55 protein-coding genes (1 of these 55 only partly in view) are annotated in these 56,781 nt (G+C 64.3%); 34 read left to right on the top strand and 21 right to left on the bottom strand.

Features of this window, described 5'->3' with window-relative positions; all coding sequences use genetic code 11:
* On the bottom strand, positions 1–946 hold the 5' portion of the coding sequence (locus tag BM083_RS17345) for a M48 family metalloprotease (RefSeq protein ID WP_089871063.1). The gene continues 101 nt to the left of window position 1, outside the view; the window shows 946 of its 1,047 coding nt (coding positions 1–946); its start codon is at positions 944–946; its stop codon lies off the left edge, out of view.
* 80 nt (positions 947–1,026) lie between these two features.
* On the opposite strand from BM083_RS17345, the gene BM083_RS17340 reads away from it, so the two are divergent.
* The 8 genes from BM083_RS17340 to BM083_RS17305 all read left to right on the top strand — a co-directional run bounded on the left by BM083_RS17340 (position 1,027) and on the right by BM083_RS17305 (position 8,431).
* Positions 1,027–2,073, top strand: a complete 1,047-nt coding sequence (locus tag BM083_RS17340; protein ID WP_177197685.1) for a DUF4129 domain-containing protein — start codon at positions 1,027–1,029, stop codon at positions 2,071–2,073.
* A complete protein-coding gene (locus BM083_RS17335) occupies positions 2,070–2,744 on the top strand; it encodes a DUF7269 family protein (RefSeq protein WP_089871059.1) in 675 nt (224 codons plus the stop codon). The genes BM083_RS17340 and BM083_RS17335 overlap by 4 nt, the downstream gene beginning before the upstream one ends.
* The gene (locus tag BM083_RS17330) at positions 2,741–4,231 is read left to right on the top strand and encodes a DUF58 domain-containing protein (RefSeq protein WP_089871056.1); all 1,491 of its coding nucleotides are present in this window, start codon (positions 2,741–2,743) and stop codon (positions 4,229–4,231) included. The genes BM083_RS17335 and BM083_RS17330 overlap by 4 nt, the downstream gene beginning before the upstream one ends.
* Positions 4,228–5,742, top strand: coding sequence for a DUF7519 family protein (locus BM083_RS17325; protein ID WP_143085762.1), 1,515 nt, complete (start codon positions 4,228–4,230; stop codon positions 5,740–5,742). The genes BM083_RS17330 and BM083_RS17325 overlap by 4 nt, the downstream gene beginning before the upstream one ends.
* A gap of 27 nt (positions 5,743–5,769) precedes the next feature.
* The gene (locus tag BM083_RS17320) at positions 5,770–6,012 is read left to right on the top strand and encodes a DUF8001 family protein (RefSeq protein WP_089871052.1); all 243 of its coding nucleotides are present in this window, start codon (positions 5,770–5,772) and stop codon (positions 6,010–6,012) included.
* Between the two features lie 78 nt (positions 6,013–6,090).
* Positions 6,091–6,465 (top strand): helix-turn-helix domain-containing protein, encoded by a 375-nt coding sequence (locus BM083_RS17315; RefSeq protein WP_009367260.1) that lies wholly within the window; start codon positions 6,091–6,093, stop codon positions 6,463–6,465.
* Between the two features lie 82 nt (positions 6,466–6,547).
* Entirely contained in the window at positions 6,548–7,852 is a 1,305-nt protein-coding gene (gene thrC / locus BM083_RS17310; protein WP_089871050.1) for a threonine synthase, read from the top strand.
* Positions 7,853–7,927: 75 nt separating this feature from the next.
* Positions 7,928–8,431: a hypothetical protein gene (locus BM083_RS17305; RefSeq protein WP_089871048.1), complete on the top strand. Its 504-nt coding sequence runs from the start codon at positions 7,928–7,930 to the stop codon at positions 8,429–8,431.
* A gap of 215 nt (positions 8,432–8,646) precedes the next feature.
* Here BM083_RS17305 and BM083_RS17300 read toward each other — a convergent pair whose 3' ends face one another.
* Together BM083_RS17300 and serA are read right to left on the bottom strand one after the other, a co-directional pair.
* Complete coding sequence (locus tag BM083_RS17300) at positions 8,647–9,312, bottom strand: midas domain-containing protein (protein ID WP_143085761.1); 666 nt, start codon at positions 9,310–9,312, stop codon at positions 8,647–8,649.
* Between the two features lie 256 nt (positions 9,313–9,568).
* Positions 9,569–11,164, bottom strand: a complete 1,596-nt coding sequence (gene serA / locus BM083_RS17295) for a phosphoglycerate dehydrogenase (RefSeq protein WP_009367265.1) — start codon at positions 11,162–11,164, stop codon at positions 9,569–9,571.
* Positions 11,165–11,394: 230 nt separating this feature from the next.
* On the opposite strand from serA, the gene BM083_RS17290 reads away from it, so the two are divergent.
* From BM083_RS17290 to BM083_RS17275, 4 genes are all read left to right on the top strand, one after another.
* Positions 11,395–12,048 (top strand): DUF7504 family protein, encoded by a 654-nt coding sequence (locus BM083_RS17290; protein WP_089871043.1) that lies wholly within the window; start codon positions 11,395–11,397, stop codon positions 12,046–12,048.
* 65 nt (positions 12,049–12,113) lie between these two features.
* Positions 12,114–12,764, top strand: a complete 651-nt coding sequence (gene serB / locus BM083_RS17285) for a phosphoserine phosphatase SerB (protein ID WP_089871040.1) — start codon at positions 12,114–12,116, stop codon at positions 12,762–12,764.
* 95 nt (positions 12,765–12,859) lie between these two features.
* Entirely contained in the window at positions 12,860–14,218 is a 1,359-nt protein-coding gene (gene glmM / locus BM083_RS17280; protein ID WP_089871037.1) for a phosphoglucosamine mutase, read from the top strand.
* Positions 14,219–14,278: 60 nt separating this feature from the next.
* Positions 14,279–14,914, top strand: a complete 636-nt coding sequence (locus tag BM083_RS17275) for a GNAT family N-acetyltransferase (RefSeq protein WP_089871034.1) — start codon at positions 14,279–14,281, stop codon at positions 14,912–14,914.
* 11 nt (positions 14,915–14,925) lie between these two features.
* Here BM083_RS17275 and BM083_RS17270 read toward each other — a convergent pair whose 3' ends face one another.
* The 5 genes from BM083_RS17270 to BM083_RS17250 form a co-directional block, all read right to left on the bottom strand.
* Positions 14,926–16,038 carry a DUF7118 family protein gene (locus BM083_RS17270; protein ID WP_089871032.1) on the bottom strand — a complete coding sequence of 371 codons (1,113 nt, stop codon included), beginning with the start codon at positions 16,036–16,038 and terminating at the stop codon, positions 14,926–14,928.
* Positions 16,039–16,045: 7 nt separating this feature from the next.
* On the bottom strand, positions 16,046–16,408 hold the full coding sequence (gene hisI, locus BM083_RS17265; RefSeq protein WP_009367271.1) for a phosphoribosyl-AMP cyclohydrolase: 363 nt from the start codon (positions 16,406–16,408) through the stop codon (positions 16,046–16,048).
* 39 nt (positions 16,409–16,447) lie between these two features.
* Complete coding sequence (locus BM083_RS17260; RefSeq protein WP_089871030.1) at positions 16,448–17,449, bottom strand: A24 family peptidase; 1,002 nt, start codon at positions 17,447–17,449, stop codon at positions 16,448–16,450.
* Positions 17,450–17,549: 100 nt separating this feature from the next.
* Positions 17,550–17,939, bottom strand: coding sequence for a ferredoxin Fer (fer, locus tag BM083_RS17255; RefSeq protein ID WP_009367273.1), 390 nt, complete (start codon positions 17,937–17,939; stop codon positions 17,550–17,552).
* 111 nt (positions 17,940–18,050) lie between these two features.
* Positions 18,051–19,202 carry an inorganic phosphate transporter gene (locus tag BM083_RS17250; protein WP_089871028.1) on the bottom strand — a complete coding sequence of 384 codons (1,152 nt, stop codon included), beginning with the start codon at positions 19,200–19,202 and terminating at the stop codon, positions 18,051–18,053.
* Between the two features lie 205 nt (positions 19,203–19,407).
* Here BM083_RS17250 and BM083_RS17245 point away from each other — a divergent pair, with 205 nt between their 5' ends.
* The 3 genes from BM083_RS17245 to BM083_RS23485 all read left to right on the top strand — a co-directional run bounded on the left by BM083_RS17245 (position 19,408) and on the right by BM083_RS23485 (position 22,083).
* Positions 19,408–19,758: a hypothetical protein gene (locus tag BM083_RS17245; RefSeq protein WP_089871025.1), complete on the top strand. Its 351-nt coding sequence runs from the start codon at positions 19,408–19,410 to the stop codon at positions 19,756–19,758.
* Between the two features lie 266 nt (positions 19,759–20,024).
* Entirely contained in the window at positions 20,025–21,017 is a 993-nt protein-coding gene (locus tag BM083_RS17240) for a helix-turn-helix transcriptional regulator (protein WP_177197684.1), read from the top strand.
* A gap of 178 nt (positions 21,018–21,195) precedes the next feature.
* Entirely contained in the window at positions 21,196–22,083 is an 888-nt protein-coding gene (locus tag BM083_RS23485; RefSeq protein ID WP_177197683.1) for a hypothetical protein, read from the top strand.
* A 12-nt stretch (positions 22,084–22,095) separates the two neighbouring features.
* Here BM083_RS23485 and lpdA read toward each other — a convergent pair whose 3' ends face one another.
* From lpdA to BM083_RS17195, 8 genes are all read right to left on the bottom strand, one after another.
* Positions 22,096–23,523, bottom strand: coding sequence for a dihydrolipoyl dehydrogenase (gene lpdA, locus BM083_RS17230; protein WP_089871020.1), 1,428 nt, complete (start codon positions 23,521–23,523; stop codon positions 22,096–22,098).
* A 1-nt stretch (position 23,524) separates the two neighbouring features.
* The gene (locus tag BM083_RS17225; RefSeq protein WP_089871018.1) at positions 23,525–25,105 is read right to left on the bottom strand and encodes a 2-oxo acid dehydrogenase subunit E2; all 1,581 of its coding nucleotides are present in this window, start codon (positions 25,103–25,105) and stop codon (positions 23,525–23,527) included.
* A 1-nt stretch (position 25,106) separates the two neighbouring features.
* Complete coding sequence (locus BM083_RS17220) at positions 25,107–26,090, bottom strand: alpha-ketoacid dehydrogenase subunit beta (protein WP_089871017.1); 984 nt, start codon at positions 26,088–26,090, stop codon at positions 25,107–25,109.
* A complete protein-coding gene (gene pdhA / locus BM083_RS17215; protein WP_009367282.1) occupies positions 26,091–27,194 on the bottom strand; it encodes a pyruvate dehydrogenase (acetyl-transferring) E1 component subunit alpha in 1,104 nt (367 codons plus the stop codon).
* Positions 27,195–27,522: 328 nt separating this feature from the next.
* Positions 27,523–28,455 carry a lipoyl synthase gene (gene lipA / locus BM083_RS17210; RefSeq protein ID WP_089871015.1) on the bottom strand — a complete coding sequence of 311 codons (933 nt, stop codon included), beginning with the start codon at positions 28,453–28,455 and terminating at the stop codon, positions 27,523–27,525.
* A 37-nt stretch (positions 28,456–28,492) separates the two neighbouring features.
* A complete protein-coding gene (otsB, locus tag BM083_RS17205; protein WP_089871012.1) occupies positions 28,493–29,338 on the bottom strand; it encodes a trehalose-phosphatase in 846 nt (281 codons plus the stop codon).
* The gene (locus BM083_RS17200; RefSeq protein WP_089871313.1) at positions 29,316–30,842 is read right to left on the bottom strand and encodes an alpha,alpha-trehalose-phosphate synthase (UDP-forming); all 1,527 of its coding nucleotides are present in this window, start codon (positions 30,840–30,842) and stop codon (positions 29,316–29,318) included. The genes otsB and BM083_RS17200 overlap by 23 nt, the downstream gene beginning before the upstream one ends.
* Positions 30,843–30,850: 8 nt before the next feature.
* Complete coding sequence (locus tag BM083_RS17195) at positions 30,851–31,300, bottom strand: hypothetical protein (protein ID WP_089871009.1); 450 nt, start codon at positions 31,298–31,300, stop codon at positions 30,851–30,853.
* 193 nt (positions 31,301–31,493) lie between these two features.
* Here BM083_RS17195 and BM083_RS17190 point away from each other — a divergent pair, with 193 nt between their 5' ends.
* Together BM083_RS17190 and BM083_RS17185 are read left to right on the top strand one after the other, a co-directional pair.
* Positions 31,494–32,156: a helix-turn-helix domain-containing protein gene (locus tag BM083_RS17190; RefSeq protein WP_089871006.1), complete on the top strand. Its 663-nt coding sequence runs from the start codon at positions 31,494–31,496 to the stop codon at positions 32,154–32,156.
* A 108-nt stretch (positions 32,157–32,264) separates the two neighbouring features.
* Positions 32,265–33,668 carry an MATE family efflux transporter gene (locus BM083_RS17185; protein WP_089871003.1) on the top strand — a complete coding sequence of 468 codons (1,404 nt, stop codon included), beginning with the start codon at positions 32,265–32,267 and terminating at the stop codon, positions 33,666–33,668.
* A 34-nt stretch (positions 33,669–33,702) separates the two neighbouring features.
* Here the strand turns inward: BM083_RS17185 and BM083_RS24165 are convergent, their stop codons facing one another.
* The gene (locus BM083_RS24165; protein ID WP_449405003.1) at positions 33,703–33,972 is read right to left on the bottom strand and encodes a DUF7835 family putative zinc beta-ribbon protein; all 270 of its coding nucleotides are present in this window, start codon (positions 33,970–33,972) and stop codon (positions 33,703–33,705) included.
* A gap of 189 nt (positions 33,973–34,161) precedes the next feature.
* On the opposite strand from BM083_RS24165, the gene BM083_RS17175 reads away from it, so the two are divergent.
* Together BM083_RS17175 and BM083_RS17170 are read left to right on the top strand one after the other, a co-directional pair.
* Positions 34,162–36,495 carry a DEAD/DEAH box helicase gene (locus tag BM083_RS17175; RefSeq protein WP_089871000.1) on the top strand — a complete coding sequence of 778 codons (2,334 nt, stop codon included), beginning with the start codon at positions 34,162–34,164 and terminating at the stop codon, positions 36,493–36,495.
* 45 nt (positions 36,496–36,540) lie between these two features.
* Complete coding sequence (locus BM083_RS17170) at positions 36,541–37,212, top strand: response regulator (RefSeq protein ID WP_089870998.1); 672 nt, start codon at positions 36,541–36,543, stop codon at positions 37,210–37,212.
* Here BM083_RS17170 and BM083_RS17165 read toward each other — a convergent pair.
* On the bottom strand, positions 37,209–37,859 hold the full coding sequence (locus tag BM083_RS17165; RefSeq protein WP_009367292.1) for an HAD family hydrolase: 651 nt from the start codon (positions 37,857–37,859) through the stop codon (positions 37,209–37,211). The genes BM083_RS17170 and BM083_RS17165 overlap by 4 nt on opposite strands.
* Positions 37,860–37,978: 119 nt before the next feature.
* Between BM083_RS17165 and BM083_RS17160 the strand changes: the two genes are divergently transcribed.
* The 14 genes from BM083_RS17160 to BM083_RS17110 all read left to right on the top strand — a co-directional run bounded on the left by BM083_RS17160 (position 37,979) and on the right by BM083_RS17110 (position 52,868).
* Positions 37,979–38,710: a topoisomerase DNA-binding C4 zinc finger domain-containing protein gene (locus tag BM083_RS17160; protein ID WP_089871312.1), complete on the top strand. Its 732-nt coding sequence runs from the start codon at positions 37,979–37,981 to the stop codon at positions 38,708–38,710.
* 185 nt (positions 38,711–38,895) lie between these two features.
* On the top strand, positions 38,896–39,960 hold the full coding sequence (gene endA / locus BM083_RS17155; RefSeq protein WP_089870996.1) for a tRNA-intron lyase: 1,065 nt from the start codon (positions 38,896–38,898) through the stop codon (positions 39,958–39,960).
* Positions 39,957–41,606, top strand: a complete 1,650-nt coding sequence (locus BM083_RS17150) for a tryptophan--tRNA ligase (protein ID WP_089870994.1) — start codon at positions 39,957–39,959, stop codon at positions 41,604–41,606. The genes endA and BM083_RS17150 overlap by 4 nt, the downstream gene beginning before the upstream one ends.
* A gap of 68 nt (positions 41,607–41,674) precedes the next feature.
* Positions 41,675–41,839, top strand: a complete 165-nt coding sequence (locus tag BM083_RS22920; protein WP_177197681.1) for a hypothetical protein — start codon at positions 41,675–41,677, stop codon at positions 41,837–41,839.
* Between the two features lie 115 nt (positions 41,840–41,954).
* Positions 41,955–43,007 carry a DUF7972 family membrane protein gene (locus tag BM083_RS17145; protein WP_245756928.1) on the top strand — a complete coding sequence of 351 codons (1,053 nt, stop codon included), beginning with the start codon at positions 41,955–41,957 and terminating at the stop codon, positions 43,005–43,007.
* A gap of 76 nt (positions 43,008–43,083) precedes the next feature.
* On the top strand, positions 43,084–43,260 hold the full coding sequence (locus BM083_RS23480; RefSeq protein WP_177197680.1) for a hypothetical protein: 177 nt from the start codon (positions 43,084–43,086) through the stop codon (positions 43,258–43,260).
* A 207-nt stretch (positions 43,261–43,467) separates the two neighbouring features.
* Positions 43,468–43,611, top strand: a complete 144-nt coding sequence (locus BM083_RS23475; RefSeq protein WP_177197679.1) for a hypothetical protein — start codon at positions 43,468–43,470, stop codon at positions 43,609–43,611.
* A gap of 30 nt (positions 43,612–43,641) precedes the next feature.
* Positions 43,642–45,150, top strand: coding sequence for a phenylalanine--tRNA ligase subunit alpha (gene pheS, locus BM083_RS17140; RefSeq protein ID WP_089870989.1), 1,509 nt, complete (start codon positions 43,642–43,644; stop codon positions 45,148–45,150).
* Complete coding sequence (pheT, locus tag BM083_RS17135) at positions 45,150–46,868, top strand: phenylalanine--tRNA ligase subunit beta (protein WP_089870987.1); 1,719 nt, start codon at positions 45,150–45,152, stop codon at positions 46,866–46,868. Before pheS ends, pheT begins: the two co-directional genes overlap by 1 nt.
* A 182-nt stretch (positions 46,869–47,050) precedes the next feature.
* A complete protein-coding gene (locus BM083_RS17130; RefSeq protein ID WP_089870984.1) occupies positions 47,051–48,298 on the top strand; it encodes a trans-sulfuration enzyme family protein in 1,248 nt (415 codons plus the stop codon).
* A 53-nt stretch (positions 48,299–48,351) separates the two neighbouring features.
* On the top strand, positions 48,352–48,603 hold the full coding sequence (locus BM083_RS17125; protein WP_089870982.1) for a DUF4177 domain-containing protein: 252 nt from the start codon (positions 48,352–48,354) through the stop codon (positions 48,601–48,603).
* The gene (locus tag BM083_RS17120; protein WP_089870980.1) at positions 48,596–49,660 is read left to right on the top strand and encodes a DUF7972 family membrane protein; all 1,065 of its coding nucleotides are present in this window, start codon (positions 48,596–48,598) and stop codon (positions 49,658–49,660) included. The genes BM083_RS17125 and BM083_RS17120 overlap by 8 nt, the downstream gene beginning before the upstream one ends.
* An 87-nt stretch (positions 49,661–49,747) precedes the next feature.
* The gene (locus BM083_RS17115; protein ID WP_089870978.1) at positions 49,748–52,345 is read left to right on the top strand and encodes a valine--tRNA ligase; all 2,598 of its coding nucleotides are present in this window, start codon (positions 49,748–49,750) and stop codon (positions 52,343–52,345) included.
* A 46-nt stretch (positions 52,346–52,391) separates the two neighbouring features.
* Positions 52,392–52,868: a GNAT family N-acetyltransferase gene (locus BM083_RS17110; RefSeq protein WP_089870976.1), complete on the top strand. Its 477-nt coding sequence runs from the start codon at positions 52,392–52,394 to the stop codon at positions 52,866–52,868.
* Here the strand turns inward: BM083_RS17110 and BM083_RS17105 are convergent.
* From BM083_RS17105 to BM083_RS17095, 3 genes are all read right to left on the bottom strand, one after another.
* Positions 52,858–54,225 (bottom strand): FAD-dependent monooxygenase, encoded by a 1,368-nt coding sequence (locus BM083_RS17105; protein WP_089870974.1) that lies wholly within the window; start codon positions 54,223–54,225, stop codon positions 52,858–52,860. The two genes, BM083_RS17110 and BM083_RS17105, sit on opposite strands and share 11 nt — an antisense overlap.
* A gap of 62 nt (positions 54,226–54,287) precedes the next feature.
* Entirely contained in the window at positions 54,288–55,343 is a 1,056-nt protein-coding gene (locus tag BM083_RS17100; RefSeq protein WP_089870972.1) for a quinone-dependent dihydroorotate dehydrogenase, read from the bottom strand.
* Positions 55,344–55,425: 82 nt separating this feature from the next.
* Entirely contained in the window at positions 55,426–55,623 is a 198-nt protein-coding gene (locus BM083_RS17095) for a hypothetical protein (protein WP_009367310.1), read from the bottom strand.
* A 254-nt stretch (positions 55,624–55,877) separates the two neighbouring features.
* Here BM083_RS17095 and BM083_RS17090 point away from each other — a divergent pair, with 254 nt between their 5' ends.
* The gene (locus tag BM083_RS17090) at positions 55,878–56,186 is read left to right on the top strand and encodes a non-histone chromosomal MC1 family protein (protein ID WP_009367311.1); all 309 of its coding nucleotides are present in this window, start codon (positions 55,878–55,880) and stop codon (positions 56,184–56,186) included.
* Positions 56,187–56,781: the final 595 nt, after the last annotated feature.

Here is a 56,781-nt window from a genome sequence, read left to right as displayed (position 1 = left end):
ACCCGTGTGGCAGGAAACAGAGACCGCGGACCGTCTCGGTCGCTCGCAGGTCGCTCGTCGGCGTCGACTCGGTATCTTCCAGTCGTTGGAGGGCGCTGACCATCGCCGTCGGGTTGCCCGTCGCCTGCGCACCGGCGTAGTCGGCGACGAGTTCCCGGCGACGCGAGAGACGACGACTCAGAAAGACCACCGGCGAGGCCAAGAGACCGAGTGCGACGCCACCGAGCAGCACCGTCAGCGCGAGCATCAGCACGAACGAGACGAGTGAGGTGACGCTCAGCGGCGTGCCGGGCAGGTGTGGGAGACTGAGAACGTAGCCGACGACGGCGATGGCACCGAAGGCGAGCATCGACGCGCCGCCCAACCGTTCGTCCAGTCGCTCGAACACGTCGTAGTCGCCGTTCGTGAGCGTCGGGAGAAACGACGCGAGCGTCATCACGGCGGCGTCGCGGTTCTGGACGTGCGCGAGTTCGTGGGCGAGGACGGCGTCGAGTTCGTCGCCGTCGAGCGTATCGAGCAGCCCCGTGCTGACGACGACGGTGGCCCGTCGCGGACTGCCGACGGTGAAACTGTTCGGAATCGACGAGTCGACGACGGCGGGCGTCGGTCGGCTGACGTCCATCTGCGACGACAAGCGAGTCAGTCGCGTGACGAACTCGGGGTGAGTCTCGCGGGTCACGTCGAGGGCGTCGACGTCGTCGAGGAGTTCGCTTCGCGCGTAGCGAAGCTGTAACCAGAGGAACGCGACGAGCAACGGGACGACGAGCAGTGTCCACTCTGTGAGCATCGCGAGCGCGCCGGGAAGCGACGTGGTGAGTGCCGTCGTCACGGGACTCACCCACGGTCGGAGGAGGAACGCGAACGCGAGGACACAGAGGAGGTTCGCACCGAGGACGAGTGTGAGCGTCCCCAGCATTCGGAGGGTCAGGGCGGTGTCCTTGGACATCCTTAGTCGGTACGATGACATGCTCGCATAAATGTTTTCTCAGGGACAAGGATTTTAACGCATTACGACCGATGGAAATCGTGGCATACGACCCCGCTCGCGCTGCCCTCGCCCTCCTCTGTGTCCTGGTGGTCGCCTTCGCCGCGTCGCTGTTTCCCGCGACGGGGTTCGGCGCGTACCCCACCGGGACCGGCAGTGGCGGCCCAATCGATAGCTCGCTCGACTCGCCGGGAATCACCGACCCCGACGCGGTCGACTCCGGACCGTCCAGTGCAGACGACACCCCGACGGCGGCACCACAGACAGCGACGCCGACGACACAGACCGAAACGCCCGACGAGTCGAACTCCACGTCGGTCGGTGACGGTGGTGACGGCGGAGGCGGTGGTGACATCGTCGTCGCCATCGTCGGTGCCGGTTTCGTCGTGCTCGTCGGCTTCGCGGGCTTCCTCCTCGTCCCGCTCGGCAGTAACACCAACCTCTCTATCGCCGGTGTCGAACTTCCCGCACTCCAATCGCGTCTGCGCTCCATCGTCGGCGCGATTCCGCGCCGGACGATGACGTTCGTCGTCGGCCTCTCGGCGTCGGTACCGGGACTCCTCGACAGTCTCGGCAGCACACTCGCACAGGTCGGCAGCGGCCTCGGCACCGTCGCCTCCGGACTGGCCAGCGCAGTTGCGAACTCCGCGCGCCTCCTGACGGCCGGTCTCGGCGGCCTGTTCGTCACGCTTCCGCGTGCTTTCGGCGGCCTGTTCTCGGTCTTCGACGGTCTCTCGCGGACCGGCGGGTCGTTCCGCCGCCGCTCCAGCGACGACGCCGACGACGCTACATCCGTGGCCTCGCCGCCCGTCGGCGGAGACGAAGACGACGGCCCCCGCCTCCCGCGCTCCGTCGAGGAGGCGTGGACGGCGATGGTCGAACTCGTCCCGATTCGCGACCGGCGCAGTACGACACCGGGCGAGTACGCTCGCGCCGCCATCGACGCCGGACTGCCGGCCACGCCGGTCCAGCGGTTGACCGCGCTGTTCGAAGAGACGCGATACGGTGACCGGCCGTCGACGGCCGACCGGGTCCAGTCTGCGCGGGCGGCGCTTCGCTCGATTCTCGACAGAGGTGAAGACCGATGAAGGTGACTCGGAGTGCTGGCCGGTTGGTCGGCCGCCTCGTCGGCCGTGCCGAGCGTCTCGTCTCGACGCGCGAACTGCTGCTCGCCGTCGGCACACTGTCGTTCCTGCTCGCCGTCGCCGTCGCCCTTCTCCCGGCCGCGTACGTTCCCGCGGCGGTCACGTGGACCGCCGGGACGCTCGTCGCCAACCGGTCGACGGTACTCTTCGCGGGTGCCGTCGCCGGTGGGTTCGGTGTCTGGGCACTGTACCGTGGCTCTGCTGGCGAAGACGACGCCGACCCGGTCGAGTTCCCGACGCGCCCGCCGGAGTTCGCCTACTACGACGAGCGTCGGACGGTCGGCGGGGCCATCGACCTCGCGACGAGCGACGAGGACCTCCCCGACTGGAAGGCCGGTCGTTCCCGCCGCGATACGCGGACGCAACTCCACGACGCCGCCGTCGCGGTCATCACCGAACGCGAGGGGTGTTCGCCGCAGGTCGCCCGCGACGCGATTGCGGTGGGGACGTGGACCGACTCGCCGCGTGCCGCGCGCTTCCTCGGTGGCACCGACGCCGCGGACCTGCCGCTCAGCGTTCGTATCCGCGACTGGGCCAGCGGTGACTCCTACCGGCGACACGTCGAAGCGACGGTCGACGAAATCGCCGCACTCGACGGCGGTGAGCGCCGATGAGTTGGACGGACTACGGCCAGATGACCCGCGACCCGACGACGCACGTCCCGAAGACAGCGCAGGATGCGGACGACGACTCTCCGGCGGCGTCTGACGGAGTCGAGTCGGACGTGCAGCCAGCATCCGACTCGCCAGCCGACGTCTCCTCGTCTGCAGACGGTTCGGACGGTTCGGACGGGTCGCCCCGTCGGCCGGATTCGACCAGCGCGAGGGTAACGACCGAGTCGTCGACGGCGACGAGTCCCGTTCGCTGGGACGTCGGCTTGACGGTCGGCCTGCTCGCGGGAGCGACCGGTGTCCTCGTCGGCAACCCGGCCGTCTTCCTCTCGGCCGTGGTCGGACTGACCTACGCGGGCTATCGCTACGCGACTCGGCCGCCGACGCTCGACCTCACGTTCGAGCGAACCCTGAGCGACACCTCGCCGTCGCCGGGGTCGACAGTCGAAGTCACGCTCACGGTGACGAACGAAGACGAGAACTCGGTCGCCGACCTCCGCGTCGTCGACGGCGTTCCGGAGAAGGTCACCGTCGTCGACGGCAGTCCGCGCGTGTGTACGAGTCTCCGCCCCGGCGAGTCCGACGTGGTCGTCTACACCGTCCGCGCCTACCGCGGCAGTCACGCCTTCGGCGACACCGTCGTCGCCGCCCGCAACGTCAGCGGCGCGGCCGAACGCCGTGCGACGGTGACCGTCCCGACGACGCTGACCTGCGAGGCCGGTCTCGAACACGTCTCGTTGACGAGTCAAACAATCACCAGCAGCGGCCGTGTCGCGACGAACTCCGGTGGTCACGGGTTGGAGTTCTACGCGACCCGCAAACACCAACCCTCGGACCCGATGAGTCGCGTCGACTGGAAGCGATTCGCCCGGACGGGCGAGTTGACGACGGTGCTCTTCCGACAGGAGCGCGCCGCCACGGTGGTCGTCGTCGTCGACACCCGACCCGACGCACACGTCGTGCGCGAGGAAGGCGAACCCGACGCCGTGTGGCTCTCGGCTTACGCTGGCGAGCGTCTCACCGAGGCGCTGTTGAACGCCAGCAACCGCGTCGGGGCCGCCCTCTACGGGCCGGAGGAGTCGTATCTCACGCCCGGAACCGGCCGCGACCAGGCGCTTCGCGTCGGACAGTTCTTCGAGACCATCGAATCGCCCGCCGAGGAGACGGACTTCTTCGGCTCTCGGACGGCCGACTGGGGTTTCGACGCGCTGTTGAAACGCCTCCCGAGTGACGCGCAGGTGGTGTTCCTCTCGCCGTTCGTCGACGACGACCCGACGACGGCCGTCCGGCGACTGCAGGCACACGGCCACGCCGTCACCGTCGTCACGCCTGACCTCTCGGGTGACACGCTCGGCGGAACCGTCTCCCGGATGGGCCGAAAACGACGGCTCTCAGAGCTCAGACGCCGCGAGATTCGGGTGGTGGAGTGGTCGCCCGACGAACCGCTCTACACTGCCGTCGACCGGGCCGCCGTAAGGTGGTCGCCGTGACCCGCGGTTCACGGGAGTTCGAGACGACCGCCAGTCGGTTCGGCGCGTCGCTGGCGCTCGTCGTCGCGGCCGTCGCGGCGTTCGTCCTCGTCGCCAGCACCGGTGAACTCCTTCGTGGCCTCGTCGGCGTCGGCGGTGCGGTGCTCGTCGGTCGAAGCGCGAAGACGCTCGACACGCGGTCGAACGAACAGCGTGCGGTCGGGAGTCTCGGCGTCGTCGTCGGTTCGGCGCTCCTCGTCGGGGCCGTCGCCGTCACCGACGTCGCCTCGGTACTCGTCGCCGTCGCCGCGTTCGCAGTGATGGCCGTCGCCCTCGACGCGACGACCGGTCTCGACGAAGACACCGGACAGAACCTGTTCCGAACGCTCATCCACTCCAGTGTCGCGGTCGGTATACTCACCGTCGTCACGGCGAGCATCGCACTCGGTCTGCCCGCCGCGCTCGTCGCGTGGGTGGCCGAGGTTGGTGAGACGGTCGTCCGGTCGAGCGACTTCGCGGCGTTCGTCTCCGTCCAAATCGGTGTCCTCCTCGTCTCGCTCTTGCTCGCCCGTGCGCTGCCGCGACTCGACCGCTGGACGCCCGACGCGTGGCTTCCCGAGCAGCGCGAACTGCTCGGCCACCTCGCGACCGAACCGTGGGAGGTTCCGCGGTGGGTGTTGGGACTGCTCGGCGTACAAGTCGTCGTCGCACTCGGCGACGGTGGCGGTCATCTGTTCGCGACGCTCCTCGACCTGACTGCCGTGTTCGGCGACGTGTTCCGGTTCCTCCTGCACTCCGGTGTCGTCCACGTCCCGCTCGCCGTCGTGCTCGCCGTCCTCGGTGGCATCGTCCTCGCGGACTACCTCCGTGGAGTGCTCGTCGTCTGGGCGGGCGACGACCCGCCGGAGACGCTCGCACACGCCAGTGGGGGTGTCGCTGTCGGCGTCGCTCTCGGTGTACTCACTGCGGTGCCGATGGTCGCCACGCTCGTCACCGCTCCGTTCCACCCCGAGTCGTCGGCAGCGGCGCTGACGCAGGTGTTCGGACTCGGGACGACGCTACTCGGTAGTCTCGTCGCCGCACTCGTCGCCGTCCTCGCCGTCGTCGGAACGGCGCTGTCGGTGACGAACAGTCGGTACATCCCGCCCGAAGCGGGTGGGTTCGCCATCGGCAGCGGTCTACTGTTCGTCGCGGCTCTCGTGGGAACCGTCAGCAGCGTCCCGCCGTTCGTGACGTTCGTCGCCGTCGGCGCGGCGCTGCTCGTCTGGGACCTCGGTGAGAACGCGGTCGGTCTGGGTCGACAACTCGGCGTCGACGCAGAGACGCGGCGAGGCGAAGTCGTCCACACGACGGGGAGCGCCCTCGCCGTCGGTGTGGGTATCGTCGTCGCCGTCGTCGCCATGTACGGACTCGGCCCGCTGTCGGTGCCGAGCGGCGGTCGCGCACTCCTCGCACTCGTGTTGGCACTCGTCGCGCTGCTGGCGTTCGTCGCTGCTATCGACCGAACGGAGGGTCACGAACGTCAAGAGTGATAACGACGGCTCACTAGCTTCGAGTCGATGCCGGAACCGTTGCACGCGAAAGCGGGTGAACTGTCCGCCGACGAGATTCTGGACGCACTTCGTGAGGGACGGCGTGTCGTCATCGAAACGGAGATGCTCGGCGGCGTCCACAAGGTGACGCTCCGCATCGACGGCGACGTCTACTACTGTGACACGCCGACGACGCTCCACAGACATCCCGACGAAGAGGGGATGCGTACGTGTATCGACAGGATGGGATACGGCCGGCGCGACGAGTAGCTCCCCGAACCTCTCACCCAGACTGCACGCACCTCGCCAACGCAGAGTTTTAATTCCGGTCGTCGCAAATGGTGTGCCATGACAGACCGGTCGGATATGGAGGACCTCCTGCAGACCGAGGACCCCAGCTTCCAGCACGTACTCGCGTGTGTTTTCGGGATTCAGGACCACGAGAGCCGAACGTATCTCGTCCTCCGCGACAACCCCGGAAGCACCGTCGCCGAGTTGGCCCAGAAACTCGACCGGGACCGAAGCAACGTGAACCGGTCGCTCACGACCCTGCTGGAGAAAGGGCTGGTCGAACGTCGTCGACGCCTGCTCGACCCCGGCGGCTACGTCTATCAGTACACTGCGACGCCGCTCGACGAAGCGAAGGAGATGCTCCACGAGGCACTCGACGAGTGGGTCGAGACGGTCCACGCGGCAATCGACGGGTTCGGCGAGGACTCCTGACCCTACCGCTACATCTCGTCACCCGTCGCCAAATTTCCCCAAACCGCCCTCCTTTTGACGGACCGCGACGACCACCGAACCAATGAGTCTCGAACTCTCGACGGAGGCTCCGGAAGCACCGGAGAACGCCGTCGACGGGATGTGGCTGGAGTGTATCGAGTGCGGCGAGACGTTCGCCCCGTTCGAAGCCGTCCGCTACACCTGCGACGACTGTGACAGCCTGCTCGAAGTCCGTTACTCGACTCTCCCGACGTGGGACGACTTCGACGGAGACGGCGTCTGGCGCTACTCGGCGGCACTCCCGTTCGACGATGCCGTCTCCATCCCGGAGGGGTCGACGCCGCTGCACTACGTCCCTCGACTGGAGAAGGGCGTCGGCGTCAACCGCCTCCGAATCAAACACGAGGGGATGAACCCGACGGGGTCGTTCAAAGACCGAGGCATGACCGTCGGCGTCACCGTCGCCCGAGAACTCGGTGTCGACCGACTCGCGTGTGCGTCGACCGGGAACACCTCGGCCGCACTCGCCGCCTACGGGTCGCGTGCCGGTCTCGAAACGCTCGTCCTCTTGCCCGAAGGCAAAGTCGCCGCCGGAAAGATTGCGCAGGCGGCGCTCCACGACGCGCGTATCCTCGAAGTCGACGGCAACTTCGACGAGTGTCTCGACATCGTCCAGGAACTCGCCGCCCGCGGCGAGGCCTACCTGCTCAACTCGCTGAACCCCTTCCGACTGGAGGGCCAGAAGACCATCGGCCTGGAGATTCTCGAAGAGTTCCGTCAGGACCACGGCCGCTACCCGGACCGTATCGTCCTGCCCGTCGGCAACGCGGGCAACACTGCTGCGCTGTACAAGGCGTTCCGAGAACTCGTCCAGGCCGGCGCACTCCACCCCCGTGACGTGCCGAAACTCACCGGCGTCCAGGCCGAGGGGGCCGCGCCGATGGTCGAGGCCATCGAGAACGACGCCGACGAAGTCCGTCGCTGGGAGGAGGTAGAGACGAAGGCGACGGCCATCCGCATCGGCAACCCGGTCAACGCGCCGAAAGCACTGCCCGGTATCCGCGAGACGAACGGGACGGCCGTCGCCGTCTCCGACGACGCCATCACGTCGGCGCAACGCGCACTCGCCAAGGAAGGCATCGGCGTCGAACCCGCCTCTGCGGCCTCCGTAGCAGGCCTCCAGAAACTCGCCAACCGTGGCGTCGTCGACGAGGACGAAGACGTCGTCTGTCTCACGACGGGCCACCTGCTGAAAGACCCCGATGCGGCGTTCGAGGCCGGCAACGAACCCGAACCGGTCCCGAACGACACCGACGAGGTACTGTCACATCTCGAAGGTCAGTCGTCGGGTCGTGGCGGTATCCTGAAGCGACTGCTCGGCCGGTAAGCGCGTCTCCTCGTCTCCCCCCGCGTGACGGGTGTCTGACGCACGCTTTTCACGGTGTGTTACTTATTCACGTGTGTGCCTTCGAGTAGCCTGCCGACCGGGACCGTGAGTCACGCTCGCGGCGACCGGACGCGACCAACCGACAGCGACAGCGACGTGGACGCCCCTCACCCGCCGACGGTGCGCGACCAACGTCTCGCCGTTCACGACGGCGGGTCGCAGTCTCGCCCTGACCCCTCGCGAGACGCACGAGACTCACGAAACTCGCCCGACGACGCCGACGAGGCGGCCCAGCGAATCACCGAACTGGAGGCCGAAGTCGCCGCCCTCGAACGCGAACTCGCGCGACGCGACGCCGACCACCAAGAGATCATCCACCGGTACGAGCACGTCCTCGCCGAGACGAACGTCACACCGAAACAACAGCAGACGGACGTCCATCCCGTCCGTTCGCGCGTCACCGCCGTCTTCGACCGTGCGGAACGTGCCGTCTCCGTCTCACGGACGACAGACGCGAAGAGACAAGCCGATACGCGCCCGCTTCGAGAGCGTCTCCTTCAACTGTTGCCGTGGCGGTGACTCGCCGACCCGCGAGTCGGCACTGACGCGCACGCTTTTCGTCGGTCGATGCCGCTCCCAGCGGCGCTGCTGGCTCTGACGAGGTGACGGAAAAAAGAACGCAGTCGAGGTCGAATCACTTCTCGACTCGGCCTCGTACCTGACTCGACGACCGAAACGATGGCACACGGTCAGCGGTCGAGTCGGTGTTCAATCGTGAATCGGTAGGAACTCGTTCAGCCCTGGTAGACGACCTGGGTCTGACTGCTGGACTGGTCTTGGTCGGCGTCGTTGTTGTAGCCCTTCTGCGTCGAGTCCTGGTCCTGCTCGCTCTTCTGGTCTTGGTCGGCGTCGTTGTGTGCGCCCTTCTGCTCGGAGCGCTGGTACTGGTCGTTCTTCTGTTCTTGGTCAGCGTCGTTGTATGCGCCCTTCTGCGAGGAGTCCTGGTCCTGCTCGTTCTTCTGCTCTTGCTCAGCGTCGTTGTCGTAGCCCTTCTGCTCGGACTCTTGGTACTGGTCGTTCTTCTGCTCTTGGTCGGCGTCGTTCTTGTAGCCCTTCTGCTCGGCACCCTGCTCTTGGTCGTTCTTCTGCTCTTGGTCAGCGTCGTTGTGTGCGCCCCATTGGTCGGCCCACTGGTCTTGGTCGTTCTTCTGCTCTTGGTCGGCGTCGTTACGGTCGCCCTCCTGGCTGACGCCCTGGCGCTGGTCGTTCTTCTGCTCCTGGTCAGCGTCGTTGTCGTAGCCCCACTGGTCCGCCCAACTCGACTGCTCGCTCTTCTGGTCTTGGTCCGCGTCGTTCTTCTCGTCCCAACTCCACGCGGACGCCATCCCGGCGAACCCGCTGAGCGCGATTGTAGCAACTACGAACACGACTAGCACTTGCCGTCCGAATTTTCTTGACATGGTGTATCATCCGTCAGGGCCCCTTCTCGCATCGACTACTGAAGTCGCCCTGACGAGATGACCATGGCCAGGTGTCACATTAGTTACTCGTCATTTTACGTCAGCTTAACCTAGGGTACGCTCGGACTTTCGCTAGCTTGTGAGTGTCGCTCGCGATAGTTAGTGCGCCGCAAGAATTGACTCGTCTCACTTCACGTCGTACCGCTGTCCAGCGATTAAAACCTGGTTTATGCGATAGGACTGGGACGGTGTTCGGCTACTCGTCGCCGTTCAACGTGATGCGTTTCACATCTGCGATGCGGTCGTCCGAGAGGAGTTGCTCGACCACCTCGTCGGTGACGGGCGCGTCGAGGTTGTAGACGGTCAGCGCCTCGCCACCACTCTGCGTGCCGGCGCGGCGAGCGTTGAACATCCCGGCGATGTTGACACCGTGGTCGCCGAGGACCGTCCCGATGAGGCCGATGACGCCCGGTTTGTCGTAGTTGCGGGCGACGAGCATGTGGCCGTGTGGGATGGCGTCGACGCGGTAGCCGTCGATGCGGACGATACGCGGGTCGTCGCCGGCGAACAGCGTCCCGCAGACGCCGAGCGACCCTTCGTCGTTGCCGACGCGGACGGTGATGAGACTCTGGAAGTCCTCGGCCTGTCGGGTCTTCGTCTCGCTGACCTCGATACCGCGCTCCTCGGCGATTCGCGGTGCGTTGACCGCGTTGACCTGCCACTCCAGCGGTTCGAAGACGCCCTTCAGCGCGCTGGCGGTGACGAGTTCGATACCCTCGGCGGCGATGTCGCCCTCGTAGCGGACTTCGACCTCCGAGATACGGCCGTCGAACACCTGGGCGGCGATTTTGCCGGCCGTCTCGGCGAGACCGATGTACGGACGAATGCGGGGGAAGGCGCTCTCGTCGACAGACGGTGCGTTCAGCGCGTTCATCACCGGTTCGTCGTTGAGCGCGGCGATTATCTGGTCGGCGATGCTCGTCGCGACGTTCTCCTGTGCTGCCGAGGTCGATGCGCCGAGATGCGGTGTGACGACGACGTCTTCTACACCGAGAAGCGGGTTGTCTTCAGTGACCGGTTCGTCGGCGAAGACGTCGATTGCGGCCCCGTCGAGGATGCCGGCGTCGACTGCTTCGGCGAGCGCCGCCTCGTCGACGACGCCGCCGCGGGCGCAGTTGACGAGATAGCCGCCGCCCATCAGTTCGAGTTCGTCGAGCGAAATCATCCCCTCCGTCTCCGGCGTCAGCGGCGTGTGGACGGTCAGGAAGTCGGCGCGTTCGAGACACGCCTCGAAGTCGACGAGTTCGGCGCCCAACTGGTCGGCGCGTTCCTCGCTGATGTAGGGGTCGAACGCGACGAGGTCCATTCCCAGGTTCCCGAGTTTCTTGGCGACCTCTTGGCCGACGCGGCCGAGACCGACGACGCCGAGGGTCTTGCCGTTGACTTCGGTCCCCAAGTAGTCGGATTTGGCCCACTCGCCGTTCTTGAGGCGAACGTGTGCCTGCGGGATAGAGCGGGCGGCGGCGAACGCCATCGCGACGGTGTGTTCGGCGGCGGCACGGACGTTCCCTTCGGGGGCGTTGGCGACGATGACACCGTAGTCGGTGGCGGCGTCGATGTCGATGTTGTCGACACCGATACCGGCGCGGCCCACCATGACGAGATTCGGTGCGGCCTCGAACAGCTCCTCGGTGACTTCTGTTCCGGAGCGGACGACGAGCGCGTTCGCGTCGGAGACGGCGTCCAAGAGTGCGTCGCCTTCGACGTCGTAGGCGGTCTCTACCTCGTAGCCCGCATCACGCAACCGGTCGAGGCCGGCGTCGGCGATGGGGTCCGTGACGAGTACCTTCATACGTCGTGTGAGCCATGCCCGGTGGTTAATGCTTTCTTCCTGTGCCGAACATGCCGCGTTCTTGGGGTTGTCACATGGGTTCTATACACATGCGTGCATATTCTCTGCTTCTGTTGCCGGTGAAACTGCCGCTGTCGTGTGGCTTCCCAGCGACCCGTGTGCGTCCCGTGTTCTCGGGTTTCAAATAGGGGTAGTGCAAACGAGCGAATCATGCGGGGACGGAGGTACCTGTGGGGGTAGCCGAGTCACTTCCCATCGACGAGTTGCGTGCCGGGTCGAACGTGCTCGTCACGGGTCCAGTGATGACGGGCAAACGACGACTCATGCACGCCCTGCTCGCACAGGGGAAGCCACACGAACGCGGCACTATCGCGGTCACCACTCGCAAGAGTGCGGCACAGACGGTTCGTGATTTCGAGCGCGTAACGCAGTCGTCTCCAGGCGACCGCCTCTCCGTCGTCGACTGTACCGGTGCCGTCCGTGGGTTCGGCGACACTCGCGACTCGGCCACCGTGTCGTACGTTTCGACGCCCGGCGAACTCACGGGTATCGGAATCGGTGTCACGAAGTTCATGCGACGCTACTACGACGAGGGACTCACCGCTCGTCTCGGTCTTCACTCGTTGTCGACGATGTTGATGTACTCGGACCTGCGTCGAATCTTCCAGTTCCTCCACGTCATGACTGGCCGCATCCGGAACTCGGAGTTCGTCGGTGTCTTCGCACTCGACGATACGATGGTGGACGACGCCAGCGTGGACGTGCTCATGCAACCGTTCGACGCCGTCGTCGAAGTCCGTGACACGCCGGCGGGGACACAAGAACTTCGCACTCGCGGTGCCAGCATCGGCCCGCGAACGTGGACGCCGACCGGTCTCGATTGAGTCTTTTCTGGCCAATTCCTGACTCCTTCAGGTGGTTTGAAACCGGCAGACGACGAGAGTGAACTGTGAAACTCGTTGCCTTCGACTTCGACGGAACGCTCTCGGACTCGGAGATGACCGTCTTGCTCGGCGAGCGGATGGGCGTCGCCGACGAGATGGCCGACATCACCGAACGTGCGATGAACGACGAGATGAGCTACGCGGAGAGTCTCCGCAAGCGTGCGTCTCTGTTGGAAGGGCTCGAAGAAGAGTCGGCCGAGGAGGCCTACGGCGAGGTCGAACTCCGCCCCGGTGCGGCCGAACTCATCCAGCGACTGAACGACTACGGCCACGCCACTGCCATCCTCACCGGTGGGTTCGACCGCGGTGTCGAACGTGCACTCGAAGCCGAGGGCGTGGAGGTCGACCACATCGTCTCCAACCGTCTCCCGGTGAAGGGTGGTCGCCTGACCGGCGACGTCGACGGACCGCTCATCGAGGGGACCAAAGACCGCGAACTGGAGCGTCTGGCCGACGAACTCGACGTGAAGATGGCCCACACCGTCGCCGTCGGCGACGGCGCGAACGACCTCCCGATGCTCGAAGTCGCCGGTCTCGCGGTCGGATTCGTCCCCAAAGACGCCGTTCGCTCGTCCTGTGACGTCGTCGTCGCCTCCATGGACCGCCTCGCACGGGTCTTCGAAGAGCGGAATCTACTACGAGCGGCCGACGAGTAGTTCCCGTTTTGGCCTTCGAACGAGGCCCTGTCACGCTCCCGCGAACGTTCTCGCCTTCGGAACGGCTTTCACCCCGGAACGAGGAACAGAACGTAATGAAGCTATTCGGGTCGAGCGGCACGCGCGGTGTCGCGGGTGAGCAACTCACCCCCGAGTTCGTTCTCCGCGTCGCGAAGGCCGCCGGAACGGTGTGGGAGACCGATCGGGCAGTGGTGGCACGTGACACCCGGACGACGGGCGAGATGTTCACCAACGCCGCCGCCAGTGGACTGGCCAGTGTCGGAACCGACGTCGACCGACTCGGTGTCGCCCCTACCCCAGCAGTCGTGCGGTACTGCGACGCCGAGAGTATCCCGGCCGTCCTCATCACCGCCTCGCACAACCCGCCGGAGTACAACGGCGTGAAACTCGTCGGTGCCGACGGCGTCGAACTCCCCGTCCACCGACTCGAGAAGATAGAAGAACACATCCTCGCCGAGGAGTTCGCCGTCGCCGCATGGGACAGCGTCGGCACGACTCGCCGCGTCGACTCGGCGAACCGCGACTACGTCGACGAGATGCTCGCGACGGTCGACCGCGACACCATCGCCGACGCGAATCTGACGGTCGCACTCGACCCCGGCCACGGCGCGGGCGTACTCACCAGCCCCGACTTCTACCGCGAACTGGGGTGCAAAGTCATCACCGTCAACGCTCAGCCCGACGGCCACTTTCCCGGTCGACAACCCGAACCGGTCGAGAAGAATCTGTCTGACCTCGGCCGCCTCGTCCGCGTCTCCGAGGCCGACGTCGGCATCGCCCACGACGGCGACGCCGACCGGGCCATCTTCTTCGACGAGCACGGCCAGTACATCGAGGGCGACACCTCGTTGGCCGCACTCGCTGCTTCGCAGTTGGACGCCGGTGACACCACCGTCGCCGCCGTCAACGTCTCGCAGCGACTCGTCGACGTCTGCGACGACGTCGGCGCGGACCTCCAACTCACACCCATCGGGTCGACGAACATCATCACCCGCATCCGCGAACTGTGGGCCGACGGTGCGACCATCCCCATCGCGGGCGAGGGCAACGGCGGAATCTTCTTCCCGAACTACCGACTCGTCCGCGACGGCGGCTTCATCGGCGCGAAGTTCCTCGAACTCGTCGCCGAGCGTCCCGCGAGCGAGGTGGTCTCCCCCTACACCGACTACCACAACGTCCGGGTCAACCTGACCTACGAGACGGAGACCGAACTCGACGCGATGCTCGACGCCGCGGCGGCCTACGCCGCCGAGGCCGATGCCGAACCGAACACGAAAGACGGCTACCGCCTCGACTACGGCGACGCGTGGGTGCTCGTCCGCCCCAGCGGCACCGAACCGAAGGTCCGAATCTACGCCGAGGCACGCGACGCCGACCGGGCCGAGACACTCGCCGAAGAGGCACGCGACGCACTCGAAACTGCTCGTCCGTAACGACGTCACCCGGCGTCGTCGGCCAGTTTCTTTTTTCTCACCACCGGTGAACCCTCTCGCATGGACGTTCGCCCAGCGCAGTCACGCGCCGACGTTCGCGGTGCCATCGAAGTCAACCGTACCGCGTGGCGTGTCGCCTACGCTGACATCCTCCCGGAGTCGACCTTGCCCGAACCGAACGCACCGCTGTCGGCCGAGTCGGTCGAAGGACGGTTCGCCGACGTGACGAACCGACGAGAGACGGCGTTCCTCGTCGCCTGTGACGGCGATAGCACGAGTGACCCGAACGTCGTCGACGCGGAGGCTACCGGTGGAGACTCCACTGTCACTGACTCCGCTGTCGACGCTGACTCCGCTGACGCCGACACAACCATCTACGGTTTCGCGGAGTTCGTGTGGGGCGAGGAGAGAACGGAGTTCGTCCCCGAGGACGCCGTCGAACTGCGAGCGCTCTACGTCGACCCGGACCGCTGGCGACAGGGCATCGGGACGGCGCTCCTCGACGCAGTCGCCGACGCGCTTCCGGACGGGACGACGGCGCTCGCCGTCGAGACGTTCTCCGAGAACGAAACTGGGAGGCGCTTCTACGAGGCACGTGGGTTCGAACTCGTCGACGAACGGGCCTTCGACGTCGACGGCGAGTCACATCCGACCGTCGTCTACCGGAAGTCGCTCTCGTCGTCGTCGTCTCGCTAATCAGTCTGCACTCACCGACTCGGCGTCGACGACAGCACCTCGGTGAGTCGCTCGCGTTCGGCCTCCGCCTCGGCACGCTCGTCGGCGACGGCACCGCTCGTCACGCGTTCTCGCTCGTCGTCGGTCAACTCGCTCTGTGCCGCCGCGGCCGTCCGCAACCGCTCGTAGTCGTCACGCTCGGTCAGGTCGCGAATCTCGCGTGCCAGCGCCACCGTCTCTTCGTCTGCGAACCGTCCGACGACGGTGACGAGTTCTTCGCTCCGGTGGCGGAGCACGCCCGCCGACTCGGGCGGCCACGCGACGGTCAGCGGGTCGGCGTCCACTCGTTCGAGATAGGTCCGGTGGACGGCGACGTTCGTCTGTAGCGCACCCGCGTCGTCGACGTAGTGAGCCAGTTTCGAGGCGGAGTAGTCCGCGTACTCCAGCAACTGCGTCACCGACTCATCGCCTGCGGCATGGCTGTCGACGTACTCGCGCAGGTCGCTCGGCGGCGTCTCGAACTCGACGAACGGATACCGGTCTGTCACCGCCACGAAGTCGAGAAAGTCGCGAGCACTCGCCTCGCGTCGGAACCGCTGGAACGATGCGTTCACGCTCTCGTTGTACGACTCGATAGGGTCGCGCAGGAGTTCGACGGGCGCGTCCAAGTCCACCTCGCCGAGTCGCTGGAGTCGGTCCAGTTCGTCGAGTCGCTCGTCTAACTCCGTCTTCCGGCGGTGGGCCGCTCGCCGGGCGACGTGGTAGTCGTCTCGTGCCTCCTCGCGCTTCGAGAGGAGCGCGGCCGTCTCAGCCGCCGGTTCGAGTGTCTCGCGCGCGAAGGCGAAATCACCCTCGTTCAGGCGACGTTTGTCCATCCGGTCGCTCGCCGCCTCGAACGCCTCGCGGTGCGGGAGATCTTCGGGCAACTCGTCGACGAGACCGATGAACTCGTTTTGGAACTGGAGGTAGGATTGGAAGTCGCCACTTCCGGTCGCCGAGTCCGCGTAGCGGTCGAGCAGTCGCGTCGCCTTTCGGTGGGCGTCGGCGACGGCTTCGACACGCGCTTCGCCGACGTCGTCGACCTGTTGTTCGACCGATTCGAGTCGTTCGTAGGCCGTCTGGAGGTTCGAAACGGGGTCACTCATGGCTGGATTACTCGTAGACGTCGTCGGGGTCGAACACTTTCTCACCGACTTCGTCACCGTCGACGGTCCGGTAGAAACACGAGCGGTGGCCGGTGTGGCAGGCCCCGCCCTCCTGGTCGACGAGATAGAGGAGGGTGTCGGCGTCGCAGTCGACACGGACTTCCTGTACCGTCTGGAGATGGCCGCTCGACCCACCTTTCTTCCAGAGTTCGTCACGGCTTCGTGAGTAGTAGTGGGCGTAGCCAGTCTCGCGCGTCCGGTCCAGTGCCGCCGGCGAGACGTACGCGAGCATCAGTACCTCGCCCGTCTCGGCGTCCTGTGCGACGGCCGGTACGAGGCCGTCGTCGCCGAAGTCGACGTCGACTGTCATCGTCGAAAACGAGGCGACTCCTCCCGATAGGTCTTGCGTCTAGAGGCCGAAGAGCGACAGAGACGCGAACAGGAGGTCGCCGACGGTGAGTGCGACGACGAGTCCCGCGAACATCGGGACGACGAACGGGAGACCGGGCGAAATCCACACCTGGTCGCGTTCGGCGACGAGTTCGAGACCCGCACGGAGCGACTCCGGTGAGGTGCCGTAGGCGGTCCCGTCGATGTCGTCGAGAAACCGTGCCGCCGCCCAGGGGTCGTCGACGCCGTCGCCGTCGTCGGCGTCGTCGCCATCGACCGCTGCACGCTCGACTGCGACACCGCCGTCGGTCGCCGGGCCGTCGTGGACTGCACCGTCGGTCGGGTCGAACGTCTGGCCGACGCTCGTGGGGTTACGGTGGTCGACCGGTCGTGCTCTGAGGTCCGCGAGCGTGCTGCCGCGCCAGCGGAGATACATCCGGAGGGCGTCGAGGTCCAGTCCGCTGCGAGTGAATCCGTTCGGCGTCTCCAGCAACCGACCGTGTTCCGTCCGGAGGTTCTCGATAGCTGTCTGCCGACCGAGGAACATCACCGGTGCGACGTCGCCCGCGACGAGGTTTCGAACGAGGAGGACGAGCGGGTACGCGAGTGCGAGGACGACGGTGTTCGTGAGGATGGTCATCGAGAAGACGCCGAGCAGCGGTTCGACGAGGGGAAGACGGAGGTCTCCGAGGGTGTACGCCGGGAAGGTCGGAAAGACGACGGCGAGCGCCATGAGCGCCTTCGCGTCGGCCCCGCCGAACCCCCCGAGCCACCAGAAGGCGTAGCTCAGCGGGACGACGAAGCCGAGGCTGAAGGCGACCCGGACGAGGAACAGTCGGCCGTCGAACCCGGTCAGCGGCCAGCGAGCGACGACGTCCCAGAGGAGAAGCACCGCGCCGAGTGCGACGAGCGGGTACCAGAGCGCGTTCGGAAGCCGCCTGGTCTGGATGTCGCGGTAGGCCGCCCACGCGAAGACGGGAACCACGAGAAGCCGAAGGAGGTCGGAGAGCGAACCGAGCATACAGACGACGTGCGGTGGAGGCTGTTCAACTTTTCGGATATTCTAGGTGACGAACGCTGTCGCTCGACGGCTGAGCGCAAAAAAACGGGATGTGCTCGACTTAGATGACGCGGTTCTGGAGGTAGTCGAGATGCTTCGCGTTGTAGACGATCTGGACGTTGTCGGCTGCCGGCGAACCGATGCAGGTCAGGCGAACGCCCTTCTCGTCGACTTCCTCGTCCGAGAGGATCTGCTGCATGTCCATCTCGATTTCGCCCTCCTTGATGATGGCTGCGCAGTTTGCACAGGCACCAGCGCGGCACGAGAACGGCCAGTCGTATCCCTGCGCCTCTGCGGCTTCCAGGATGTACTCGCCTTCGTTCACGTCGAGACTACCGTAGTCCTCTTCGTCGAGGCCGGCGTCGGCCGCGGTGTCGAAGAGGTCGTCGTCGTCGATATCCCAACCCTGGTCGTCGAGCACTTCGTAGTTAAGGTATTCTACCGTGGGCATCACGACACGGTTCGGTTCCCTCCTCATTAGGCTTTGCTGTTCTGTCGGGGGACCACCGTCTCGTCTCGCCATCTGTCGCCCTGTCAGCCACACGAACGGCCGAACCGTTTATTAGAGCGGGACGAACGCGAACAGCAGGTACGAGGCCAGCGCCGACAGCGACGGCGTCAGAATCCAGAAAAAGATGACGCGCCCCGTCGTGCCGGGGTTGAACAGGTCGTCGGCGAGCAGGTCGTCTTCGCGTTCGCCCATCGGGCGGACCTCTCGAGTCTCGGCGGCCAGTGCGTTGACCGACACCTCCGGTCCCTCGCCGCGGACGGCGTCGCCGAGTTTGACCGTCCGGGTCGCCCGACCCCAGCCCAGTCCCACAATACACATCGTCGCGCTGACGGCGAGACTGGCCGGAATCCCGAGATACGAGAGAAACGTGATGATGCTCGCGCTCACGATTTCGACGATGAGTGCGGCGAGGATAGGCAGGTCAGTGAGGTCGTTGCCGACGGTGTCCAGTGTCCGGCGGGCGATAGTGAACGCGCCGACGCCGATGGCGGCGCTGGCGAGGAGGATGCCCGTCTCGACGTCGATTGCGCCGTTGCCGACGAGGGGTGCGACGGCGTTGGCGGCGTTCGACGCACCCGCAGAGAACGCCATGTAACAGGCGATGGCGACGACGAGCACCATCCCGACGAGTTCTCGCCGCGTCGTCGACTCCGCGAGTCGCGGCCGCGGAAATCCGCCGTCGGTTCGGAGTTCGACGAGCGGGCCGTCCGAGCGGTCGATGGCGAAGCGGGCGTCGAGATACGGGTAGACGTAGCGGCCGATGACGGCGCACACCCAGAAGGCGAGGATGGGGGCGACGATCCACCACGAGATGATTTCGAGCATGACGCCGTCGTTGAGCGTTCCGGTGGCGACGCCGAGACCGGCAATCGCGCCGACGGCCGTCATCGACGTCGACGCGGGCACGCCGAACGTGTTGGAGACGAGGAGAGCGAGACCGACGAAGAAGAGGACGCCGACGCTGGCGATGAGGGTGAACTCGCTTCGGGGGACGATTTCTCCTCCCATCGTCTCGATGACGTTGCGCCCGACGGTCCACCCGCCGAGGAGGGCGAACGCCGTCATCAGTCCGGCCGCAGTGAGTTTGCTGACGACGTTACTCCCGACTGCCGGTCCGAACGCGACACCGGTAGAAGAGCCACCGATGTTGAATCCGACGAAGACCGCAACGAGAAGTCCGACGACGAGCAGGAGTGAGAGCACGTGTGGACATGACCGGCGGGTACACTTATTTTGCTCTGTCCTACACGCGGTCGTTCATCCGTTACTGTCCCGGCGAGTACCAACCTCTCTCGAAGCGCTATACAATCTACAACTATCTCTAACCGAGTGAGATGGTACGGAACGATACGCGACGGACAGCTTCGTTTATTCACCGTTCAGTCGTCTCCTGACACTGCCGATACACATGAGAACACTCACACTCACCCTCGTTGCCGTGACGATGCTCTTGATTGCTGGCTGTGCCGGTGACGATACCGGTGGTAACGCCACCACGACCACGGGAGACACCACAGGCGAAGAGATGACGGCAGAAGCGACTGACACTGCCACGGCCGAACCGACCACCACCGAGGAGTCGGCGACGGACGAAACGACGACGGCAGACGATACGAACGCTACCGAGACGACCGACGACGGAATGAACGCTACCGAGACAACAGACGACGAGACGACTGACGACGAAGTGACCACCACCGAGGACACCGCCGCCACTGCGAACGCCTCGGCAACCACGACCGAAGACGCATCTGCGTGATCGGTCACTCTTCCTCCGAGTTTTGTGACAGATTCGCCTCGTGCTGTTCGGAGTTGCGCTCTCTCGGAGGAAACGTTCCGTTTTCACCGCTCCGATTTGTCGAACCGAGCGACGCGTTAGCGCGCCCGTGCTAGGACAAAAACTACATACGCACCAACGATGTACCTGCGGATATATCCGGGCGCTAACGCCCACCACGGACCATGGAGCTGAGAACGCTTGGTCTCTTGTCTCTCCTGTTGCTCGCGACTACGAGTGGCGTGGCGATGGCGACACATGGAGGCCTGCACATCACGACCACGACGTACGGGGGGGATGCGATTGTCCCGACGAACAGCGATAGCCTCTATCTCTGGAACACCGAACGGTTCAACGCCAACGCAACCATCGAGACGGGGAACGCGAGTGGGAACTATCGGACGTGTGTCCTCGCGCAACCGGTCGAGAACGAGAGCGTCGAACCCAAGGAGTTGGACTGTCGACCCGTCACTTTCGAGTCCAACGAGACGACGAATCTCACGTTCACCGAACTCAGGGCTCCGAACAACGCGACAGGCGAGTACGACCTCACCGTCGTCGTCGACGACGCTCTCCGAGGTGGCGGCCCCGTCGCCACGAACATCACGACGGTGACGTTCCTTCGACCCGAGGGTGACCTCGACAACGACGGACTCCTCAACCGAGAGGAAATACAGCGCGGCACGCGGTTCGACGTCGCCGACACGGACAACGACACGCTCTCCGACGGAGACGAGGTCGACCTCGGAACGAATCCGGTCACAGCCGACACCGACGGCGATGGCCTCCGAGATGGACTCGAAGCGAGTGTCGGTCTGAACCCGAGACAGTCTGCCGTGCCATTCTACGTCGCTGGCCTCGTCCTCCTAGGTGTCCTCTCCTTCCTCGCCTACCGTCGCCTCTCTTCGCGTGGTGGTTTCGGGGACGGTATCGCCTCCAACGGCGCGACTGCCGGGACACCGACGGCCAACGGTGGCGCTGGTCCGTCGACGTCGTCCGACGCCGACTTCATCACCGACGAGGACCGTATCCTCCAGATTCTCTCCGAAAACGGCGGCCGACTGATGCAGAGTCGACTCGTCGAACTCACCGACTGGTCGAAGTCGAAGGTGAGTCGCCGTCTCTCGACACTCGAAGAGGAAGGGCGCATCAGGAAGATCACCCTCGGGCGCGAAAACATGGTTGCGCTGCCCGGCCACGAACCCGACGGCGCACAGTCGCCGTTCGAAGAAGAGCAATAACTCGTTTCTGTCGGCTGTTTCGCCGTTTCGACCTCGCCTCCCCGTTTCGGGCTTTCGACCGAATCGGACACTCTGCAAACACGTCCGGTTTACCCAGACACTCCGTCGCTAGTCACACACTGTCCGTTCAGAACGATCTACGCGGTTTATCGACGCTTCTGCGGTAGTCCTCTGCAATATGAAGCGCGCCACTGCAGTGCTAGTCGCCGTGCTCGTGCTGCTCGCTGGCTGTGGCGGAACGACGTCATCTGCTCCTCCCGCACCCATCGTCGACAACATCTCTGGACCAGCGACTGCGACCTCCGAAACGGCCGACGGTGCCGAGACACCAGTGACATCGCCTGCTCCCGAACCGACCGACTCGGCGGTCACTACGACCGTCTCGGACGCGCCCGACTCGCCGACTGCGACGACGCAGAGACCGGATACACGCTCGAAGTCGAAATCTTCGAAGTCCTCCAGAGACTCGTCATCGTCGTCCGACGACTCTGACACCGACGCCGACTCGTCACCGTCGACGCCAGAGACCCCAGAGACACCTGAAACACCAGCGTCACCAGAGACGCCAGAATCACCAGAGACGCCTGAGTCGCCAGAGTCGCTAGACACTTCGGAGACACCAGAGGCCCCAAACACTCCCGACACTCCGGACACGTCAGAGACGCCCGAGACGCCAGACATTCCGGAGACTCCGGAGACGCCGACGACTGCCGAACCAAGGACTGCAGAACCGACGCCGGAACCCGAACCACCAACGGCCGAAGAGACGCCGAACACACCAAACACGCCGGACGAGGAGACGGAGACGCCCTCGACCGACGACGCCGACGACGATTCTGACGACACCGACGACTCTGACGACACCGACCAGTTCGACGACTCCGACGACGCACCTCGACTGTTCGCCGACATGCGACAGACCGCCCAAGAGCGCATGGAGGAACTTCGCGAGCGTTCGCGAGAAGAGTCGAACGAGCGGCGATCCGGTCGTGACGAAAACGAAGACGAGGACGACGACGAAGACGAAAACGAGGACGACGACGAAAACGGAGACGAAGACGACTAACGACGCCTTCGCTTACCGGTTCAGCGTGTGAATCGCCTGTCCCAGCGCGTTCTCTGCGGCCTCTAAGACCGACTCGGCGAGCGTGGGGTGGGTGTGGATGGTCGCGGTGAGGTCTTCGAGCGTCGCGCCCATCTCGATGGCGAGTGCGACTTCGGCGACGAGTTCGGAGGCCTCGGGGCCGACGATTTGGCCGCCGAGGACGAACCCGCTCTCCTCGTCGGCGACGATGCGGACGAAGCCGTCGGTGTGGCCCGTCGTCATGGCGCGACCGCTGGCGTTGAACGGGAACTTCCCGACGATGGGGTCGAAGCCCATCTCCTCGGCCTCGCCTTCTGTCATGCCGACCGTCCCGATTTCGGGGTCGGTGAAGACGGCAGCGGGGATAGCCTGATAGTCGAGGGCGGCGGGTTCGCCGGCGATGACTTCGGCGGCGACCATCCCTTCTTTGCTCCCCTTGTGGGCGAGCATCGGTTCGCCGGCGACGTCGCCGACGGCGTAGATGTGGTCGACGTCGGTTCGGGCCTGCTCGTCCGTCTCCAAGAACCCCTTCTCGTTCGGTTCGAGACCGGCCTTTTCGAGGTTCAACGTGTCCGTAACCGGCCGACGACCGACGGCGACGAGCACCTCGTCGGCGGCGTAGGTCGACTCCTCGCCGTCTTCCGTCTCGGTAGCGACGACGATGCCGCCGTCGTTGCCCTCGCGCCACTCGGAGGCTCCTTCGCCGAAGTGGAAGTCGATTCCTAACGACTCGGCGCGCTTCTTAACGACGCGTGCAACGTCGTCTTCGTAACCCGGCAGTACGTCGTCGAGCATCTCGACGACCGTCACCTCGCAGTCGAGTTTGGCGAACACGGTGGAGAGTTCCATCCCGATGTAGCCCGCGCCGACGACGACGAGGCGGTCGGGAACGTACTCCAGTGCGAGCGCATCACGCGACGAGAGGACGTGCTCGTCCGCGAAGTCGAAGCCGGGAATCTGCATCGGCCGACTCCCAGTAGCGACGATACAGTGTTCGAACGTGATGGTCTCCGACCCCTGGCCTTCGCCGCCGTGGGCGACTCGAACGCTCGAATCGTCTTTGAACGTCGCCGTCCCCTTCACGAGGTTGACGCCGTTGGCCTTGCAGAGTTTCTCGACGCCCCCGGTCAGTTGGTCGACGATGCCGTTCTTCCACTCGCGCATGCCCGCCATGTCGACGACAGGGTCGGCGTGGATTCCCATCTCTTCGGCGTGGCCCGCGTCGTAGGCGAGGTTCGCGCCCGTGATGTAGGCCTTCGAAGGGATACAGCCGTGATTCAGGCAGGTGCCGCCGTAGGCGTCCTTCTCGACGAGCGTCGTGTCGAGACCGTTCTGTGCGGCGCGGATGGCGGCGACGTAGCCGCCCGGTCCCGCGCCGATGACCAGTACTTCGGTTCCGGTTGAGATGTCTCCGACGACCATATTATTCGAGTAGCAGCAGTTTGGGGTGTTGCAGGTACTCCATGACCTTGTTCGCGAACTGGGCGGCCACCGCGCCGTCGAGGATGCGGTGGTCGATAGACAGCGACAGCGGCAGCGTGTGGCGGGCGACGACGTCGCCGTCTTCGACGACGGCGCGCTCTTTCAACTCGCCGAGACCCATGATACCTACCTCGGGGTAGTTGATGATGGGCGTGGCGTACTCGCCGCCGACGACGCCGAAGTTGGTGATGGTGAACGTACTGCCACGGAGTTCGTCGCGGCCGATAGAGCGGTCACGAGCGCGCTCGATCTTGTCGTTCATCTCCTCGGCGATTTGGAGGAGACCCTTCTGGTCGACGTTCTCGACGACCGGAACCATCAGACCCGCATCCGTCGCGGTGGCGACACCGATGTGGTACTCGTCGCGGAGGACGATCTCCTCGTTCTCCTCGTCGAGCGTCGCGTTCATGTACGGATACTGCTTGAGGGCCGCCGCGATGGCCTTCATCACGAACGGCATGTAGCTCAGACGGACGTCGCGTTCGGCGGCGACTTCCTTCAACTCGGCGCGGAGTTCGACCAGCGCACTCACGTCGGTGCTGTCGTGGTGGGTGACGTGCGGCGCGGTGAACTTCGAGTTCTGCATCGCTTCGCCGATGGTGCGGCGAACCCCTCGATACGGGATGCGCTCGCCGGAGATACCTCCCTCGCTCGTGGCGGATGCGGTCTCTTCGTCGGCGACTGCGCCGGCCTCGGCGACGGCTTGCGCGTCGGCTTCCTGTGCGGCCTGTTGGGCCTCGGCGTACTCTGTCACTGCGGCGGCGGAGACGAACGCCTCGCCGTCGCGCATCTCGGTCGCGGGCACGTCGTTCAGGTCGACGCCCTGCTCTTTCGCCGTGCGCCGAGTCGCCGGTGCGGCCAGCGTCCGGTCGCGGCCTGCGGCCTCGACGTCACTCGGTTGCTGGCCGTTACCTGCCTCGCCGCGCTTCGTCACCGAGGACTTCCTGTCGACGTCGACGTCGCGGGGGCCGTCGCCATCTTGCGCTTCGGATTCTGTCTCTGCACTCGCGCTCGCACCCGCTTCGCTCTCGGCGGCCTGCCGAACGTCCGCGTCGGTGACGCGGCCGCTCGGGCCACTGCCGCTGACGGCGGCGATGTCGACACCGAGTTCGCGCGCGAGGCGTCGGGCGCTCGGGGCCGCGAAGACGCGGCCACCTTTCGCCGACGACTCGGCCTGTTCGGATTCGGCCGTTTCAGCCTCTGCAGACGCTTCTGCGTCCGCTTCGGCCGTCTCCTCGACCTCAGGCTCCGGTTCGGCTTCTGCGGACTCGTCGCCTTCACCCTCGACTTCGTAGGTGATGATGACGTCGCCGACGGGGACCATCGTGCCCTCCTCGACGTGGAGTTCTTTGACCGTGCCGTTGTACGGCGACGGCACCTCGACGAGCGCCTTGTCCGTCTCCACTTCGGCGACGGGTTGGTCCTCTTCGACGGTGTCGCCGGGGCCGACGAGCCACGAGACGAGTTCACCCTCTGCGACACCTTCGCCGACGTCTGGGAGTTTGAAGTCTTTCGAACCCATGTTAGAACTCCACCGCGTTGCGGATGCCTTCCTCGATGCGAGCGACAGAGGGCAGGTAGTAGTCTTCCAGCGCGTACAGCGGGAACGGGACGTCGAACCCGGTGATGCGCTCGACCGGTGCCTCCTGATAGAGGAGCGCCTCCTCTTGGATGACGGCCGTAATCTCGCCTGCGAGGCCGCCCTTCCGGGGTGCCTCGTGGACGACGGCCGCGCGGCCGGTCTTCTTGAACGACTCGACGATTGCCGCCTCGTCCAGCGGGGAGACGGTCCGCAGGTCGACGACTTCCACGTCGATTCCCTCCTCGCTCAGGTTCTCTGCGGCCTCTTGGGTCGGCCGACTCATCGCGCCGTAGGTGAACACGGAGATGTCCGTGCCCTCGCGGCGGACGGCGGCCTCGCCGAGTGGCACCGTGTAGTCCTCTTCGGGAACTTCACCGCGGAACGCGCGGTAGATGAGTTTCGGTTCGAGGAAGATGACCGGGTCGGGGTCGCGGATGGCCGAGATGAGCAGTCCCTTCGTGTCGTACGGTGTCGAGGGAATGACCACCTTCAGGCCCGCTTCGTGGGCGTAGAACGCCTCTTTCGACTCGGAGTGGTGTTCGGGTGCGCGGATGCCGCCGCCGTAGGGTGCGCGGACGACGAGCGGGCAGGTGAACCGCCCACGACTCCGGTTTCGGAGGCGCGCGGCGTGCGAGACGATTTGGTCGAACGCGGGGTACATGAACCCCGAGAACTGCATTTCGGGAACCGGCTTGAGACCGTAGGCGGCCATCCCGATGGCGGTGCCGACGATACCGGACTCGGCCAACGGCGTGTCGATGACGCGGTCGTCACCGAACTCGTTGTAGAGTCCTTCCGTCGCGCGGAAGACGCCGCCGTTCTTGCCGACGTCTTCGCCCATGACGAGCACGTCGTCGTCCTGCTTCATTTCGGTGTAGAGACCGTCTCGTACTGCTTGGACCAGGGTGAGGTTTTGTGTACTCATTTACTCTCTCAGGAATGCTTCGTCGCCGACCTGTTCGCGAAGTTGCTCGAAGTCCTCCATCTGCTCGCGCAGGTGGTCGGGCATCTCTGCGTAGACGGACTCGAACATCTCCGACGGTTCCGGTCGTGGGACGGACTCTGCCTCGTCGATGGCGTCGGCCACTTGCTCTTCGACGGACTGCGTGACGGCGTCGACGGACTCGTCGTCGAGTCGTCCCGTCTCGCGGAGGAACTTCTCCAGTCGCGGAATCGGGTCCTTGGCCTTCCACTTCTCGACTTCGTCGTCGTCGCGGTAGACCGTCGGGTCGTCCGCGGTGGTGTGCGCGCCGAAACGGTACTGGACGGCCTCGATGAGCGTCGGCCGACGTCGGTCGCCGGGGTTCTTCGCCTTCTCGACGGCGTCGCGAGTGACCTTGTAGACGGCCAGTGGGTCCATCCCGTCGACCTGCACGCCGTCGAAGCCGTAGGCGACGGCCTTGTGTGCGATGGTCTTCGAGGCGGTCTGTCGCTCTCGGGGGACCGAAATCGCCCACTGGTTGTTGTTACAGAAGAAGACGTTCGGCGTGTCGAAGACGCCCGCGAAGTTGAGTCCCTCGTGGAAGTCACCCTCGCTGGTGCCGCCGTCGCCGAAGTAACAGATGAACGCCTTCTCGTCGTCGCCCTTCAATTTCGACGCCCACGCCGCGCCGGTGGCGTGGAGAATCTGCGTCGAGATGGGGACGGCGACGGGGAAGACGTTGGTGTCGGGTGTCATCTTGTTGCCGTCCTCGTGACCCATCCAGTAGAGGAGCGTCTGGGTCAGCGGGACGCCGCGGACGACTGCCCCACCGTGTTCACGATAGCTAGGAAACATCCAGTCGTCGTCGTCGAGCGCCATAGTGCTCCCAATCTGGGCTCCTTCCTGCCCAGAGAGCGGGGGATACGTCCCCATCCGCCCCTGTCGTTGGAGGCTGACGGCGCGTTTGTCGAAATGTCGGGCGAGTCGCATCGCCCGGTACATCTCCACGAGTTCGTCGTCCCCGAGGTCCGGTACCTCGCCGACGACACCACCGTTCTCGTCGAGAACCTGTACCTGCTCTTCGGGGTCCCGTTGCAGCGTACTCATAGTCCAACCCTCCGTTGCATGGACGAACCCACTCTCGCCCGCATTAAATGATTTTCGTAAATAGTTTACTATAGTTAGGATTCTTGCCACTCGACTCGAAATCTGTCCACTTTCACCCCGATAATCGGACGAATTTTCTGACGTTGTGAAGTATCTGGACGAATCGGTAATCGGACCGCGCGTTCTACGGTCGTTAATGGACGTACGGGAACAATTGCTGTCACCGGTGTGCTACGTGAACAAGTGGCAGGACGTAGGAATCCACGCGAGAACCAGCAAACGGCACGGAGGCGGCGCACAGCGGCGAGAGACGTTCGAGCGTTTCGACTCAGTTGCTCGCGGCGCGGGCTTCGACACGGGCCTGTTCGACGCCCTTGCCATCGCGGAGGAGGGCGTCGACGAACAACTCGCCCGCTTTGTACGACGAGCGGACCATCGGCCCCGAGGCACAGTAGAGGAATCCCAACTCGTCTTCCGCCACTCGCCGCCACGTCTCGAAGGAGTCCGGATGCACGTACTCGAACACGTCGAGATGAGAGCGAGACGGTTGGAGATACTGCCCGAGCGTCACGATGTCGACGTCGGCCTCGCGGAGGTCCGAGAGCGTCTGGTAAATCTCGTGGTCGTACTCGCCCAGTCCGAGCATGATGCTCGTCTTGGTGTAGATGTCCGACTCTGCCTCCACCTGTTCGAGTACCGACAGCGACTGGTCGTAGCGCGCGCGCCGGTCACGGACGGGCCACTGGAGGCGTTCGACCGTCTCGATGTTGTGGGCGACGACGTCGGGTTCGGCCTCGATAATCTGGCGAACGCAGTCGGGTCGGCCCTGGAAGTCCGGAATGAGTACTTCGACGAGAATCGACGAGTCGCGCTGCTTTATCTCGCGAATCGTCTCGGCGAAGTGTGCCGCGCCTTGGTCCGGCAGGTCGTCGCGGTCGACGGAGGTGAGGACGACGTAGTCGAGGCCGATTTCGGCCACCGCCTCGGCGACGTTCGCCGGTTCGTCGGGGTCCAGTGGCTCCATCCCGCCCGTCTGGACGTCACAGAAGTTACACCCGCGCGAACAGCGGTCGCCCATCAGCATGAACGTCGCCGTCCCCGGGCCGTCCCGGCCGCTCCAACACTCGCCGAGATTCGGACAGTTGGCCTCCTCACAGACCGTGTGGAGGTTCCGGTCCCGTAGTGTCTGTTTGATCTCCGTAAATCGCTGGCCCGCCGGCGGGCGCATCTTCAGCCAGTCCGGCTTGCGCCTGCTGCTCATAGCTCTCTCTTCGTCCGGGAGGGCAAAAACGTGAGGATTACGCCGAGTGCGGTCGGTGTGTCGTCGCGTCGCGACGATGCTGACCGCCCCGACTCTCTGCCAACCAGCGCAGAAACGCCACACTCTCTTTCGGACCGTCGAGCCGGGTCTGTGCACCCTCACAGTCGACACCGACGCTGACGCCGTCGTGTCGCTCGACCGCCTGGAACGCCGGTCGGTCAGTCTCGCCGGCACCGAGATAGACGGGGAGGTAGTCGTCGGGCGCGTCGTCGACGAGTGTCTCCACGCACACGCCTCTGTCCCACTCGACTGTCGGACGAACGTCGATGGCGTGATTCTCGTGGACGACGTCGAGACGTTCGTCTCCGACGTGCTTGACGAGCGCTGCGACTTCGTCGGCGAGTTCGGACGCACGGTCGGCGTCCGCAGGTCCGTAGTGGACGGTGACACTCCAGCCCCTGTCCTCGACGTGGAGACCCATCTCCGTGCGGTACGCGTCGACCAGCGCCGTCCGGACGCGTCTCGTGTCATCCAGCACGCCGTGGACTCGTGGATGGACCTGCGTCTCGCCGTCGGCGTGGCGTTCGACCCCGTCGCTTCCACTGTAGCTGATGTCGTCGAGGCCGACCCGCGAACGCAGGTCGACGAGTTCTCTGTCGCTGACGACGGCGACAGTCATCCGTTCTGTCGCCTGTAGCTGTTCGAGCTGTCGTCTGCACACTGGGGGGAGTCGACCCTCGTTCGCCGTGAGCGCACCGTCGAAGTCCGCACAGAGGAGGACTCGGTCGGCCGCTTCGAGTCGTGCGCCGACGACCGCGGTGGTGTGTTCGAGACCACCGTCGTCGGGCGGTGTTCGAGCGTCACCCATCGGTTTCGAATCCATCGGTCGAGGCACTCTGTTCGCGAACCGCCTCGAACAGGGCGCCAATCCACGCTTCGAGGTCGTTCGTGCCAACCGTCTCTCGGAGACTGGTCATCCGACGCACGCGCTCTTCAGTCGGCATCGTGAGTGCTCGAACTATCTGGTCTGCGAACGCTGCGGTGTCGTACGGTTCGACCGTGAGTGCGTCGCCGCCGAGACTCTCGTCGGCACCGGCGAGTTCGCTCAGGAGCAACACGCCGGCGTCACCCGTCTGCGCGGCGACGTACTCCTTGGCGACGAGGTTCATCCCGTCTCGAATGGGGGTCACGAGTGCGAGGTCACTGTGACGGTAGAGCCCGTACAGTTCCTCGTCCGAGAGCATCTCGTCGACGTAGACGACTGGGGTCCAGTCGTCGGTGCCGAACCGGTCGTTGAGGTGGGCTATCTTCTCGTGGACCGTCTCGACGAGCGTTTGGTACTCGGGTATCTCGATTCTGCTCTTGCTGGCCTTCTGGACGTAGGTGAGCTCCCCTCGCCACTCGGGATGTTCGTCCCAGAAGGTCTCTAAGGCGTCCAGTCGCTCGGGTATTCCCTTCGTGTAGTCGAGACGCTCGACACCGATGGCGACTTTCACGTCGTCGCCGACGCCGTACTGCTCCCGGAAGTCGGCCCACGCGTCCTCGTCACACGTGTTGCTCAACCGCTCGATTCGGTCGGCGTCGACGTTCATCGGGAAGGCGGCGACGCGCGTGGTCCGCCCGTCGTAGTGGACTGTCCCCGCCTCTCGGTCGACGACGGCGTCGTCCAGACAGCCCTCGACGCAGTCGAGGAACTGTTGACAGTAGCGCTCGATGTGGAACCCGAGCAGGTCGTTGCCGAGCAGTCCTTCGAGCAACTCCCGCCGTTGCGGGCAGACCCGGAAGGTGTCCCACGCGGGCCACGGGATGTGCCAGAACTGGAGGAACGTCGCTTCCGGTAGCTCTTCTCGGGCCATCCGTGGGGCGAGCGCGAGGTGGTAATCTTGGAACCAGACGACGGTGTCGTCGTCGGCCCGGTCGGTGACGATGTCGGTGAACGTCTCGTTGACCGCCTGATACCGCTGCCAGAACGACCCCTCGAAGTTCGCCTTCCCGACGAGGTCGTGACAGAGCGGCCAGAGTACCTGGTTGCTGAACCCGTAGTAGTACTCGCGCATCTCTTGCTCGCCGAGCCACACCCGCTTGAGCGTGTACTGGGGGTCCTCCGGTGGTACCTCGACGCAGTTTGCGGTGTTGACGACGTCGGGGTCGGCGTCGCCGTCGCCCCACGCGATCCACGTCCCGCCCGTGCGTTGCATGACTCGGTCGAGGCCGGCGGTGAGGCCACCGATTGGTTCGTCGACGACGATTCGCTTGTCTCCGTCTCCGTCGTCGCGGTAACGGTGCTGGTACGGTTCGCGGTTCGAGACGACGAGGAGGTTTCGGTCACCGATGAGTCGGTCGGCCGGTGCGTCGGATTCGTTCGGTGGCTGTAGCGTCCCTGACATCTGTCGGGTCACCACCTCCTGTCCGCGTCGTCGCTCGTGGCGTCGGCGTCAGCGTCAGCGTGTACGTCGGACCCGACACCGCGTTCGCACACCGCCGCCAACTTCCGGGCCAGCGTGTCGATGTCGATGGTGTCGTCTGCACTGTTCGCACCGTCACTATCGGCGTAGCTTCGCATTCGGTTGTACGCCTGCATCCCATCGAAGATGAGACGCTTCGCTCGCTCCTTCGTCACGGCGTGACCGATAGTCGCGGTCGTCTCCATCTCACCGACTGGTTTCCGGTAGCGGAGTGTCCAGCCAGTACAGTCCTCGATTCCCGGTCGTGGTGTGGAGACACCACGGATGGCCTCGATACACAGCCCCGTCTGTTGGTGGGTAAACTGTAGTGGGTCCGTCTGCGACGTCTGTACCCACCCGACGGGGGTGAACTCCCGATCGGTCGGCCGAATCGTGCTCATGATACAACTAGTCGGTCAACCGGATAGGGAAAACAGGTTTTGCCTGTATATTCAGAACCGCAAGACGGCGTCGAGCAACGGTGTGTCAGTTGTTCTCAATTTTCATCATCAAAATCAGAACTTTCTGGATTAATTGAGTGTGGTCGCGAACGCGGCCACTAGCTTAAATCCTATCACGGTCGCTGTCTACTATATGAGCACGATTGCCGAAATCGAACTGCCGGCCGAGGAGTTCGCACTGTACGAGACGCTCACGGCCTTTCCCGACGCACATTTCGAGGTGGTCCGTATGGCTGCCCACGAAGAGAAGTTGACCCCGTACGTGCAGGTCTCCGGCGACGACCTGAGTGGTATCACGACCGCCCTAGAAGCGGACCCGACCGTCTCCGAGGCCCATCTCGTCGACGACTTGGAGAAAGAGAAACTGTTCCGGATGAACTGGGAGGGCAACGTCGACGTCGTCCTCCACATGGTCGGCGAGGAGGCAGCGGCCGTCGTCGAGATGCACGGCCGCGACACGCACTGGCAACTCCGTATCCTCTTTCCCAACCGAGCGTCGCTCTCGTCGACGAGTTCCTTCTGCGAGGAAAACGAACTGAGCTTCACCGTCCGGAACGTGTACGACCTCCAGCAGTCGGCCGGTCGAGGCGGGTTCGGCCTCTCGGAAGACCAGTACGAGACGCTCGTCGTCGCCGCCGAAAAGGGCTACTTCGACGTCCCTCGGTCGGTCACGATGGAAGAACTGGCCGACTCGCTCGGCATCTCCCAACAGGCCGTCTCCGAGCGACTCCGCCGAGGCCACCGCGCGCTCATCAACAGCGCGCTTCGTCCCGACGAGTCGACCATCGGTTCCTGAACTGCTGGTCGTTGTGCGTCGCTGGCGGTCAGTGTCTGGTATCGCGTGGTGTGGGTGACAAACACCGGCAAGCATTTATTGTAGGTTTGTTTGGACAAATTCATAGTAATGTTCGACCTCGCGAAAGACGAGATCACCGAGGGTTCGATTCCCCGTGCACTCCTCGTGTTAGCCGCTCCGCTCGTCGCACAGAACTTCGCGCTGGTCGCGCAGTCGGTCGTCGACATCTTCTGGGTCGGCCGCCTCGGCGAGGAGGCCGTCGCGGCCGTCGGCCTCGTCATCCCGTACACGGCGCTACTCATGGTGCCGCTCATCATGCTGTTCGTCGGGAGTCAGATTCTCACCTCCCAACGCGTCGGTGCCGGCGACATCGAGGCCGCACGACGTGTACCGTTCAACGCCATCGCGCTCGCACTGCCGCTCTCGCTCGTTCTCATCGGTCTCGTCCTCGCCTTCGGTGACGAACTGGTCGCTCTCCTCGACCCGTCTCCTCTCGTCTTCGACCTCGCAGTGACGTACCTGACGGCGTTTGCGCTCTATGCGCTCGTTCCGTCGGTGCTCAGCGACACCCTCGAAAGCGGGTTCACCGCGTGGGGTGCCACCCGTATCGCCTTCATCGTCAACGTCTCGGCCATCGTCGTCAACCTCGTCCTCGACCCGTTTCTCATCCTCGGGTGGTGGGTGTTCCCTCGGTGGGAGATTTACGGTGCGGCCGTCGCCACGGGCGTCGGGTACACCGTCGGTGCACTCGTCGCACTCTGGTACACGACTCGCGATACGACCGAGTTCACGCTCACGCGTGATGCGCTCTCGTTGCAACCCGACCTCTTTCGTGACCTCGTCGAAGTCGGCTACCCCATCGCCGTCCAGAACGCGGGTCGGCATCTCGCTCGCGTCCTGATGGTCTCTATCGTCTCCCTGGCCGGCGGGGCCGCAGGGCTGGCCGCCTACACCATCGGCGCACGTATCGCGACTCTCGCCTTCGTCCCCGCGAGCGGTCTCGGACAGGCGGCGACGAGCGTCATCGGGCAGAATCTCGGTGCGGACTATCCGGACCGGGCCGAACGGACGACGTGGGTCGGCGTCGCCGTCGCCGTCGTCGGTCTGTCCGCCGTCGGTGTCGTCCAGTATCTCTTTCCTGCTGCCATCGCGCACCTGTTCGTCCGGGACATCTCGGCGGCGGCGCTAGAGTCGACGGTCCGCTACCTCCAGATTCTCGTCTTCGGCTACTGGGCACTCGGTGCCATCTACACGCTCGAAGCCGGGTTCAACGGCGCGAGTCGGACGAACGTGAGCATGTGGTCGACGATGGCGCAGTACTGGGGCGTCCGCCTTCCCATCGCTGCTGGCGGTGCGTTCGTCCTCGGACAGGGTGTCGAGGCGGCGTTCTGGGCCGTCACGCTCTCGAACGTCGCTGCCGCGCTCTGGTTGGGTGGGTACTACTGGTACTCGACGCGCGATGGGATGCTGGAACGGGCGGCAGAACAGGCGAGTTCGACGGCGGCGGATTGAATACAGAAAATTCGGTGCCCGAATTCGGGCGTCGCTATCGGTTGTTCATCCGTGTCGACTCGTTCGCTCCGCAGGTCAGACACGTCGTGATTCGGTACGGTTCTCGTGAGAACTGCGCGTTCACTGGTTTCTTGCTCTCGGTAACTATTCTGAGCGAGACGTCGTGGTCGGTTTCACCACCGCACGGTTCGCACCACTCCGAGAGTATCGTCTTTGGTTGTTTCACGTTGGCATTCCGGTCGAGACGATGGCAGTATTTCGGTTCGTCCGACGGTATGCGGACGCTTGTTTGAATATTAACCATTCTGGCCCCGTGATTGGAGATTCGGTAGCGTCGGACCCTCCGGCGGCCGAGGTAGTCTTCACGCACCGAGGCCGGTTCGCTCGACTGACCGGTTCACTCGCTTCTGGAACCCGGACGGAAACGCCTTTGACTACGTACCCCCCGTTTGTATCCGATGAGCGTGTCCCCAGTCTGCGACGGTGATGACCGGTGAAGGTCGCCGACGCCGTCCCCGAGTTCGCCGACGCGTTCGGCTTCGAGGAGTTCAACCGGATGCAGCGGGAGGCGCTGCCCGCGATTCTCGACGGCGACGACAACATCGTCGCCAGCGCACCGACTGCCAGCGGGAAGACGGCGCTCGCCGAACTCGCCATCTGTCGCTGCCTGCGCGACGGGGGCACCGCACTGTTTATCGCACCGATGCGCGCGCTGACCAACGAGAAGGAGAGCGAGTGGGAGCGCTTCGAGAGCCTCGGCTACTCCGTCTACGTCGTCACCGGCGAACGCGACTTGAACCCGCGTCGCGCCGAACGCGCAGATATCCTCGTGATGACGCCGGAGAAGACGGACTCGGCCACGCGAAAGCACGACTCGCCACGCTACTCGTTCATCACGCAGGTCGACTGCTGTGTCATCGACGAGGTCCACCTCCTCGACTCCGAGAAGCGCGGTGGCGTCCTCGAAGTCACCGTCTCGCGACTCCGCCGCATCTGCGACCCTCGAATCGTCGCCCTGTCGGCGACGATGCCCAACGTCGAAGACGTCGCCGAGTGGCTCGATTCCCCGCCCGAGGCGACGTTCGAGTTCGGCGACGAGTATCGACCCGTCGACCTCCACGCCGGTGTCAAGACCTACACGCACGGCGAGAACTCCTTCGCCGACAAGTACCGGCGACTCTATCGTGCACTCGACCTCGCCGAACCACACATCCGCGACGGCGGCCAGTCGCTCGTCTTCGTCGCCTCGCGACAGGACTCCGTGATGGCCGCCCAGAAAGCCCGAGACGAAATCGCCCAACGCGACATCCCGGTCGGCGCACGCGGCGACTACGACTTCCACAACGACGCCAAGGAACTCTCGAACGACACCCTCCGGAAGTCCGTACTCGACGGCGTCGCGTTCCACCACGCCGGGTTGGCGAAAGCCGACCGCGACAAGGTCGAACAGTGGTTCAAAGAGGGGAAGATTCAGTTGCTCTTCTCCACGTCGACGCTGGCGTGGGGCGTCAACCTCCCTGCCCGCTGTGTCGTCATCCGGGACACGAAACACCACGACCCCCTGGAGGGCGACGTCGACATCAGTCCACTCGACGTGCTCCAGATGCTCGGCCGCGCCGGGCGACCGGGATACGACGACGTCGGCTACGGCTGGGTCGTCTGCGACCGCTCTGAGGCCGACAAGTATCGTCGCCTGCTCAAGGAGGGCAAAGAGATAGAGTCCCGACTCGCCGAGGACCTCGACTCACATCTCAACGCCGAAATCGCGATGGGGACCATCGGCGACTTGGACGACGTGATGTCGTGGCTGGAGACGACGTTCTACTACGTCCGCGCCCGCAACAAACCCGACCGCTACGACTTCGAAGACCTCCGCGAGCGCGTGCGCGGCACCTTGGAGACGCTCGTCTCTCGGGAGTTCGTCGCCACCGACGAGAACCTCGGCGTCGACGCGACGCCGCTCGGAAATCTGGCCTCGAAGTACTACCTCCGTCTCGACACCGCCCGACGATTCCGCGACCTCTGTGCGCGCGAGACCATCACCGTCGACGCGATTCTGGAGACGGTCGCCGCGGCCGCCGAGTTCGACTCCGTCTCTTCCCGACAGTCGGAGAGCGACGCCGTCGAGTCGGTGCTGACGGGCGAGACGAGTCTCGAAGACGGCCACCGGAAGGTGCTGGCCATCCTCGAAGCCAGTATGACCGGGTCGACGCCTTCCGAACTCCGGAGCGACGCGTGGGTCATCCGGCAGAACGCGCTCCGCCTGCTCGCCGCCCTCCGCGAGTTCCTCGACCGGTTCACCGGTCCGCGGGCCGCGAACCTCGCCTCCCGCGTGGAGGCGCGAGTCGAACACGGCGTCGGCCGGGACGCGGTCGGACTGACTGCCATCGACGGCATCGGGTCGCGTCGGGCGAGCACGCTCGCGACCGGCGGCATCACGTCTCCCACCCAGGTCGTCGACGCGGGCGTCTCGGAACTCACTCGCGCGGGGATGAGCGCCGGCGTCGCAGAGCGCGTCGTCGAGGCGGCGCGGTCGCTGCCGCGAATCGACGTCGACTGGGGCGAGTTCCCGACGACCATCGAACTAGGCAAAAACGAGATGTGCGACGTCTCGGTCCGGAACCGCGGCGGGTCGGCCCGAGTCGGCCTGCGCGTGACGGTCAACGACGTCGAGATGAGCGAGACGACGACCTACCTCTCGGACGCGACGACCGTTCCAGTCGGCGTCTTCGGCGCGAAAGACGAACTGGAGTTCACCGTCGAAGTCACGTTCCCGGACCTTCCGTTGCTCCCGTACCGCGAGTCCCGTGTCGTGGACGTACAGTAGTCGTTGTCAGAACCGTTTTGTCGGCAACCACACAACTCGGTTGTAATGCCGGCTTTCTTCGCTTGGCTAGAACTCTTCGTTTCGTTGTTGAAAGTGGCCGCGTGGCCTATTATCGGGGCGTATCTCATCTACCAGTTTGGCCCACCAGTGCGAGACTTCCTCGAAGATCTAAGCGAACTCCGGTTCTTCGGAGCAGGTGTCGAAGCAAGAGCCGTACGGGAGGCGGATGCCGCAGCGTACGCAGGTGCTGCCGTTGGGTCAAAGCGGGGTGACTCTACAGACTCGGTTCCAAAAGAAATCCGCAAACTAAGCCGCCTTCTCTCGGAACACGGTGGGACTACGCTCGGTGGTCGTTCTCTGCTTTGGGTCGACGATCAACCAGAAAACAACAGCTACGAGCGTGAAGCGCTCGAAGCACTGGGGATCTCGGTCGAGACGTGCACATCGACCGATGAGGCACTTGACCAACTCTCACAGCGGGAGTACGATGTCGTCATCTCGGACATGGGCCGACCTGAAAGTGATCGGGCGGGGTATAACCTGCTCGAAGAGAAGCAAGAATCAGGAGACAGGACTCCTTTCGTCATCTATTCCGGATCAAACAAGCCAGAGCACAAGCGAGAGGCACGCCGACGAGGTGCGGTCGGTGCCACCGCGATTCCGACGGAACTGTTCCGCCTCGTGCGCGAAGCTCTTGGTCGGTCGACTCGAACTTAGTCTAGCAGTTCGGCGCGAAGTTCCTGCGGTCCGTTCACGACGACGTCCGCCATCGACAGGTCCGTCTCGGCGTTCGCCTCGGTTCGGTAGCCGACGACGTAGGTTCCGGCGCGGGCGGCCGACGTCGCGCCGTGTTCGGAGTCCTCGACGACGGTGCAGTCTTCGGGGTCGGTGTCGACTTCGGCGGCGGCGTGTTCGTAGATGTGCGGTTCGGGCTTGCCGGGTGCGTCGATATCCTCGGCGCTCAACACGAGGTCGAACGGGCCGAGTTCGAAGCGGTCGATGGTCGTCTGAATCCACGACTTGGGCGCCGACGAGACGATGGCGAGTTTCGTCCCTCGGTCTCGGAGCGTTCCGGTCAGTCTGTCGAAGCCGTCCATTATCTCGACTTGCTCGCCGTAGATGGTCTTCGACGTCTCGTTGTAGAGGTCGATGAACTCGGCTTTCGTGACGGTCGTTCCGTACGTCTCGTCGAGGTAGTCGTAGATTTCGCGGTAGTTCATCCCCGTAATCTCGTCGTTCTCGGGGCGAATATCTCCCAGCGTCTCGGGGAAGAGCGTCTCCTCTTCGAAGATGTGCCAGTAGTCCTCGGAGTTGACGATGACGCCGTCCATGTCGAACAGCACGGCGGTCGGAGTGTCGGGCATCGCAGTCATCGTGTTGACGGCCGCACCCCAGCCACAAAGCGTCTCTGGCGACTTCGACACCTGGGCGTCCTCGAAGTTTAACACCGAAGACGGGACCACCGCCTCTCGTGACCGAGACGATGCGACTCTTTGCCGGCGACTGTACCGTCACGTTCGAAGGCGCGCGCGACCGAACCCAGCGAGGCCACGTCGTGGTCGTCGTCAAACCCGACAAGACGGTCCTCGTCCACGACGCCGACGGCTACCAACCGGTCGCGTGGCTGACCCGCGCCGACAGCGTGACCATCGAAGCCGACGACGACGGGTTCGGGGTCACCGCACAAGCGGGTGACCAGATGCTCCGCGTCGTCTCCCACGCGACGACGACGCGGCGAGATGTTCCCGTCTCCGCGGCCGGTGTCCCCGTCGGCACCTGCCCCGACTGCGACAGTGCGCTCGTCCGAACCGGCGGCGACGTCCGGTGTCTAGACTGCGAGGCGAGGTACGGACTTCCCGCGGGTGCGACGGTGCTCGACCGGACCTGCGACGACTGCGGACTCCCCCTCTTGCGTGTCGAACGCGGCGCCGTCTTCGAGGTGTGTACCGACTACCGCTGTGACTCGCTGCCGGAACACGTCACCGAGCGGTTCGACGGCGAGTGGACCTGTCCGGACTGTGGCTCGGACCTCCGAATCGTCCGCGGCAAAGGCGGTCACCTCGTCGCCGGCTGTGACGCCTACCCCGACTGCGAGACGGCGTTCTCGCTTCCGACGGGCGTCGTCGTCGACGACTGTGACTGCGGGCTGCCCGTGTTCGAGACGGCCGCCGGACGGCGCTGTCTCGACGGGACGTGCGAGCGATTCGAGGGGTGACACCGAGTCGTCTCACGGCAGGTAGTCGCCGCGAGACACTGTGTCGTCCCACGGCAGTGAATTGCCGTGAGACACCGAGTCGTCTCACGGTAGGGACATCACCGTGAGACACTGTCTCGTCCCACGGTAGGAGGTCGCCACGGGACACCGACGCCCCTTTGTCCGTCTCTCCCGGTTCCTCCACCATGGACGGACACTTACAGGGCGACGTCGTGCGGGTCGGCGGCGACGCGCGCCAGCGGTTCCACGACTCGCGGGGCTACGGCCGACCGGCCGGCGGCAACGACATCGACCTCTCGCGTGTCGAGGCGGCCCACCTCCTCTTTCGCGGCGACGTCGACACCGTCGACGGGATGGGGTTCGAGGAGTTCTTCGTCGCCTCCACGGAAGCGGGCGAGCGCTTCGCGCTCCGGTTTCTGGTCTACATCGACCTACGCGGGCGAGGGTTCTACATCTCACCGACGCGCGAGGGGTGGCCCGGCGTGAGCGACGCATCCGGGCAGGCGGATTACGACTTCGTGGTCCATCCGCGCGGGACGGGACCGGACGAGGGACGGGTCGAACACCGGGTCCGGGTCGTCGGCGAACGACAATCCGTTCCGGCGGACGAGTTGCTCGACGAGGAACTCGTGCTCGCCGTCGTCGACGAGGAGAGTGAACTGACGTATCTCGAAGCGACGACGCCGAAATTGGACGGGGCGACCGACTTCACGCCGTCGCAGTCGCTGTCTGGTGTACTGCTCGACGACCGCGTCGTCGTCTGGAACGCGCCCGAGTCGCTCTACGAGTACGGCTTCTACGGCCAACCGCTGACGGGCCGCGACGCCGACATCGAGGGGGCGATTCAACTCTCGCTGGTCGAGGCGGCGTCGCTCGCAGACGACGGCGTGCTCTCGGTCGACGAGTCCCAGGACTACGAGGCAATCGTCGAACGCGGCCGCGAGGTCGAAGGCGAGCGGTTCGACCGGCGACTGGCGGTCTATTCGACCCTGCGGGACCGACAGGTCGTTCCCAAGACGGGCTACAAGTTCGGCGCGGACTTCCGAACCTACGACGAGGTGGAGTCGGTCTCCAATCTCTCGCACTCCGAGCACTTGATTCGCGTCCTTCCTCCAGAGCACGTGTTCGCACCGCGCGATTTGGCGCTCGACGTGCGCCTCGCCGGTGGGGTACGGAAGCGAATGGTTTTTGCGCTGACCGACGCCAACGAAGGCATAGACTGGCTTTCGGTCGCCCGACTTACACCATGACCCGAGACACGGACTCTGAGACTGACGTGCAAGACGAAGAGATGCGGACCGACGGCGGCGAGACGGACACCGCTGGCGCCGACGACGTCCAACTCGACCCGTGGGGGTCGTCGACCGTCTCGGACTACCGCAAACTGTTCGAGGAGTTCGGTATCGAGGAGTTCGACGAACTGCTCGACGAGGTCCCCAACCCGCACTACTTGATGCGTCGCGGCGTCATCTTCGGCCACCGCGACTACCGCCCCGTCGCCGAGGCGATGCGCGACGGCGACGACTTCGCCGTCCTCTCGGGATTCATGCCCACGGGCGACCCGCACATCGGTCACAAGTTGGTATTCGACGAGATAATCTGGCACCAACAGCAGGGCGGCGACGCCTACGGGCTCATCGCCGACTTGGAGGCGCACTCCGCCCGCGGCCTGACGTGGGACGAGATAGACGAACACGCCCGCGACTACCTCCTCTCGCTCGTCGCACTCGGCTTCGACGTCGACGACGGCACCCTGTACCGGCAGAGTCAGAACCGCGAGTTGCAGGACCTCGCGTTCGAACTCGGCGGGAAGGCCAACTTCTCGGAGTTTCAGGCCATCTACGGCTTCGACGGCGAGACCAACGTCTCGCACATGCAGTCGGTCGTCACCCAGATGGCGGACATCCTCTACCCGCAGGTAGAGAAACCGAAACCGACGGTCATTCCGGTCGGCCCCGACCAGGACCCCCACGTCCGGTTCGCGCGTGACCTCGCGACTCGGATGCGCTTCTTCAAAGTCACCGAGGCGTACGCGAGTTTCGAACTCGACACGGCCGAGCGACTCGTCGTCGCCGACGCCTACGACCAGTTGCGCGAACTCGTCGACGACGACCACGACGTCCGGTGTGTCGACGCCGCCGTTCTCCTCGAATCGGGTACAGACGCGGTCGACTTCGAGGACCGGCCACGGTACGACGACACGTTCGGCGCTGCCGCCGACGCGACGCCGACGGCACGCGCGATTGTGAAGCTGAAGAACGCCGGGATGGAACCGCTCCGGCCCCGGACGCGCTTCCTCGACAGGAACGCGACCGAGGGGGCGTTCGACGCACTCGTCGAAGCCGTCGAGGGCGAGAAGCGCGTCTTCGACGAGCACGTCGACGCCTTCGACCTCTCACGCACCGAAGCCGACGAGTTGGCACGCGAGATAGAACTCGACAACGACGGCTACGGCTTCATCCCGCCGTCCTCTATCTACCACCGATTCATGACCGGCCTGACCGGCGGGAAGATGTCTTCGTCGATTCCGGCGAGTCACATCAGCCTGCTCGACGACCCCGAAGACGGCTACGACAAGGTGAAGTCGGCGACGACAGGTGGCCGCTCGACGGCCGAAGAACAGCGCGAACTCGGCGGCGAGGCCGACAAGTGCCCCGTCTACGAACTCTACGCCTACCTCCTCTCGGGCGACGACGACGAGTTCGCCAAGAAAGTCTACGACGAGTGTGTCGGCGGCGAACGGCTCTGTGGTGGCTGTAAGGAACAGGCCGCCGAGTTGATGGAGGAGTTCCTCGAAGACCATCAAGAGAAACGCGAGGAAGCCGAGGAGCTTCTGGAGAATCTGGACTTCTCGCTGGAGTCCGACCGTCGCGGTGTCGCCCCGAACGGCGAGTAAGCGATTTTCGACCGACTCCACCTGACCGAACTGTTTTCTCGCGCTCACGCGGTACTGTTCGTATTCGTATGTCGACACCGCTGTCTACTGCGCACTTCCGTGTCGCTCGTCCCACAGACAACCTCGATGCAGTCGTCACCTTCTACCGCGACGGTCGCGGGTTCGACGTACTCGGGTCGTTCGAAGACCCCGATGGATACCGCGTCGTCTTCCAGCACGCCACGTGGGAGTGAAGACGGTAGCCGAATCCGACACTCTTGGGCCGTTCGCTTGGCCGAGGGACTGATATCGTAGAACGCCGTCTCAGTGGTCAGGAAAATCAATGAGTACTGTTCTGAGGTCGTTTTCATGAGCCGTCACCAGACGGGAACCGTCGCGTCTCGACGGAGTTGGTCACACCGTGCTGTCCGACGGCCCGTGCAGTGGGTCCTCCTGTACGGGAGTCGTCGCAGTCTCACACTGCTTCTCTCGGCGGTCATCTTCTGTTGGCTTCTCGCCGTCGGCACGGCGTGGCAGTTCGAGATGGAGACGCTGGTCAGAGAGACGCGTGCCGTCCAGACGCTGTTCAACACGCTGCTCGGTGGCGTCATCCTGTTCGTCTCTGTCGTCCTCTCTATCAACATCGCCGCGCTGTCTCAGGAGTTCGCGCCGCTGCAAGTGAAGCAAGCCCAAATCGAGGACTCCATCGGGTTCCAAATCGAGTTAGAGAAACTCGCACGGTCGGGCGTGAGTCCGGCGGGTCTGCGAGCGTTCTTCTGGTTCATCCTGCAGGCTATCCGTGCGGAGACGGAGAAACTCCGGACCAGTGCGTCGACGACCACGAACCGACCGCTGCGCGACGAACTGCTGTCGCTGGCCGACCGACTCGAAGCCGAGGTGTCCGAGATAGAGGCTCGCCTCCGGACGGAGAACCAGCGGATATCGACGCTGCTCCTCGCCAGTCTCGAGTACGACTACGCTCGCGACATCAACGCGACACGGCGGATTCAAGTCGAACACGGAGAGCATCTGAGCGAGACGGAGTCCAGACTCCTACAGAACCTCACCGAGATTCTCACGTTCTTCGCGTCCGGACGGGAGTACTACGCGACGCTCTACTTCAAGCGAGAACTGCGTAACCTCTCGAGTGACCTGCTCGTCCTCTCGCTTCCCGTCATCGTCTTCACGTCCTACGTATTGCTCGCTATCGATGCTGGCCTCTTTCCGACGTTGTCGGCCTTCGGTATCCAACCACGCCTGCTCTACATCAGCCTCGCGTTCGTCGTCGCGCTCTCGCCGTACGTCCTCTTGAGTTCGTACATGCTCCGCATCGTCACCGTCTCGAAGTACTCGCTGGAGTCGACCGGGTTCACCCTCAACGAAGAGGAGTTGTTCGCCGAGGATGGCCCGAAGTTCGACTAACCAAGCGCCGCCGACCTGGCAGACACACTCTCTGCTGGAGCAGAACGCCTATCGTCTGCTCTCGCCAACTTCGACTGTGGCCCTCCCCCCTCCTTTTCCGACCCGAGAGTCTCTCTCTCGCGGCGAGTCGCACGCCGTCGCCGCTGGCTACGCGATGGCCGGTGCCGCGCTCGTCGCGTCCCTCCTCTTCGTCGTCGTCTCCGGTCTCGACGACGGTGCGGTCGCCGGGTGGAGACTCCAGCGTCGAGCGTGAGACCGTCTCTCACGAGTCCGCAACCGTTTTCAGGTCTCACAGGTATCTTTCGTGTATGACGTCCGAACCCGACGTTGTGAGGCCAGTTCGCGAACTGACGACCGATGGGTTCGGGTTCTTCTTCGGCGTCTGCTAAGGACGGTTGTACCCGTGGTCCGGTAGTCGCCGACAGACCGGACCGACTTACAACCGTTCTTAGGACGGACGGTGGACCTCGTCGCCGTCGCGGTGCTGGACTCACTTCCCGCACAGCGACCCGACGTGCGAACCCGTTCGACTCGGCGCGGCAGTCCGAACGAGTCGCCGACTGACGGCGGACCCGCGGACGACTGTCCCGGAACTGCTAACTGACGACCACACGGTATCCGAATCAACGACCACATGCGACTTCCGGAATCACAAGTCGCGGTGTTAGAAGCCGCGAGCGCGACAGACGCACAGACAATCGACCAACTGGCGGAGGCAACTAGTCTGAAACCCGAGACGGTGACGGGCGCGGCGTTCGACCTCCGAGACGACGGTCTCGTCGCCGTCGAAGAGACCGTCGAGACGAGCGCGACGCTCACCGACGAGGGCGAGGAGTACCTCGCAGACGGTCTCCCGGAGGTTCGTCTCTACCGCGCTGCTCTCGACGCCGGGGCCGACGAGGACCCCGTCGAGATGGGCCAACTCATCGGTGCCTCGGGTCTCGGTGGCCCGAAGGTACAGATTGCCCTCTCGAACTTCGCACGCAAGGGCTACGGCGTCATCGACGGCGGAAAGGTCGACGCCGACCCGGACGCTGACCCCGACGCAGACGAGGAGGCCGCCGCACTCGCCGCCGTCGCCGACGGTGATGCAGGGAGTGTCGACGACGCGGTCCTCGACCAACTGGAGAGTCGAGGCCTCGTCGCTCGCGACGAGCGGACCGTTCGCTCGGTGACGCTGACCGAAGACGGCGTGACGGCACTGATGGAGGGCGTCGAAGCCGCTCAGACCGTCGACCGCCTGACGCCCGAGATGCTGACGACGGGCGAGTGGCAGGATGTAGAATTCACCGAGTACAACGTCGAGGCCGACGCGCCGACGGCGCAGGGCGGCAAGACGCACATCCTCCGGCAGACGGCTGACCGAGTCAAGGACACGCTCGTCGGGATGGGGTTCAAGGAGATGGAAGGGCCGCACGCCGACGCGGACTTCTGGATCAACGACTGTCTGTTCATGCCGCAGGACCACCCGGCGCGAACCCACTGGGACCGCTTCGCACTGGACGTCCCGCCGATTCACGAGGTTCCCGAAGACCTCGTCGACAGAGTCGAAGACGCCCACCGAAACGGCGTCGGCGAGGACGGCGACGGCTACCACTCGCCGTGGTCCGAAGACTTCGCGCGACAGGTCGCCCTGCGCGGGCACACCACGTCGCTGTCGATGCGCTACCTCTCAGGCTATGCACAGGGCGAGTTAGAACCGCCACAGCGGTACTTCTCGGTCGAGAAGGTGTACCGCAACGACACGCTCGACCCGACGCACCTACTGGAGTTCTTCCAGATAGAGGGGTGGGTGATGGCCGAGGACCTGTCGGTGCGTGACCTGATGGGTACCTTCGAGGAGTTCTACCGGCAGTTCGGCATCACGGACATCCAGTTCAAGCCGCACTACAACCCCTACACGGAGCCGTCGTTCGAACTGTTCGGTCGACATCCGGAGACGGGCGAGATGATAGAAATCGGCAACTCGGGGATGTTCCGCCCCGAGGTGCTCGAACCGCTTGGCGTCGAGTGCGACGTGATGGCGTGGGGTCTCGCGCTCGAACGCCTGTTGATGCTGATGTACGGCTTCGAGGACATCCGTGACGTCCACGGGACGTTGTGTGACCTCGAACTGCTGCGGGAAACCGAGGTGCTTCACTGATGCCTGTCGTAGACGTCGACCCTGACGAACTGCGCCGACTCACCGGCAAAGAGGAGAAGAGCGACGACCAACTCAAACAGGACCTGTTCGGTCTCGGCCTCGAGTACGAGGGCGACACCGAGGACGGCCTGATGCAACTGGAGTTCGGTCCCGACAGACTCGACCGACTCTCTGTCGAAGGCGTCGCTCGGTCGCTGCGCTACCACTACGGCGACGACCGCGGTGTCGCCGTCCCGAAGACGAACGACCCCGACTGGACCATCGAAGTCGACGAGTCCGTCCCCGAGGAACGCCCGTACGTCACCGGCGCGGTGATTCGCGGAGCCAACCTCTCGGAGAAGGGACTGGACTCTATCATCCAGTTACAGGAGAAACTGCACGCGACGATGGGTCGCAAGCGCGTCAAGGGCGCAATCGGCATCCACGACCTGACGATGCTGAAAGGCGAGATGCTCAACGAGGAGGGTGGCAACTCCATCACTTACAAGGGCATCGACCCGGACGGCGACACGTTCGTCGCACTCGACTCCGACCGCGAACTGACGCCCGGACAGGTGCTGGAGGAGCATCCGACTGGACGGAAGTACGCCGACGTCGTCGCCGACTACGACAAACTTCCCGCCATCTACGACGAACTGGGTCTGTTCTCGTTCCCGCCGGTCATCAACGGCCGCCGAACGGAAGTCTCGACGGACTCTCGCGACCTGTTCGTCGAACTCACGGGCACCGACCAGTGGACCATCGACCACATGTGCAACATCATCTGCTACGCGCTGGACGCCCGCGGGGCGACGATCGAGCAGGTCGAGGTCGACTACCCGGACGGCACCACTGTCAAACCGGACTTCGACGTGCGGACCAAGACGGTCACGCACGAGCGCATCGAGACGATGCTCGGCATCGACCTCGACGAGCGCGAGACCATCGACCTGTTCGAGCGAAGCGGTCTCGATGCCCGACTCGACGACGAGGCCGAGGAGACGGCCTACGAGGTGTCGATTCCGCCGTACCGCGTCGACGTGCTGCACCCCGTGGACCTCGTCGACGACGTGGGCCGCGCCTACGGGTTCAACGACCTCGTGCCGCGATACCCCGACGTGGGTACCGTCGGCGGCCGACACGAGCGTTCGACACTCGAAGACGCCGCGCGCCGGAGTCTCGTCGGACTCGGTTTCGAAGACCTGCTGAACTTCCACATGATTTCGGGCGAGGAGAACTACGAGCGGATGAACGTCGAGGCCGGGTCGGACGTAGTCGGCGGCGGCGACCCCATCGACATCACGGAACCGTACTCCGAGGACTACACCCAACTCCGCTCGTGGGCGCTCCCGTCGCTCATGATGGTCCTCGAAAACAACACGCACCGAGCGTACCCGCAGGACCTCGCGGAAATCGGCCTCGCGGCCGAACGCGACGACTCTGAGAACACGAACGTCGCCGAACACCGCACCGTGGCCGGCGTGCTCGCTCGCTACGACGCGACGTACGAGGACGCGAAGGGTCGCCTGCAGGCGCTCTGTCGCGACTTCGACGTGGAACTGGAGACGCCCGCGACGGAGCATCCGTCGTTCATCTCGGGTCGCGTCGCGAGCGTCGTCGTCGACGGCGACGAGGTGGGTGTCGTCGGCGAACTCCACCCGAAGGTGCTCGTCGAACACGACTTGGAACTCCCTGTCGCCGCCTTCGAGTTCCGACTGGACGCGCTGGCCGGCGAGTAGTCGACACAGCCGACACCGTCGTTCTCTCTTTCTCCCTTCTGCCCTCTTTTCGCTCGATACCGGATACACCGAATGCTCGCTCGAATAACTGGAGTGAATGTCCAGCCGATACAGCATTCTCTCGAATAATATCGGCAATACTTGCGAAACGCTTACCACACGCGTTCTCATCTGTTTCTATAATGGATATTCACGATAAACGGTTCGAGACGCTGAGCGTGACCCACGGTGAGCACGGGTCGACGATGAGCGACGTCGCCGAGGACGTCGTCGTCCCCCTCCACCTGACCTCGACGTACGCCGTCGGCGGCCTGAACCCGGACGCGGACCTCGAATGCTTGGACCCCGACGCGGGCGAGTACCTCTACTCTCGTCTCTCGAACCCGACGCGGAACGCGCTTGAACATCGGTTGGCGGCCATGGAGGGCGGCGAGTTCGGGATGGCGTTCGCCTCTGGGACGGCCGCAATCGTCTCGACGGTCATGGCGACGGTCCAACCCGGCGACCACGTCGTCGCCTTCGACGACCTCTACGGCGGGACGAAGACGATGCTCTCGCGGTTGTTCGAGGAGCGGTTGAACGTCGACGTGACGCTGGTCGACGCCCGCGACGTCGACGCCGTCGTCGACGCGGTGCGGCCCGAGACGACGTTGCTGTGGATGGAGACGCCGACGAACCCGCTGATGCATCTCTGTGACATCGAGGCGTTGGCCGACGTCGCCCACGACGCGGGAGCGAAACTCGGCGTCGACAACACGTTCGTCAGCCCGTACTTCCAGCAACCGCTCGCACTCGGGGCCGACGTCGTCGTCCACAGTACGACGAAATATCTCAACGGTCACAGCGACTCCGTCGGCGGCGCCGTCGTCACGAACGACGAGGAACTCGCCGGCGAGATTGGGTTCCTCCAACAGGTCGGGATGGGGAACATGCTCTCGCCGTTCGACGCCTACATGGTCCTTCGCGGGACGAAGACGCTCCCGCTTCGGATGGAGCGCCACCAGGAGAACGCGATGGCCGTCGCCGAGTATCTGGAGGCCCACGAGTCGGTGACGGCGGTCCACTACCCCGGCTTGGAGAGCCACCCGCAACACGACCTCGCGCGGAGGCAGATGTCGGGGTACGGCGGCGTGCTCTCGTTCTCGCTCGACGCGGACCTCGACGGCGTCGAGCAGTTCCTCGGTGCGCTTCGAGAGTTCCCGCTGGCGGTGAGTCTCGGCGGCGTCGAGTCGCTCGTCGAACATCCGGCGACGATGACGCACTCGCCGCTGACGCAGACGGCCCGCGACTTACTCGGTATCTCGAACTCGTTGCTTCGGATGTCGGTCGGTGTCGAACACGTCGACGACCTGCTCGCGGACTTGGACCGCGGGTTCGACGCGCTGGATGCGTCCGGTGCGACACAGACGACCCCTTCGGCGTCGGACTGAGTGCGACACGCTCGGCAAGTACGCTTATCGACAATCGACGTGGACGATGAGACATGACCGACGACGCCGGCGATTCGACGGACCGATGGGAGTATCGGGCGATTCGTCCGCCTCGCGAAGCGGCGAAGAAGGAGGCCCGCGACCCGAGTGACGAACTGAACGACCTCGCCGCAGAGGGGTGGCGACTGGTCGAGACGGTCGAGTACGTCGGCGGCGGGACGAAGTACCTCGTGTTCGAACGGCCGTATCGCGACGAGTCGACGGACGACGCCCCCGACAGCGTAGAACGGAGACACCGTGACTGACCGTCAGGGCGGGAGCGACGACGACGACAACGACGACGGTGAAGGCGACTCTATCGGGACGGAGAACACGATGCGCGCCCGCGCCGACGAGAGTCGCCTGAAGGTCTGGGTGCTCCTCAGCGCCAACCGACTGGGTCTCGTCGCGCTCCTGTCGGTCCTCGTCTTCGCGAGTCTGATAGTCTTCTCCGTCGTCCTCTACCCCTCGTTACAGTTGAGCATCCAGCGCGGCGACACCATCGAGACGGGGTTCACGACGATGATAAGCGTCATCGTCACTGGGACGACGCTCGTCGTCAGTATCAACCAACTCGTCCTCTCGCAGGAGAACGGTCCGCTCGGCGACCAACGGCGACGGATGAGCAACGCCGAGGACTTCCGAACGTACACCGAGGAGATGCTCGGGTCGACCGCTCCCTCGGACCCCTCGAACTTCCTCCGGGCGCTCGTCGCCGAGAGCCAGGACCGAGCGGAGAGACTCGACCGACTCATCCACGAGAGTGACTCCGCTCCCGACGAGTTACAGGAGCAACTCGAGGAGTTCGTCGACAGTCTGGACGGGAACGCCGAGACGGTGCGCGAGAAACTCGACGGGTCGCAGTTCGGCACCTTCGACGTGGTCTATGCGGCGCTCGACTACAACTACTCGTGGAAGGTGTTTCAGGTCGACCGGATGGTGAACGAGTTCGGAGACAGCCTCTCTCGGGAGGAAGAAGAGGCGTTCCACGACCTGAAGACCTCGCTGACGATGTTCGGGCCGGCGCGGGAACACATCAAGACGCTGTACTTCGAGTGGGCGCTCGTCAACCTCTCACAGTACATCCTCTACGCGGCGGTTCCGGCCCTCGTCGTCGCCGGCGCGATGTTCATGTTCGTCGGAGATGGGTCGTTCCCGGGGACGACGCTCGGCGTCGACGACATCACGTGGGTCACGGTAGGAGCGTTTACGCTCACGCTCCTCCCCTTCTTCATCTTCATCTCGTACATCTTCCGCGTCGCCACCGTCGCGAAGCGGACGCTCGCTATCGGCCCACTCATCCTGCGAGACTCCCAGCGGTGAGTCCGCGTCCACGTTCGACGGCCTCGCTCGCTTCGCTCCGGCTAACCGAGGTATTTAACAGCGACGCAGGCCGAGCACAACCCAAGAATGCCGAGTGGAGAATACGACTCTGAGACCGTCGAATCCAAGTGGCAAGACCGGTGGGTGTCCGAAGACACCTACGCCTACCAAGGTGAAGCCGTCGACCCGAACACCGTCTTCTCGATCGACACGCCGCCGCCGACGGTATCCGGCAGCCTCCACTGGGGCCACGTCTACGGCTCGATTCTGCAGGACGTCGTCGCCCGGTTCAACCGGATGCAGGGGAAAGACGTCTTCTTCCCCTTCGGCTACGACGACAACGGAATCGCCTCCGAACGTCTGACTGAAGACGAACTCGACGTTCGTCATCAGGACTTCGGCCGCCGCGAGTTCCAGGAGATGTGCCGCGAGGTCACCGCCGAGTACGAGGCCGACTTCAACGAGAAGATGCAGGGCATCGGCGTCTCCATCGACTGGGACCAGACCTACCAGACCATCGAGCCACGCGTCCAGCGCATCTCTCAGCTCTCCTTCATCGAACTCTACGACCAAGGCCGCGAGTACCGTCAGCGTGCTCCGGCGATTTGGTGTCCCGAGTGTGAGACGGCCATCTCGCAAGTGGAGACCGAAGACGACGAACAGGCGTCGCACTTCCACGACATCGCCTTCGAGGTGGCTGATTCGGACGAGTCGTTCGTCATCTCGACGACGCGCCCCGAACTGCTGCCCGCCTGTGTCGCCGTCTTCGTCCACCCCGACGACGACGAGAACCAGCATCTGGTCGGCGAAGAGGCCGAAGTGCCGCTGTTCGGCCAGACCGTTCCCATCCTCGAAGACGAACGCGTCGACCTGGAGACGGGGACGGGCCTCGTCATGTGCTGTACGTTCGGCGACCAGACCGACATCGAGTGGTACCAAGCACACGACCTGCCGCTCCGTATCGCCATCGACGAATCCGGTACGATGACGGAAGTCGCGGGCGAGTACGACGGTCTGCACGCCTCGACCGAAGCCCGCGAAGCCATCGTCTCGGACCTCGACGACGCGGATGTCCTGCTCGACAAGCGCGCTATCACCCACACCGTGAACGTCCACGAACGCTGTGGGACGAGCGTCGAGTTCCTCGTCAAAGACCAGTGGTACATCAAACTCCTCGACAAGACCGACGAGTATCTGGAAGCCGGTCGGCAGATGGAGTGGTTCCCGGAGAAGATGTTCACGCGGTACAAAAACTGGATCGAAGGCCTCCAGTGGGACTGGGCCATCTCCCGACAGCGCTCGTCGGGGATTCCGTTCCCGGTCTGGTACTGTGAAGACTGCGACCACCCCGTGATGGCCGAACGCGAGGACCTGCCGGTCGACCCGCTCTCGGACGACCCGCCGGTCGACTCGTGTCCCGAGTGCGGACACGGCGAACTCGTCCCGGAAGACGACGTGTTCGACACATGGGCGACGTCCTCGCTCACGCCGCTCATCAACGCCGGGTGGGACTGGAACGGAGAGGAGTTCCAGATGGAGTTCCCCGAAATCTACCCGTTCGACATGCGCCCGCAGGGCCACGACATCATCTCCTTCTGGCTGTTCCACACCGTCGTGAAGTGCTACGAGCACACCGGCGAGGTGCCGTTCGACTCCGTGATGATCAACGGGATGGTGCTCGACGAGAACCGAGTGAAGATGTCGAAGTCGCTCGGCAACATCGTCTCGCCCGACGAGGTCATGGAGAAGTACCCTGTCGACGCCGCGCGTTACTGGGCCGCCGGCAGTGCTATCGGCGACGACCTGCCGTACCAAGAGAAGGGACTCGTCGCGGGCGAGAAACTGATGCGGAAGCTGTGGAACGCGTCGAAACTCGTCGAGCATCTCGCCGACGAGACGCCCGACGAGCCAGACCTCAAACCCATCGACAAGTGGCTTCTCGCCGAACTCGACGCCGAAGTCGAGTTCGTCACCGAGAAACTCGACAACCGGGAGTTCTCGAAGGCTCGCGACAGCCTGCGGAGTTTCTTCTGGCACACGTTCTGTGACGACTACCTCGAAATCGCCAAACAGCGACTGCAGGACGGTGGCGACGTGTCTGCGGCCTATACGCTCCGGACCGCCCACCAGACGTTCCTGAAACTGTTCGCGCCGTTCCTCGCACACATCACGGAGGAACTGTGGCGGGACATGTACGACGCCGAGACGAGCGTCCACCGCGCCGACTGGCCCGAACCGGTCGGTGTGGAGGCCGACCTCGAAGCCGGCGAGACGGCGATGGCCGTCGTGAGCGTGCTCCGGAAGTACAAGACCGACAACCAACTGTCGATGAACGCCGAAGTCGACACGGTGCAGGTCTACGGCAACATCGCCGGTCTGGAGGAAGACATCAGCCGCGTGATGCACGTCGACACGCTGGAAACCTTAGAAGAGGAACCCGAAATCGAGTCGGTCGTCACGGGTATCGACCTCGACTACGCACAGGTCGGCCCGCAGTTCGGCAGCAAGGTGCCGGACATCGAGGCCGCGCTCGAAGCGGACGACTACGTCATCGAAGACGGCGTGCTCCACGCCGCCGACGTCGAACTCGGTGCGGACCTGTTCGAGGTCAACCGCGAGCGTAAGTACTCCGGCGAGGGCGAGATGCTCGAAGCCGAGGGTGCGCTCGTCATCGTCCAGAACTAATCTCACGGTCGCCGCTGTTTTCTCTCGGTTCGTCGTCTGCACATCCATGAGCTATCAGTTCGTCCCCATGACCCACGAAGACGCCCACGTCATCGTCGACTGGTCGTACGAGGGGCCGTACTCGTTCTACGACGTGGCGAGCGACCCCGAAGACCGCGACCTCTTTCTCGACGAATCGAAGTGGGAGAACCGGTCGTTCGCCGTCTACGACGACGACGGACTGGCCGGATTCTTCACCTTCGCCGTCGTCGACGACGTCGTCGAACTCGGTCTCGGGATGGAGCCGAGTCGAACTGGAAGGGGGCGAGGAGTGACGTTCGTCGAGGCCGGACTCGACTTCGCCCGCGAGCGATACGACCCACAGGAGTTCCGACTCGCCGTCGCGACGTTCAACGAACGGGCTATCCGCGTCTACGAGTCCGTCGGCTTCGAGAAGGAGGCGACGTTTCAACAGGAGACTAACGGCGGAGCGTACGAGTTCGTGGCGATGTCGTGTTCGGCGACTCCTCGTCTCAATCGGTGAACCACGTCGTATCGACGGTCACGGGGTCGGGGCCGAACATGAACGTCTCGACGAGTTTCTGCCCCACGCGCGTCCGGGCGAAGGGAACCTTCGAGGCGACCCCGAACATCGCTTTCAGGAGCGGACGCTTCACCGCCTCCGGAACTGCGTCGCCGTGGCGGACGTACAGCGAGAGCATCTTCTCGCCCCGTCGTTGGGCGCGCATGACTCGCTTCACGTCCGGGCGACGGCGGTCGACGTACCGCCGGAGGAGTTCCTCCGGAAGTGGTGTATCCCGTCCGCGCTCTCGGTCGAGTGCGTTCATCACCGTCGCGTGCGCGACGACGGCGTCCTGAATCGCGAGTGCGTTTCCCTGTGCGCCGACGGGTGAGGCGACGTGGGCCGCGTCACCGAGGAGTAAGAGTCCGTCGTCGACCCACGTCGTACTGAGTCCCGGCGCGATGTGGAGGAGCGAGCAGTGCTCGAAGTCAGGCAGTGCGCCGGGGAACGCCGCGGACAGCGACGGGTCGACGGCGGCGAGTCGCTTTCGGAACGATTCGATGCCCTCGGCGCGGAGGTCCGGATACGTTCCGCTCTCGACGAACCAGCCGAGTTGTACCTCGCCACCGCCGAGTCCGAAGTAGAGGAGGAGTCCGTGTTCGTTGAGTCGTGACTGTGCGGCGCTATGGGCGACCGTGTCGGGGAGTTTGAACCAGAGGAGTTCGATGTCCGAGTCGAGCAGTCCGGGGTCGATACCGGCGGCCTTCCGCACAGTCGAAAACCGCCCGTCGGCACCGACCACGAGTCTGCTTCGAATGGTTAGGTCCTCGTCGGCCACGCGGTCGGTGGCGTCGACGCCGACGGCCTGTCCGCCTTCGACGACGAGGTCACGGACCGGCGTGCTCGGGTAGTAGGTGAAGTTCTCGTAGGCCGACGCCTCCTCGATGAGGAGTTCCAGCAGTGGCGGCTGTTCCATCAGGATGCCGTAGTTGTACGGGCCGGGAACGTCGTCGAAGTCGAATATCTCGCAGGGGTCGCCGTAGATGTAGAGTTCGCCCGTCTCGATTCGCTCGTGGTCGAGGTCGAGTACCTCCTTCAGCAGCCCCATCCCGTCGAACAGTCGGAGCACGTCGGGTTGGAAGCCGAACCCTCTGAACTCGCGGTCCAAGTCGGCGTGCCGTTCGAGGAGTGCTACCTCGACGCCGCTTCGGGCGAGCAAGTAACTGAGGACGCAGCCACCCGGTCCGGCACCGACGACGACGACGTCGACGGCGAGTTCACGTGTCGAGTCACTCGGCGTCTGCTCTGTGGTGGCCCCTCCGTCCGTTCGACTCCTGTTCGACTCACCGGCCGTCGTATTCGCCGACGCTCGTTCCATGGCTCTGTCAGACAGCGGAGAACGAGAAAAGTGCAGTGTCGACTCGGGAACGAGTGCGGTACTCAGCGGTCAACACCGACGGCGTCTTCGATACTGTCGAACCCGTCACGTTCGAGCAAGTCGAGGAGGCCTTCGTTGATGTCGCGGGCGAGCCCCGGACCCTCGTAGACGAGTCCCGTGTAGAGTTGGACGACGCTGGCTCCCGCACGAATCTTCGCGTAGGCACCCTCGGCGTCCGTGATACCGCCGACGCCGACGATGGGGACGTCCGTCCGCTCGGCGATGAACCGGACCATCCCCGTCGCACGCTCTTCGAGTGGCTTCCCGGAGAGGCCGCCGCGCTCTGCTTTCTCGGGACTCTGTAGGGAGTCGGGTCGTTCGGTGGTGGTGTTGGTGGCGATGACGCCGTCGAGGCCCAAGTCGTCGACGACGGCCAGTGCGTCCTCGATAGCCCCCTCCGAGAGGTCCGGCGAGAGTTTCACGAGGAGTGGGGAGGCACCGGCGTCTTGGAGGGTCCCGAAAATCTGTTCCAGTGACTCGCGGTTCTGGAGCGAACGGAGACCGGGAGTGTTCGGACTGGAGACGTTGACGACGAAGTAGTCCCCGGCGTCGGCGACGCGTTCGTAGGTGTAGAGATAGTCCTCCGCGGCGTCTTCGAGCGGGGTGACTTTCGACTTCCCGATGTTGATGCCGACGGGCGCGTCAGGGAGCGATTGGGTGTCGAGTCGGTCACCGATTCGGTCGGCACCCTCGTTGTTGAACCCCATTCGGTTGACGAGTGCCTCGTCGTCGCGGAGGCGGAACATGCGCGGGCGAGGGTTTCCGGGCTGTCGCTTCGCGGTGACGGCCCCGACCTCGATGTGACTGAAGCCGAGCGCCGTGAGTATCGAGGGAAGTTCGGCGTTCTTGTCGAAGCCGGCGGCGACGCCGACGGGGTTGTCGAAAGACAGGCCGAAGCGGTCGACGGCCAGTCGTTCGTCGTCGACGAGATATCGTCGACGAAGCACGTCTTCGAGGCGGGTGTGTTGGGCGGTGCGGAGGAGGCGGCTGACCGTGAGGTGCGCCGTCTCGGGTGGGAGGGCGAACAGTAGCGGCTTCGCGACGTCGTAGAGGCTCATTGCGCGTGGAGAATCACCGAACCGGTATTAACCCGACGGAGCGGGCGCTGTCGCTCTCGTCGCGACGAAGCGAACTCGCGGTTCAGAAGTCGTGCTCGACGTCGTCCGGGTCGGCTTTCTGAATGATGATCTTGCCGTCACGGACTCGAACGAACACTTCGTCGCCGATCTCCATCCCGGCGACAGCGAGCTCGTCTTCGTGGAGGTTGAGGTGGACGTTGTGGTACTCGCCGTTCTTGTCTTTTGCACCACTCGGGCTGAGCTTCTTTTTCCGAACCATCGGGGTTGTCTATCGAGAGTTCACCGTAGCAAATACATAAGTGTTGTTTACCTCCCCTATTTTGAGCTATTTTGGGCCTGTTCTGTGTGCGCGCAATCGTCTGGCGACGCTGATTTTGTCCGGTTTTCGCTTCGGTCGGTCCGAAAACCACCCGAGAGCGGCGTTGTGGTATATAAGCGTTTGGCTCTATTGTCCTCATTTTGCCGATATATTTATGCCTCGGCATGTGGTCACTTGCCATAGAGGGTAAAATCATGGTACGCGACGACGGTAAACGAAACTTTGCGCTGCGAGAGTCGAACGGTGATGAGTCGAGCGTGTTCTCGGGGAACACTCCTCGGCAGGCAGCGTTGAAGGCTGCCCGCCGTTTGGAACCTGGCTCGTCCGAAGAAGAGACTGACCGTGTCGAACTTCGTCTTCGAGAGAAGGGTACCGACAAGGTCCACATCTACGAGGGCTGGGCGTGGCACGAGACGTCGCCGGACAACAAACCCGACTGGATGCCCGACACGATCACCGAAGCGAACGTCTCGAAGAAGGGTATCGAACACCTCGAAGAGTAGCGTCGAGAGTCCGGCCAAACATTTTCTCATCGCGCACGTGCGTGAAGCAGCACTCGACAGGGTTTTCCATCGGCTCCGAGCACGTTCGTGTGCGCGGCCGACACCCGGTCAGACCAGACGCAAGATGCGTGGGATGACTGTCCGGCCTCCAGCCGCGCGACATTCTCTCGAACACTTGAGCCGAGCACAACAGCATCAGCTCCGTGAGCCTCTCTCGTAGGGTATGAAACCGCATGCCGAAGCCGACTTTCTTCGGCACCGTTTTACGTATCACTCCCATCGAATGCAATGTGAAGGGCGCCCGGGTCACCCGGGCGTCCCAGACGTGCGATGACTCGTGTACCCCACGAGTCACCGTCCGTCTCTCCGAGCCTAAATCCGAATCCCTTAAGTGGGAAACGGCACTCGGATTGAAGTACGCAGAACTCGGCGAAATCACACGACGACGCCGAGCTCGTTCCGGTGCCCTTAAGTGGTTAAGTGCACTCGGACGTAATACAGACACACTGCGACTGCGGGCCGTTCAACTCGGTCCGCGATCGGAGCCCTGAACGAGCGAAGTTCGGTGCCTTTAAGGTACTAACTCGCCTCTGTT

The organism is Halogranum rubrum (assembly GCF_900114455.1).
Taxonomy (GTDB): domain Archaea; phylum Halobacteriota; class Halobacteria; order Halobacteriales; family Haloferacaceae; genus Halogranum; species Halogranum rubrum.
This window is presented reverse-complemented; position numbering and strand designations above follow the sequence as displayed.

Coding starts and splice junctions, on each gene's coding strand:
- BM083_RS17335 (WP_089871059.1), top strand. CDS start 2,070: ATGAAGGTGACTCGGAGTGCTGGCCGGTTGGTCGGCCGCCTCGTCGGC.
- BM083_RS17330 (WP_089871056.1), top strand. CDS start 2,741: ATGAGTTGGACGGACTACGGCCAGATGACCCGCGACCCGACGACGCAC.
- BM083_RS17320 (WP_089871052.1), top strand. CDS start 5,770: ATGCCGGAACCGTTGCACGCGAAAGCGGGTGAACTGTCCGCCGACGAG.
- BM083_RS17315 (WP_009367260.1), top strand. CDS start 6,091: ATGACAGACCGGTCGGATATGGAGGACCTCCTGCAGACCGAGGACCCC.
- thrC (WP_089871050.1), top strand. CDS start 6,548: ATGAGTCTCGAACTCTCGACGGAGGCTCCGGAAGCACCGGAGAACGCC.
- BM083_RS17300 (WP_143085761.1), bottom strand. CDS start 9,312: ATGTCAAGAAAATTCGGACGGCAAGTGCTAGTCGTGTTCGTAGTTGCT.
- serA (WP_009367265.1), bottom strand. CDS start 11,164: ATGAAGGTACTCGTCACGGACCCCATCGCCGACGCCGGCCTCGACCGG.
- glmM (WP_089871037.1), top strand. CDS start 12,860: ATGAAGCTATTCGGGTCGAGCGGCACGCGCGGTGTCGCGGGTGAGCAA.
- BM083_RS17275 (WP_089871034.1), top strand. CDS start 14,279: ATGGACGTTCGCCCAGCGCAGTCACGCGCCGACGTTCGCGGTGCCATC.
- BM083_RS17270 (WP_089871032.1), bottom strand. CDS start 16,038: ATGAGTGACCCCGTTTCGAACCTCCAGACGGCCTACGAACGACTCGAA.
- hisI (WP_009367271.1), bottom strand. CDS start 16,408: ATGACAGTCGACGTCGACTTCGGCGACGACGGCCTCGTACCGGCCGTC.
- BM083_RS17260 (WP_089871030.1), bottom strand. CDS start 17,449: ATGCTCGGTTCGCTCTCCGACCTCCTTCGGCTTCTCGTGGTTCCCGTC.
- fer (WP_009367273.1), bottom strand. CDS start 17,939: ATGCCCACGGTAGAATACCTTAACTACGAAGTGCTCGACGACCAGGGT.
- BM083_RS17245 (WP_089871025.1), top strand. CDS start 19,408: ATGAGAACACTCACACTCACCCTCGTTGCCGTGACGATGCTCTTGATT.
- BM083_RS17240 (WP_177197684.1), top strand. CDS start 20,025: ATGGCGACACATGGAGGCCTGCACATCACGACCACGACGTACGGGGGG.
- BM083_RS23485 (WP_177197683.1), top strand. CDS start 21,196: ATGAAGCGCGCCACTGCAGTGCTAGTCGCCGTGCTCGTGCTGCTCGCT.
- lpdA (WP_089871020.1), bottom strand. CDS start 23,523: ATGGTCGTCGGAGACATCTCAACCGGAACCGAAGTACTGGTCATCGGC.
- BM083_RS17225 (WP_089871018.1), bottom strand. CDS start 25,105: ATGGGTTCGAAAGACTTCAAACTCCCAGACGTCGGCGAAGGTGTCGCA.
- BM083_RS17220 (WP_089871017.1), bottom strand. CDS start 26,090: ATGAGTACACAAAACCTCACCCTGGTCCAAGCAGTACGAGACGGTCTC.
- pdhA (WP_009367282.1), bottom strand. CDS start 27,194: ATGAGTACGCTGCAACGGGACCCCGAAGAGCAGGTACAGGTTCTCGAC.
- lipA (WP_089871015.1), bottom strand. CDS start 28,455: ATGAGCAGCAGGCGCAAGCCGGACTGGCTGAAGATGCGCCCGCCGGCG.
- otsB (WP_089871012.1), bottom strand. CDS start 29,338: ATGGATTCGAAACCGATGGGTGACGCTCGAACACCGCCCGACGACGGT.
- BM083_RS17200 (WP_089871313.1), bottom strand. CDS start 30,842: ATGTCAGGGACGCTACAGCCACCGAACGAATCCGACGCACCGGCCGAC.
- BM083_RS17195 (WP_089871009.1), bottom strand. CDS start 31,300: ATGAGCACGATTCGGCCGACCGATCGGGAGTTCACCCCCGTCGGGTGG.
- BM083_RS17190 (WP_089871006.1), top strand. CDS start 31,494: ATGAGCACGATTGCCGAAATCGAACTGCCGGCCGAGGAGTTCGCACTG.
- BM083_RS17185 (WP_089871003.1), top strand. CDS start 32,265: ATGTTCGACCTCGCGAAAGACGAGATCACCGAGGGTTCGATTCCCCGT.
- BM083_RS24165 (WP_449405003.1), bottom strand. CDS start 33,972: ATGGTTAATATTCAAACAAGCGTCCGCATACCGTCGGACGAACCGAAA.
- BM083_RS17170 (WP_089870998.1), top strand. CDS start 36,541: ATGCCGGCTTTCTTCGCTTGGCTAGAACTCTTCGTTTCGTTGTTGAAA.
- BM083_RS17165 (WP_009367292.1), bottom strand. CDS start 37,859: ATGCCCGACACTCCGACCGCCGTGCTGTTCGACATGGACGGCGTCATC.
- BM083_RS17160 (WP_089871312.1), top strand. CDS start 37,979: ATGCGACTCTTTGCCGGCGACTGTACCGTCACGTTCGAAGGCGCGCGC.
- endA (WP_089870996.1), top strand. CDS start 38,896: ATGGACGGACACTTACAGGGCGACGTCGTGCGGGTCGGCGGCGACGCG.
- BM083_RS17150 (WP_089870994.1), top strand. CDS start 39,957: ATGACCCGAGACACGGACTCTGAGACTGACGTGCAAGACGAAGAGATG.
- BM083_RS22920 (WP_177197681.1), top strand. CDS start 41,675: ATGTCGACACCGCTGTCTACTGCGCACTTCCGTGTCGCTCGTCCCACA.
- BM083_RS17145 (WP_245756928.1), top strand. CDS start 41,955: ATGAGCCGTCACCAGACGGGAACCGTCGCGTCTCGACGGAGTTGGTCA.
- pheS (WP_089870989.1), top strand. CDS start 43,642: ATGCGACTTCCGGAATCACAAGTCGCGGTGTTAGAAGCCGCGAGCGCG.
- pheT (WP_089870987.1), top strand. CDS start 45,150: ATGCCTGTCGTAGACGTCGACCCTGACGAACTGCGCCGACTCACCGGC.
- BM083_RS17130 (WP_089870984.1), top strand. CDS start 47,051: ATGGATATTCACGATAAACGGTTCGAGACGCTGAGCGTGACCCACGGT.
- BM083_RS17125 (WP_089870982.1), top strand. CDS start 48,352: ATGACCGACGACGCCGGCGATTCGACGGACCGATGGGAGTATCGGGCG.
- BM083_RS17115 (WP_089870978.1), top strand. CDS start 49,748: ATGCCGAGTGGAGAATACGACTCTGAGACCGTCGAATCCAAGTGGCAA.
- BM083_RS17110 (WP_089870976.1), top strand. CDS start 52,392: ATGAGCTATCAGTTCGTCCCCATGACCCACGAAGACGCCCACGTCATC.
- BM083_RS17105 (WP_089870974.1), bottom strand. CDS start 54,225: ATGGAACGAGCGTCGGCGAATACGACGGCCGGTGAGTCGAACAGGAGT.
- BM083_RS17100 (WP_089870972.1), bottom strand. CDS start 55,343: ATGAGCCTCTACGACGTCGCGAAGCCGCTACTGTTCGCCCTCCCACCC.
- BM083_RS17095 (WP_009367310.1), bottom strand. CDS start 55,623: ATGGTTCGGAAAAAGAAGCTCAGCCCGAGTGGTGCAAAAGACAAGAAC.
- BM083_RS17090 (WP_009367311.1), top strand. CDS start 55,878: ATGGTACGCGACGACGGTAAACGAAACTTTGCGCTGCGAGAGTCGAAC.